General features: G+C 61.4%; 53 protein-coding genes and 1 riboswitch (1 of these 54 cut by a window edge). Of the genes, 37 read left to right on the top strand and 16 right to left on the bottom strand.

Annotated elements, in window-relative coordinates:
- The first annotated feature begins 550 nt into the window (after nt 1-550).
- Nucleotides 551-772: riboswitch (cobalamin riboswitch) on the top strand.
- A 108-nt stretch (nt 773-880) separates the two neighbouring features.
- The 12 genes from cobO (at nt 881) to EC919_RS21550 (ending at nt 11553) form a co-directional block, all read left to right on the top strand.
- A complete protein-coding gene (cobO, locus tag EC919_RS21495; RefSeq protein ID WP_133776348.1) occupies nt 881-1492 on the top strand; it encodes a cob(I)yrinic acid a,c-diamide adenosyltransferase in 612 nt (203 codons plus the stop codon).
- Complete coding sequence (locus tag EC919_RS21500) at nt 1489-2790, top strand: cobyrinate a,c-diamide synthase (protein WP_133776349.1); 1302 nt, start codon at nt 1489-1491, stop codon at nt 2788-2790. Before cobO ends, EC919_RS21500 begins: the two co-directional genes overlap by 4 nt.
- Nucleotides 2791-2800: 10 nt before the next feature.
- Nucleotides 2801-3451, top strand: a complete 651-nt coding sequence (bluB, locus tag EC919_RS21505; protein WP_133776350.1) for a 5,6-dimethylbenzimidazole synthase — start codon at nt 2801-2803, stop codon at nt 3449-3451.
- On the top strand, nt 3448-4356 hold the full coding sequence (cbiB, locus tag EC919_RS21510; protein ID WP_133776351.1) for an adenosylcobinamide-phosphate synthase CbiB: 909 nt from the start codon (nt 3448-3450) through the stop codon (nt 4354-4356). Before bluB ends, cbiB begins: the two co-directional genes overlap by 4 nt.
- A complete protein-coding gene (gene cobD, locus EC919_RS21515) occupies nt 4349-5341 on the top strand; it encodes a threonine-phosphate decarboxylase CobD (protein ID WP_133776352.1) in 993 nt (330 codons plus the stop codon). The genes cbiB and cobD overlap by 8 nt, the downstream gene beginning before the upstream one ends.
- A complete protein-coding gene (locus EC919_RS21520; protein WP_133776353.1) occupies nt 5338-6807 on the top strand; it encodes a cobyric acid synthase in 1470 nt (489 codons plus the stop codon). Before cobD ends, EC919_RS21520 begins: the two co-directional genes overlap by 4 nt.
- Nucleotides 6807-7328, top strand: coding sequence for a bifunctional adenosylcobinamide kinase/adenosylcobinamide-phosphate guanylyltransferase (gene cobU, locus EC919_RS21525; RefSeq protein ID WP_133776354.1), 522 nt, complete (start codon nt 6807-6809; stop codon nt 7326-7328). The genes EC919_RS21520 and cobU overlap by 1 nt, the downstream gene beginning before the upstream one ends.
- Complete coding sequence (gene cobT, locus EC919_RS21530) at nt 7325-8377, top strand: nicotinate-nucleotide--dimethylbenzimidazole phosphoribosyltransferase (protein WP_133776355.1); 1053 nt, start codon at nt 7325-7327, stop codon at nt 8375-8377. The genes cobU and cobT overlap by 4 nt, the downstream gene beginning before the upstream one ends.
- Nucleotides 8374-8946 (top strand): alpha-ribazole phosphatase family protein, encoded by a 573-nt coding sequence (cobC, locus tag EC919_RS21535; protein WP_133776356.1) that lies wholly within the window; start codon nt 8374-8376, stop codon nt 8944-8946. Before cobT ends, cobC begins: the two co-directional genes overlap by 4 nt.
- The gene (locus EC919_RS21540) at nt 8947-9684 is read left to right on the top strand and encodes an adenosylcobinamide-GDP ribazoletransferase (RefSeq protein ID WP_133776357.1); all 738 of its coding nucleotides are present in this window, start codon (nt 8947-8949) and stop codon (nt 9682-9684) included.
- Between the two features lie 266 nt (nt 9685-9950).
- Nucleotides 9951-10898, top strand: a complete 948-nt coding sequence (locus EC919_RS21545) for a GlxA family transcriptional regulator (RefSeq protein ID WP_133776358.1) — start codon at nt 9951-9953, stop codon at nt 10896-10898.
- 103 nt (nt 10899-11001) lie between these two features.
- A complete protein-coding gene (locus tag EC919_RS21550) occupies nt 11002-11553 on the top strand; it encodes a glutathione peroxidase (protein WP_133776359.1) in 552 nt (183 codons plus the stop codon).
- Nucleotides 11554-11653: 100 nt separating this feature from the next.
- Here EC919_RS21550 and EC919_RS21555 read toward each other — a convergent pair whose 3' ends face one another.
- From EC919_RS21555 to EC919_RS21565, 3 genes are all read right to left on the bottom strand, one after another.
- Nucleotides 11654-12949, bottom strand: coding sequence for an OmpP1/FadL family transporter (locus EC919_RS21555; RefSeq protein ID WP_133776360.1), 1296 nt, complete (start codon nt 12947-12949; stop codon nt 11654-11656).
- 138 nt (nt 12950-13087) lie between these two features.
- On the bottom strand, nt 13088-13579 hold the full coding sequence (locus tag EC919_RS21560) for a hypothetical protein (RefSeq protein ID WP_133776361.1): 492 nt from the start codon (nt 13577-13579) through the stop codon (nt 13088-13090).
- Between the two features lie 290 nt (nt 13580-13869).
- The gene (locus tag EC919_RS21565; protein WP_133776362.1) at nt 13870-14094 is read right to left on the bottom strand and encodes a hypothetical protein; all 225 of its coding nucleotides are present in this window, start codon (nt 14092-14094) and stop codon (nt 13870-13872) included.
- Nucleotides 14095-15172: 1078 nt separating this feature from the next.
- On the opposite strand from EC919_RS21565, the gene rmuC reads away from it, so the two are divergent.
- The 3 genes from rmuC (at nt 15173) to EC919_RS27605 (ending at nt 18662) form a co-directional block, all read left to right on the top strand.
- Nucleotides 15173-16537, top strand: a complete 1365-nt coding sequence (rmuC, locus tag EC919_RS21570) for a DNA recombination protein RmuC (RefSeq protein ID WP_166650605.1) — start codon at nt 15173-15175, stop codon at nt 16535-16537.
- A 365-nt stretch (nt 16538-16902) separates the two neighbouring features.
- Nucleotides 16903-18354 (top strand): NCS1 family nucleobase:cation symporter-1, encoded by a 1452-nt coding sequence (locus tag EC919_RS21575; protein WP_133776364.1) that lies wholly within the window; start codon nt 16903-16905, stop codon nt 18352-18354.
- A 182-nt stretch (nt 18355-18536) separates the two neighbouring features.
- Complete coding sequence (locus EC919_RS27605) at nt 18537-18662, top strand: PA1414 family protein (RefSeq protein WP_133776365.1); 126 nt, start codon at nt 18537-18539, stop codon at nt 18660-18662.
- A gap of 123 nt (nt 18663-18785) precedes the next feature.
- Here the strand turns inward: EC919_RS27605 and EC919_RS21585 are convergent, their stop codons facing one another.
- Together EC919_RS21585 and speB are read right to left on the bottom strand one after the other, a co-directional pair.
- Complete coding sequence (locus tag EC919_RS21585; protein ID WP_133776366.1) at nt 18786-19076, bottom strand: hypothetical protein; 291 nt, start codon at nt 19074-19076, stop codon at nt 18786-18788.
- Between the two features lie 489 nt (nt 19077-19565).
- Nucleotides 19566-20516, bottom strand: a complete 951-nt coding sequence (gene speB / locus EC919_RS21590) for an agmatinase (protein ID WP_065992936.1) — start codon at nt 20514-20516, stop codon at nt 19566-19568.
- 167 nt (nt 20517-20683) lie between these two features.
- Here speB and EC919_RS21595 point away from each other — a divergent pair, with 167 nt between their 5' ends.
- Together EC919_RS21595 and EC919_RS21600 are read left to right on the top strand one after the other, a co-directional pair.
- Complete coding sequence (locus EC919_RS21595) at nt 20684-21577, top strand: LysR family transcriptional regulator (protein ID WP_065992937.1); 894 nt, start codon at nt 20684-20686, stop codon at nt 21575-21577.
- Between the two features lie 10 nt (nt 21578-21587).
- Nucleotides 21588-22178 carry a tRNA-uridine aminocarboxypropyltransferase gene (locus EC919_RS21600; protein ID WP_133776367.1) on the top strand — a complete coding sequence of 197 codons (591 nt, stop codon included), beginning with the start codon at nt 21588-21590 and terminating at the stop codon, nt 22176-22178.
- Nucleotides 22179-22189: 11 nt separating this feature from the next.
- On the opposite strand, the gene EC919_RS21605 is transcribed toward EC919_RS21600, so the two are convergent.
- The 3 genes from EC919_RS21605 to EC919_RS21615 form a co-directional block, all read right to left on the bottom strand.
- The gene (locus tag EC919_RS21605) at nt 22190-22411 is read right to left on the bottom strand and encodes a DUF6316 family protein (RefSeq protein WP_133776368.1); all 222 of its coding nucleotides are present in this window, start codon (nt 22409-22411) and stop codon (nt 22190-22192) included.
- A 288-nt stretch (nt 22412-22699) separates the two neighbouring features.
- On the bottom strand, nt 22700-23314 hold the full coding sequence (locus EC919_RS21610) for an NAD(P)H-dependent oxidoreductase (protein ID WP_133776369.1): 615 nt from the start codon (nt 23312-23314) through the stop codon (nt 22700-22702).
- Nucleotides 23307-24701, bottom strand: coding sequence for a class II fumarate hydratase (locus tag EC919_RS21615; RefSeq protein ID WP_133776370.1), 1395 nt, complete (start codon nt 24699-24701; stop codon nt 23307-23309). Before EC919_RS21615 ends, EC919_RS21610 begins: the two co-directional genes overlap by 8 nt.
- A 261-nt stretch (nt 24702-24962) precedes the next feature.
- Here EC919_RS21615 and EC919_RS21620 point away from each other — a divergent pair, with 261 nt between their 5' ends.
- Together EC919_RS21620 and EC919_RS21625 are read left to right on the top strand one after the other, a co-directional pair.
- Nucleotides 24963-25499, top strand: a complete 537-nt coding sequence (locus EC919_RS21620; protein WP_065992947.1) for a DUF2059 domain-containing protein — start codon at nt 24963-24965, stop codon at nt 25497-25499.
- Between the two features lie 12 nt (nt 25500-25511).
- Nucleotides 25512-25808, top strand: coding sequence for a BolA family protein (locus tag EC919_RS21625; protein ID WP_065992949.1), 297 nt, complete (start codon nt 25512-25514; stop codon nt 25806-25808).
- 51 nt (nt 25809-25859) lie between these two features.
- Here EC919_RS21625 and EC919_RS21630 read toward each other — a convergent pair whose 3' ends face one another.
- From EC919_RS21630 to EC919_RS21640, 3 genes are all read right to left on the bottom strand, one after another.
- Nucleotides 25860-26423 (bottom strand): TetR/AcrR family transcriptional regulator, encoded by a 564-nt coding sequence (locus EC919_RS21630; RefSeq protein ID WP_133776371.1) that lies wholly within the window; start codon nt 26421-26423, stop codon nt 25860-25862.
- A 105-nt stretch (nt 26424-26528) separates the two neighbouring features.
- Nucleotides 26529-27230: a glutathione S-transferase family protein gene (locus EC919_RS21635; RefSeq protein WP_133776372.1), complete on the bottom strand. Its 702-nt coding sequence runs from the start codon at nt 27228-27230 to the stop codon at nt 26529-26531.
- A gap of 134 nt (nt 27231-27364) precedes the next feature.
- Nucleotides 27365-27991, bottom strand: coding sequence for an FMN-dependent NADH-azoreductase (locus tag EC919_RS21640; RefSeq protein ID WP_133776373.1), 627 nt, complete (start codon nt 27989-27991; stop codon nt 27365-27367).
- Between the two features lie 239 nt (nt 27992-28230).
- On the opposite strand from EC919_RS21640, the gene EC919_RS21645 reads away from it, so the two are divergent.
- The 5 genes from EC919_RS21645 (at nt 28231) to EC919_RS21665 (ending at nt 35248) form a co-directional block, all read left to right on the top strand.
- Nucleotides 28231-29202: a rhodanese-related sulfurtransferase gene (locus EC919_RS21645; protein ID WP_133776374.1), complete on the top strand. Its 972-nt coding sequence runs from the start codon at nt 28231-28233 to the stop codon at nt 29200-29202.
- A gap of 36 nt (nt 29203-29238) precedes the next feature.
- Nucleotides 29239-29841, top strand: coding sequence for a DsbA family protein (locus EC919_RS21650; protein ID WP_166650606.1), 603 nt, complete (start codon nt 29239-29241; stop codon nt 29839-29841).
- Nucleotides 29789-31675 carry an ABC transporter ATP-binding protein gene (locus EC919_RS21655; protein ID WP_133776376.1) on the top strand — a complete coding sequence of 629 codons (1887 nt, stop codon included), beginning with the start codon at nt 29789-29791 and terminating at the stop codon, nt 31673-31675. Before EC919_RS21650 ends, EC919_RS21655 begins: the two co-directional genes overlap by 53 nt.
- Before the next feature lie 273 nt (nt 31676-31948).
- On the top strand, nt 31949-34414 hold the full coding sequence (locus tag EC919_RS21660) for an EAL domain-containing protein (RefSeq protein WP_133776377.1): 2466 nt from the start codon (nt 31949-31951) through the stop codon (nt 34412-34414).
- Nucleotides 34415-34450: 36 nt separating this feature from the next.
- Nucleotides 34451-35248 carry a TenA family transcriptional regulator gene (locus EC919_RS21665; RefSeq protein WP_133776378.1) on the top strand — a complete coding sequence of 266 codons (798 nt, stop codon included), beginning with the start codon at nt 34451-34453 and terminating at the stop codon, nt 35246-35248.
- A gap of 4 nt (nt 35249-35252) precedes the next feature.
- On the opposite strand, the gene EC919_RS21670 is transcribed toward EC919_RS21665, so the two are convergent.
- The 5 genes from EC919_RS21670 to EC919_RS21690 all read right to left on the bottom strand — a co-directional run bounded on the left by EC919_RS21670 (nt 35253) and on the right by EC919_RS21690 (nt 40041).
- On the bottom strand, nt 35253-36179 hold the full coding sequence (locus EC919_RS21670; RefSeq protein ID WP_133776379.1) for a GGDEF domain-containing protein: 927 nt from the start codon (nt 36177-36179) through the stop codon (nt 35253-35255).
- A gap of 285 nt (nt 36180-36464) precedes the next feature.
- Nucleotides 36465-37211, bottom strand: coding sequence for a YciK family oxidoreductase (locus EC919_RS21675; RefSeq protein WP_133776380.1), 747 nt, complete (start codon nt 37209-37211; stop codon nt 36465-36467).
- Nucleotides 37212-37268: 57 nt separating this feature from the next.
- Nucleotides 37269-37940: an N-acetylmuramic acid 6-phosphate phosphatase MupP gene (gene mupP, locus EC919_RS21680; protein WP_133776381.1), complete on the bottom strand. Its 672-nt coding sequence runs from the start codon at nt 37938-37940 to the stop codon at nt 37269-37271.
- 3 nt (nt 37941-37943) lie between these two features.
- Nucleotides 37944-38642, bottom strand: a complete 699-nt coding sequence (gene ubiG / locus EC919_RS21685) for a bifunctional 2-polyprenyl-6-hydroxyphenol methylase/3-demethylubiquinol 3-O-methyltransferase UbiG (protein WP_133776382.1) — start codon at nt 38640-38642, stop codon at nt 37944-37946.
- A gap of 67 nt (nt 38643-38709) precedes the next feature.
- Nucleotides 38710-40041, bottom strand: coding sequence for a TRZ/ATZ family hydrolase (locus EC919_RS21690; protein ID WP_133776383.1), 1332 nt, complete (start codon nt 40039-40041; stop codon nt 38710-38712).
- Between the two features lie 164 nt (nt 40042-40205).
- On the opposite strand from EC919_RS21690, the gene mtnA reads away from it, so the two are divergent.
- The 13 genes from mtnA to EC919_RS21755 all read left to right on the top strand — a co-directional run.
- Nucleotides 40206-41282: an S-methyl-5-thioribose-1-phosphate isomerase gene (gene mtnA, locus EC919_RS21695; protein WP_133776384.1), complete on the top strand. Its 1077-nt coding sequence runs from the start codon at nt 40206-40208 to the stop codon at nt 41280-41282.
- A gap of 305 nt (nt 41283-41587) precedes the next feature.
- The gene (gene gyrA / locus EC919_RS21700; protein ID WP_133776385.1) at nt 41588-44398 is read left to right on the top strand and encodes a DNA gyrase subunit A; all 2811 of its coding nucleotides are present in this window, start codon (nt 41588-41590) and stop codon (nt 44396-44398) included.
- 259 nt (nt 44399-44657) lie between these two features.
- Nucleotides 44658-45743, top strand: coding sequence for a 3-phosphoserine/phosphohydroxythreonine transaminase (gene serC, locus EC919_RS21705; RefSeq protein ID WP_133776386.1), 1086 nt, complete (start codon nt 44658-44660; stop codon nt 45741-45743).
- The gene (gene pheA, locus EC919_RS21710; RefSeq protein WP_133776387.1) at nt 45743-46837 is read left to right on the top strand and encodes a prephenate dehydratase; all 1095 of its coding nucleotides are present in this window, start codon (nt 45743-45745) and stop codon (nt 46835-46837) included. Before serC ends, pheA begins: the two co-directional genes overlap by 1 nt.
- A gap of 54 nt (nt 46838-46891) precedes the next feature.
- Nucleotides 46892-48004: a histidinol-phosphate transaminase gene (gene hisC / locus EC919_RS21715; RefSeq protein ID WP_133776388.1), complete on the top strand. Its 1113-nt coding sequence runs from the start codon at nt 46892-46894 to the stop codon at nt 48002-48004.
- A gap of 28 nt (nt 48005-48032) precedes the next feature.
- Nucleotides 48033-50240, top strand: coding sequence for a bifunctional prephenate dehydrogenase/3-phosphoshikimate 1-carboxyvinyltransferase (locus tag EC919_RS21720; RefSeq protein WP_243842313.1), 2208 nt, complete (start codon nt 48033-48035; stop codon nt 50238-50240).
- Nucleotides 50195-50926: a (d)CMP kinase gene (gene cmk, locus EC919_RS21725; protein WP_166650601.1), complete on the top strand. Its 732-nt coding sequence runs from the start codon at nt 50195-50197 to the stop codon at nt 50924-50926. Before EC919_RS21720 ends, cmk begins: the two co-directional genes overlap by 46 nt.
- 121 nt (nt 50927-51047) lie before the next feature.
- The gene (rpsA, locus tag EC919_RS21730) at nt 51048-52739 is read left to right on the top strand and encodes a 30S ribosomal protein S1 (protein WP_065992985.1); all 1692 of its coding nucleotides are present in this window, start codon (nt 51048-51050) and stop codon (nt 52737-52739) included.
- A gap of 202 nt (nt 52740-52941) precedes the next feature.
- Nucleotides 52942-53241 (top strand): integration host factor subunit beta, encoded by a 300-nt coding sequence (gene ihfB / locus EC919_RS21735; protein WP_037011901.1) that lies wholly within the window; start codon nt 52942-52944, stop codon nt 53239-53241.
- A 17-nt stretch (nt 53242-53258) separates the two neighbouring features.
- On the top strand, nt 53259-53498 hold the full coding sequence (locus tag EC919_RS21740; protein ID WP_133776390.1) for a lipopolysaccharide assembly protein LapA domain-containing protein: 240 nt from the start codon (nt 53259-53261) through the stop codon (nt 53496-53498).
- Nucleotides 53499-53693: 195 nt separating this feature from the next.
- Nucleotides 53694-55067 carry a phosphomannomutase gene (locus EC919_RS21745; RefSeq protein ID WP_133776391.1) on the top strand — a complete coding sequence of 458 codons (1374 nt, stop codon included), beginning with the start codon at nt 53694-53696 and terminating at the stop codon, nt 55065-55067.
- Between the two features lie 123 nt (nt 55068-55190).
- On the top strand, nt 55191-56159 hold the full coding sequence (locus EC919_RS21750) for a UDP-glucose 4-epimerase family protein (protein WP_133776392.1): 969 nt from the start codon (nt 55191-55193) through the stop codon (nt 56157-56159).
- Nucleotides 56156-56889, top strand: partial view of an MraY family glycosyltransferase gene (locus EC919_RS21755; protein WP_133776393.1) — the 5' portion only. It continues 283 nt past the right edge of the window; the window shows 734 of its 1017 coding nt (coding positions 1-734); it begins with the start codon at nt 56156-56158; its stop codon lies off the right edge, out of view. The genes EC919_RS21750 and EC919_RS21755 overlap by 4 nt, the downstream gene beginning before the upstream one ends.

Here is a 56889-nt window from a genome sequence, read left to right on the forward strand (position 1 = left end):
ACGCCTTCGCCAGCAAGCCGGCTCCTACGGTTTCGCGTTTCAAGCAGTGGCCAGGTGCAGATCCCTGTCTGCGCCCCGCCGATCAACCCGGAAACACACCCCTCTGTAGGAGCCGGCTTGCTGGCGAACCCGATTTATTCCTCACCGATGATGTGACTGCCCCGACGCCTTCGCCAGCAAGCCGATATCTACGGATCGTGTGTACGCCACAGATTGTGGGCGTTACCGAGATCGGTGTAGGAGCGCGCTTGCCCGCGAAAGATTTTACCTGTGACACACCGGTCGCCTGAACCACCGCCTTCGCGGGCAAGCGCGCTCCTACAATGGGGCGTGGCCTACGGACGATCCGCATTGGGCGCAAAACCTGCGGGAGCAAGCTTGCTGGCGAATGCATTCGTGCAGACGCTGCAATGTCGTGTGGCCCCACGCCTTCGCCAGCAAGCCGGCTCCTACGGTTTTGCGTTTCAGGCAGGCACCGGCTTCTACGGTTTCGCCTTCAAGCAGAGGCAGGTGCGATCCCTTGATTGACGCTCTGGGGTCAACCCTCTAACCTTCGCGCCATGTTTCAGGTGCCCGGGAGTTTGGTCCACAGGGTGAAACAGGGAAGCCGGTGCGATTGCTCATGCGATCAATTCCGGCGCTGCCTCCGCAACGGTAAATGAGTCAAGGCCACGCACGATGCCACTGTGTTCGCTGAGCATGGGAAGGCGCCTGGCCTGCCACGCTGTGGCAACTCATGAGTCCGGAGACCGGCCTGATCCATCGAACAGCGTCACGGAGGGCGATGCTCTGCTGCAGGCCGGGCCCATGTCCGGTGCCTGCTGACAGTCTTTGCCTGTGCCCTCCGTTTGCCACACCTGCCCTCAAGCGGAGAGCTGAGATGAGCGAATCCCCCGAACGTGACGAACGCCACCTGGCGCGCATGCTGCGCAAAAAGGCGGTGATGGACGAGCGCATTTCCAGCGCGCCCAATGAATGCGGACTGCTGCTGGTCTTGACCGGCAACGGCAAGGGCAAAAGCAGCTCGGCGTTCGGCATGCTCGCCCGCGCCATGGGCCATGGCATGCAGTGTGGCGTCGTGCAGTTCATCAAAGGCCGCCACAGTACCGGCGAAGAGCTGTTCTTCCGCCGCTTCCCCGAACAAGTGCGTTACCACGTGATGGGCGAGGGTTTCACTTGGGAAACCCAGGACCGCCAGCGCGACATTGCTGCCGCCGAAGCCGCCTGGGCCGTGACCCGGGAAATGCTCAAGGACCCTTCCATCGGCATGGTGGTGCTCGATGAGCTGAACATCGCCCTCAAGCACGGTTATCTGGACCTGGAGCAGGTGCTGATCGACCTGCAGGCACGCCCGCCCATGCAGCACGTGATCGTCACCGGTCGCGGGGCGAAGCAGGAATTGATCGACCTGTCCGACACCGTTTCGGAAATCGGCGTGGTCAAGCATGCCTTTCAGTCCGGGATCAAGGCGCAGAAAGGCATCGAATTGTGAGTGAGCGCCAACCCCGGCACTGCCCGGCAGTATTGATCGCCGCCCCCGCGTCCGGTCAGGGCAAAACCACCGTCACCGCCGCGCTGGCCCGTCTGCATCGCAATCAGGGCCGGAAGGTGCGCGTGTTCAAATGCGGGCCGGACTTTCTCGACCCGATGATTCTCGAACGCGCCAGCGGCCATCCGGTGTACCAACTGGACATGTGGATGATCGGCGAGGACGAAAGTCGGCGCCTGTTGTGGGAAGCCGCCGCCGATGCCGACTTGATTCTCATCGAAGGCGTCATGGGCTTGTTCGACGGCACGCCGTCCAGCGCAGACCTGGCGAGGCGTTTCGGCGTGCCGGTGCTGGGCGTGATCGACGGCACGGCCATGGCCCAGACCTTCGGCGCCCTGGCGTTGGGGCTGGCGCGGTACCAGCCGGATCTGCCCTTCGCCGGCGTGCTGGCCAATCGCGTCGGCACGGTGCGCCATGCACAGTTGCTGGAAGGCAGCCTGACCGAAGGCCTGCGCTGGTACGGCGCGCTGTCGCGGGAGACCGGCATTGAGCTGCCTAGCCGGCATCTTGGTCTGGTTCAGGCCAGCGAGCTGAATGACCTGGACATGCGCCTCGACGCTGCTGCCACTGCGCTGGCCAGCACCTGCGACGCCACGTTGCCGCCGGCCGTGACCTTCACCGCGCCCGACTTTGTGCCCGCCGAGCCGCTGCTGGCCGGCGTGCGCATCGCCATCGCCCACGACGAAGCGTTTGCGTTTTTCTACGGCGCCAGCCTCGACCTGCTGCGGGAAATGGGCGCCGAACTGTCGTTCTTCTCGCCGATCCGCGATCGCGAATTACCCGATGCCGACAGTCTGTATCTGCCCGGCGGCTACCCGGAATTGCATCACACGGCGCTGGCGGGAAACCACAGCATGGTCGCCGCCATTCGCGCCCACCACGCCGCCGGCAAACCCCTGCTCGCCGAGTGCGGCGGCATGTTGTACCTGCTTGATGCGCTGACCGACGTCGACGGCCAGCGCGCCGAAGGGGTGGGCTTGCTCAAGGGCGAAGCCGTGATGCAAAAGCGTCTGGCTGCCCTGGCCTTGCAATCGGTCGAACTGCCGGAAGGCACGCTGCGTGGCCACACCTACCATCACTCCCTGACGAGCACCGAGCTGACGCCCATCGCCCGCGGGCTCAGCCCCAATGGCGGGCGCGGCGCCGAAGCGGTGTACCGCGAAGGGCGCATGACCGCGTCGTACGTGCACTTTTACTTCCCATCGAACCCCCAGGCGATGGCGGCGCTGTTTTTGCCATGAGCTCGCTCCCATGACCGACCACACCTTCACCGACCCCGAGCGCGCCGCCGTTTACCGCGCCATCGCCGAGCGTCGCGACATGCGCCACTTCTGCGGCGGCACAGTCGCGCCGGAGTTGCTGGCCCGTCTGCTCGAAGCCGCCCACCATGCGCCGAGCGTTGGCCTGATGCAGCCGTGGCGGTTTCTGCGCATCACCGACCCGGCGTTGCGCGCGCAGATTCAGGCGCAGGTTGAGGAGGAACGCGTTCGTACCGCCGAAGCCCTGGGCGAGCGCTCCGACGATTTCATGAAGCTCAAGGTCGAGGGCATCAGCGACTGCGCCGAGGTGTTGGTCGCCGCGTTGATGGACGACCGCGAGAAACACATCTTCGGCCGCCGCACCTTGCCGGAGATGGACATGGCGTCGCTGTCGTGCGCGATCCAGAACCTCTGGCTGGCGGCGCGTGCCGAAGGCCTGGGCATGGGCTGGGTGTCGCTGTTCGACCCCCAGGCCCTGGCCGATCTGCTGAAGATGCCAACCGGTTCAAAACCCCTGGCGATTCTGTGTCTGGGCCCGGTCAAGGCATTCTATCCGGCGCCGATGCTGGTGCTGGAAGGCTGGGCGCAGCCGCGCGCGCTGCAAGAGCTGGTCTACGAGAACACATGGGGAGTGATTGCATGAGTGTGGCGTTATTGAGCGTCGCCGGGGTCGCGCTGGACGCGTTGCTCGGCGAGCCAAAACGGAACCACCCGCTGGTGGCGTTCGGCCGTTTTGCCGAGCGCATCGAACAGCGCCTGAATGCCGCCGGCCGCGGCTGGCGCAGCCATGGCGTGACCGCGTGGTTCATCGCCGTGATTCCGTTGACCTTGATCGCCACATTGCTCAGCTGGCTGCCGTTGGTTGGCTGGCTGGTGGAAGTGCTGGCGCTTTACTGTGCGCTGGGCCTGCGCAGCCTGGGTGAGCATGTCGAGCCAGTGGCCCAGGCGCTGCGCAGCGACGATCTGCCTGAGGCACGTCGACGGGTCGGTTATCTGGTCAGTCGCCAGACCTCCGAGCTGGACAGCACCGAAGTGGCCCGCGCGGCCACCGAATCGGTACTCGAGAACGGCAGCGACGCGGTGTTCGCGGCGATTTTCTGGTTCGTCGTGCTGGGCGCGCCGGGCGTTGTGCTCTACCGCCTGAGCAACACCCTCGACGCCATGTGGGGCTATCGTAACGAGCGCTTTGAACGCTTCGGCTGGGCGGCGGCGAAAATCGACGACCTGCTCAACTACATCCCGGCCCGGCTGGTGGCGTTGACCTACGCGCTGCTGGGCAACACCCGGCTGGCCTTGCGCTGCTGGCGCACCCAGGCCCCGAAGTGGGACAGCCCCAATGCAGGCCCGGTGATGGCGGCCGGCGCGGGCGCGTTGGGCGTTGAACTGGGTGGCCCGGCGATTTATCACGGCGAGCTGCATGAACGCGCGACCCTGGGCGAAGGCGTGCCGGCGGACGCGGACTCTATTGATCGCGGTTGGCAACTGGTGCAGCGCGGTGTATGGCTGTGGTTGCTGATCTTGTGTCTGGGGACAGAACTCTATGCTTGAACACGGCGGCCGATTGCGTGGCGCAGTCCTGAAATACGGCATCGATGAGGCGGACTGGCTGGACCTGTCCAGCGGGATTTCGCCGTGGTCGTGGCCGATCCCGGTCATCCCTGAAGCGGCGTGGGCGCGCCTGCCGGAAACCGATGACGGCCTGGAAGCCGCCGCCCGCCGCTATTACGGTGCCACAGACCTGCTGCCGGTGGCCGGTTCGCAAGCGGCGATCCAGGCACTGCCGCGTCTGCGTCAGACGGGCAAGGTGGGCGTGTTGTCGCCGTGCTACGCCGAACACGCAGAAGCCTGGCGCAACACCGGTTTTCTGGTGCGCGAGGTGCTGGAGCACGAAGTGGAGCGTTTCATCGACACCCTTGATGTGCTCGTCGTGGTCAACCCGAACAACCCCACCGGCCTGAGCCTGCCGCCGGAACGCCTGCTGGAATGGCACACGCGTCTGGCCCAGCGCGGTGCGTGGCTGGTGGTGGACGAAGCGTTCATGGACAGCACGCCCGAGTTGAGCCTGGCGGCTTATACCCAACGCGCGGGCCTGATCGTGCTGCGCTCATTCGGCAAGTTCTTCGGGCTGGCCGGTGTGCGCCTGGGTTTTGTGCTGGCGGAGCCGCGCTTTCTGAAAGTCATGGCGCGGCAGATCGGGCCCTGGTCGGTCAGCGGGCCGACGCGCATCATCGGTCAGGTTTGTCTCAACGACGTCGCCGGCCATCAACGTCAGCGCCAGCGCACCGAGCAGGCCAGTCGGCGTCTGGTGGACGTGCTCAATCGCCACGGCTTTGCGCCCAAGGGCGGCTGTGCGCTGTTCCAGTGGCTGATCACGCCCCTGGCGGAAGCGCTTTACGAGTTTTGCGCACAGCGGGGCATCCTCCTGCGGATCTTTACCCACAACAGCAGCCTGCGCTTCGGCCTGCCCCGTGAAGAAGCGGACTGGCAGCGCCTGGAGCAGGCGCTCAGTGCATTTCCCCGGGAGCGCGTATGACCCTCGGCAAAACCCTGATGGTGCAGGGCACCACGTCCGACGCCGGGAAAAGCACGCTGGTGACGGCGCTGTGCCGCTGGCTGACCCGCCAAGGCGTGCGCACCGTGCCGTTCAAACCGCAGAACATGGCGCTGAACAGCGCGGTGACCGCAGACGGCGGCGAGATCGGCCGCGCCCAGGCCGTGCAAGCCCAGGCCTGCGGCCTCGAACCCCACACCGACATGAACCCGGTGCTGCTCAAACCCAACAGTGACACCGGCGCGCAAGTGATCATCCACGGTCGCGCCGTGACCACCATGAACGCTGTCGCCTATCACGACTACAAAGCTATCGCGATGCAGGCGGTGCTCGCTTCCCATCGACGCCTCAGCGAAGGCTGGCCGGTGGTGATGGTCGAAGGCGCCGGGTCGCCGGCCGAGATCAACCTGCGCGCCGGCGACATCGCCAACATGGGCTTTGCCGAAGCGGTGGATTGCCCGGTGCTGCTGGTGGCGGATATCAATCGCGGCGGGGTTTTCGCCCATCTGGTCGGCACGCTGGAGTTGCTGTCCCCCAGCGAGCAGGCGCGGGTCAGAGGCTTCATCATCAATCGCTTTCGCGGCGACATCGCCCTGTTGCAACCCGGCCTCGACTGGCTCGAACAGCGCACCGGCAAACCGGTGGTCGGCGTGCTGCCCTATGTGATGGACCTGCATCTGGAGGCCGAAGACGGTCTGGACCAGCGTCAGACCGACAAGGCCGAGCAGGTCCTCAACGTCATCGTGCCGGTCTTGCCGCGCATCAGTAATCACACCGACTTCGACCCGCTGCGCCTGCACCCCCAGGTCAATCTGCAATTCGTCGGGCCGGGGCAGGCAATTCCTTCCGCCGATCTGATCATCCTGCCCGGCTCGAAAAGCGTGCGCAGCGATCTGGCCTACCTGCGCGCCAATGGCTGGGACACCGCCATCAACCGCCACCTGCGTTATGGCGGCAAGGTGCTGGGCATCTGCGGTGGCCTGCAAATGCTTGGCGAGCAGTTGCATGACCCCCTGGGCCTCGAAGGCGCGGCCGGTTCAAGCCCGGGTTTGGGGCTCTTGGCCCTCAGCACGGTGCTGGAAGAAGAGAAGCAGCTGCGCAATGTGAGCGGCCACTTGACCCTCGAAAACGCTGACGTCAGCGGTTATGAGATTCATGCGGGCGTGACCACCGGCGTGGCGCTGGAACGTCCATTGGTCCAGCTCGCCGACGGTCGCTGCGATGGCGCATGCAGCCCGGATGGTCAAGTGCTCGGCACCTACCTGCATGGCCTGTTTGAAAATCCTGCGTCGAGCAGCGCCTTGCTGCGATGGGCCGGTCTGCAGAATGTGCAGTCCGTGGATTACCACGCCCTGCGCGAGCGCGACATCGAACGCCTGGCCGATCTGGTGGAAACCCATCTGGACGGCAAATTGTTACGCGAACTCTGCGGCCTGGAGCAACCCTGATGCTGCAATTGATCCTTGGCGGTGCGCGCTCCGGCAAAAGCCGACTGGCTGAAAAGCTCGCCAGCGACAGCGACCTGAACGTTCTTTATATCGCCACCAGCCAGCCGCTGGACGGCGAGATGAACCAGCGCGTCGCCTTACACCGCGACCGTCGTCCGGCGGAGTGGGGGTTGATCGAAGAACCTGTCGAGCTGGCCCGCGTCCTCCGGGAAAACGCCGGGGAGGGCTGCTGCCTGTTGGTGGACTGCCTGACCCTGTGGCTGACCAATCTGCTGATGCTGGACGATCCGCAGCGGCTGACCCAAGAGCGCGAAGCGTTGCTCGATGGCCTGGCGGAACTGCCGGGCGACATCATTTTTGTCAGCAACGAAACCGGGCTGGGCGTCGTGCCCCTCGGTGAGCTGACCCGTCGTTATGTTGATGAAGCTGGCTGGCTGCATCAGGCGCTGGCCGAACGTTGCCATCGCGTGGTGTTCACCGTCGCCGGACTGCCCATGACCTTGAAAGGACCCACACTATGAGTAACGCCTGGTGGCTTGCGCCTGCCCGAGAAGTCGACCACGCCTGCCGCGAACAGGCGCTGGCCCGGCAGCAGCAATTGACCAAACCGACCGGCTCGCTGGGCCGGCTGGAAGACGTTGCGGTACAACTGGCCGGTTTGCAGGGTCGCCTGAAACCCAAGGTAGACGAGGTCTGGATCGCGATTTTTGCCGGTGACCACGGCGTCGTCGCGGAAGGCGTTTCGGCGTACCCGCAAGCGGTGACCGGGCAGATGCTGCACAACTTCATCATGGGCGGCGCGGCCATCAGCGTGTTGGCGCGGCAACTGTCGGCGCAGCTGGACGTGGTCGATCTGGGCACGGTTGCGCCGCTGGATCTGCCAGGCGTGCGCCACCTCAACCTCGGCGCGGGCACCGCGAATTTTGCCCAGGGCCCGGCCATGACCGAGGCACAACTGCACGCTGCCCTTGAAGGCGGCCGTGACAGCGTGCTGCGCGCCAAGGCGACAGGCGCCGAGTTGTTTATCGGCGGCGAAATGGGCATCGGCAACACCACCGTCGCCAGTGCGCTGGCCTGCGCGCTGCTCGATTGCCCGGCCACCTCGCTGGTCGGCCCCGGCACCGGTCTGGATGCCGAGGGCGTGCGCCACAAGGCGCAGGTGATCGAGGGGGCCCTGCGGCTGCATGCCGAGTCCGTCGGTGACGCGCTAGCCAGTCTGCGCGCCCTCGGTGGTTTCGAAGTGGCGGCGCTGGTGGGCGCCTATCTGGCCTGCGCCCAGGAGGGCATTGCTGCGTTGGTCGATGGCTTTATCTGCTCCGTGGCGGCGCTGGTGGCGGTGCACATCAATCCGTCGTGCCGGGAATGGTTGTTTTTCGGCCATCGTGGCGCCGAGCCGGGCCACCGTCTGGTGCTGGACGCGCTGCAGGCCGAGCCGTTGCTGGAACTGGGCCTGCGCTTGGGCGAAGGCAGTGGCGCGGCGCTCGCGGTGCCGTTGCTGCGTCTGGCCTGCGAGCTGCATAACGGCATGGCGACCTTCGCCGAAGCCGCCGTGGCAGACCGTCCGGCATGACCTTGCATCTTGACCTGCTGCGTCACGGTGAAACCGAATTCGGCGGCGGCCTGCGCGGCAGCATCGACGACGCGCTGACCGACACCGGCTGGCAGCAGATGCGCGCGGCGGTGGCTGATCGTGGGCCTTGGGACCGGATTGTCAGCTCCCCGCTGCAACGCTGCGCGCGTTTCGCCGACGAACTGGCCGAGCGACTGGGCTTGCCCGTCGAGCTGGAAGCCGGTCTTCAAGAATTGCACTTCGGTGACTGGGAAGGCCACAGCCCCGCGCAATTGATGGAAACCGATGCTGCCGGGTTGGGGCGCTTTTGGGAGGACCCGTACGGGTTCACGCCCCCCAACGGCGAGCCGGTTGAAGTTTTTGCCACCCGCGTGTTGGCCGCCGTTGAGCGGTTGCAGCGGGCCTATGACGGACAGCGCGTTCTGCTGATCAGTCACGGCGGGGTGATGCGTCTATTGTTGGCCCGCGCCCGCGGTCTGCCCCGCGAGCAACTGCTGCAGGTCACGGTGGCCCACGGCGGTCTGTTCGGTCTCGACGTGCAGGCCGACGGTGAGTTGACGGAGGTTTAAATGCTGCCGTTCCGCATCGCCTTGCAGTTTTTGAGCAGCCTGCCGATTCGTCTGCCGGGCATGCCGACTCCACAAGAGTCGGGGCGCTCGCTGCTGTATTACCCGCTGGTGGGGTTGCTGTTCGGCGTGCTGCTGATGGCGATGGATCATCTGCTCGATGGCGCGCCGTTGCTGTTGCATGCCGCCTTGCTGCTGGCGGCGTGGGTGATGCTCAGCGGTGGGCTGCACCTTGACGGCCTGGCCGACAGCGCGGACGCCTGGCTCGGTGGGTTCGGCGACCGCGAGCGCACGTTGCTCATCATGAAAGACCCACGCAGCGGCCCGATCGCGGTGGTCACGCTGGTCGTGGTGCTGCTGTTGAAGTTCAGCGCCGTGCTGGCGTTGATTGAAGCCCACACCAGCGTTGGTCTGCTGCTGGCCCCGGTCATCGGCCGCGCGGCGATGCTGGCGCTGTTTATGAACACACCGTATGTGCGCGCTGGCGGGCTGGGTCAGGCGCTGGCCGATCACCTGCCGCGCAAGGCCGGGATGCGGGTGCTGGCGGCGGTGGCGGTGGGCTGCGTGCTCATCGGTGGCAGCGCGGCGGCGTGGGTGCTGGTTATTGCGACAGGCGGTTTCTTCGGGCTGCGCCGCGTGATGATGCGACGTCTGGGCGGCAGCACCGGCGACACCGCCGGCGCGATGCTCGAACTTCTGGAAACCCTGGTGCTGGTCACAGTGGCGCTGATGTGCGATTGATGTGGTCTGTGCCCCCTGTCAAATGACACTCCTCCAGATCATCATCCACCGCATCACTGTAGGAGCCGGCTTGCTGGCGAACCCTTTATGTCAGCCAATATTGATGGCACTGGCCCAACGCGTTCGCCAGCAAGCCGGCTCCTACGGCCTGTGGCAAGAATCAATAAATGTGGCGACACGGAAATCCTAAAGCACCACAAGAAAACCACAGCCTCTCCTCAATAGAGGCAGTATCCATCATGTTCCGGATCAACCGGAGAGGTGTCATGCATAGCGTTGCGCTGGTGGTGTATCCGCAATTTCAGTCCCTCAGCCTGTCCGTCGGGTCCGTGCTGACCTGCGCGAACCTGATGCAGGGCGAGGCGGCGTACTCCTTTCATCTGGTGTCCGAAAGCGGCGGGGCGGTCATGTCGTCCGAAGGCTTCTCGGTCAACACCACGCCATTGCAGCCCGACGGTTACGACACGATCATCGTCAGCGGCTACATGGACCTGCAATTGCCCACCCCCAGTCTGCTTGAGTTCGTGCGTACCGCGTCTGCTCAATCGCGGCGGGTGGCGTCGCTGTGCACGGGCGGTTTTGTGCTGGCCGAAGCGGGCCTGCTAGACGGCAAGCGCGCGACCATGCACTGGATTCACGCTCCCGAGTTTCGCAAGCGCTACCCTAACGTTCGCGTCGAGGACGACAAGCTGTTCACCGTGGACGGCCAGATATGGACCGGCGCAGGCATGAGCGCTGGCCTTGATCTCGCACTGGCGATGGTCGAGAACGACCTCGGGGCCGACATCGCCCGGCAGGTCGCGCGCAAGCTGGTGATTTATCAACGTCGCGGCAGCGAGCATTCCCAGTTGTCGACGCTGCTGGAACTGGACCCCAAGTCCGACCGCGTGCAGCTGGCGCTGGCCTATGCCCGCGAGAACCTCAAAAGCGATCTCTCCATCGATGCACTCGCGGCCATCGCCCGCTTGAGCCCTCGCCAGTTCAGCCGGGTGTTCCGCGAGGAGACCGGCCAGACGCCTGCGAAAGCCATCGAATGCCTGCGGGTGGAAGTGGCGAGGGCCATGATGGAAACCAGTCGACATCCCGTCGAGGTGGTTGCCCGGGAAACCGGCTTCGGCGATCGGGAAAGGATGCGCCAGGCGTTCCTGCGCAACTTCGGCGAACCGCCCCAGGCGATCCAGCGGGCGTTCACGGCGACCGAGAAAGCCGGATAACGGTTATGCGCCCCGTTACCGTGGCGCCCTAGGCATTCGTCGCGCGGCGGAGTAGCGTAGCGATAGCTCCCTATTTCCTGCCCGCTCATGAATGGACGTCGCCATGGCCCTTCGCTGGATTCACGCGCCTCTACTATTGCTTGCCCTCAGTGGCGCCGCCGCGGCCGCCGATTGCCCGCCACTGCTGCAGGGCGACCTCCCCAAGCTGCGGGCGAAACAGGATATCGACCTGTGCAAGCAGTTTGCCGGAAAGCCGATGCTCGTGGTCAACACCGCGAGCTTCTGTGGCTTCGCGCCGCAGTTCAAAGGGCTTGAAGCGCTCAATCAGCGCTTCAAGGGCGAGGGGCTTGAAGTCCTCGGTGTGCCCTCTGACGATTTCCTGCAGGAGTCCAAGGACGCTGCCGAGACCGCCAAGGTCTGCTACGTGAATTACGGCGTCACGTTCACCATGACTGAACCGCAGCCGGTGCGTGGCGCCGACGCCATCAACCTGTTCAAGGTCCTCGCCGAGCAAAGCAATCCGCCGCGCTGGAACTTCTATAAATACGTCGTCGACCGCAAAGGCAACGTCGTTGCCAGCTTCTCCAGCAAAACCGCGCCGGACGATCCCGAGCTGATTTCAGCCATCGAGAAGGCCATCGCCTCCAAGCCGTGAAAGCACAACAGACCGGCCAAAACGAAAAACCCCGCAGCCATCACTGGCTGCGGGGTTTTTTGTAGAGCGGACAGGTGATCTGCCTGTACCGCCCACTGCATCAGAAGCGGTACGTCATGCCCACGCCGAACCCGTTGGCGCTGTTGTCGTACTTGGCGTTGTAGCTTTGACCCAACGCGTTCGCGTCGGCGACCTTGACCTTCTCTTCCTGCAAGTAGGAGTAAGCCACATCGATGGTGATGTCGTCGGTCGGGCTGTAACCGGCGCCCAGACTGAAGATCGTGCGATCGCCTGTCGGGATGCGCGGCGAGCGGTTCTCGTTGTTGGTCGGCGACTGGTCGAACGACAGGCCGGTACGCAACACCCACTGCTTGTTCAACTGATACGACGTACCCACGGCGTAAGCCCAGGTGTCGTGCCAGTTCTGCTCTTCCTTGATGGTGCCGACCAGACTCTGGGTGGCGTCGCGGCGAGACACCGGGGTGATACCGGAGTTTTGAACGGTGATGTCTTCCAGACGGCTCCAGCGGGTCCACGTTGCACCGGCGTACAGCTTCCACGCGTCGTTCATTTTCTGAGTGACGGAGAAGTCGACGGTTTCCGGCGTATCGATGTTCAGCTTGGCGTCATAGCGACCGCCCGGCAGGATGGCCGAAGGTACGCCTGCGCCCGGGGTCACTTCGGTGTGGCCTTCGAGCTTGTAGGTCACTTTGGAGTGATAGGTCAGGCCGACGCTGGTGGTGTCGGTGGCTTGCACCAGGATACCGGCGTTGAAACCGTAACCGACGTCATCGCCCTTGACCTGCACGCGGCCGTCGCCGGTGCGGGCACCCAGCAGCGGGCTGACATTGAGTGCCGATTCCAGTGCACCGGAAATACGGTTGATGGTCGGACCGAAACCGATCGACACCTTGTCGTTGAATGCGTAGCTGACGGTCGGCTGGAAGGTCACGACCTTGACGATGCTCTTGCTGCCGAAGTTGCGGCCCTGGAAGTTGTTTTCGTAGTCGGTGACCAGACCGAATGGCGCGTAGACACCGAAGCCGAACGCCCAGTGTTCGTCGACCGGGTTCACGTAGAAACCCATCGGTACGGCGATGAAAGGCACCATATCGCCTTTGTTGGAACCGGTGCTGCGGCCGCTGGTGTCAGTGATGTCGGTGGAGGCATCGATCGCGGCGACCCCCACGGTCGCCTGCGCGCGCTTGAGGCGCGACATGCCGGCCGGGTTGCCATACACGATGCTGGCGTCATCGACAGAAGAGGTACGGCCCGCAAAGCCGGTCCCCATGCCGCTGATGCTTTGTTCGTTCAGGGCAAAGCCGGATGCAAAAATCTGAGTAGAGGCAAGAGTGATGGCGAGACTGAGGCTGGATTTGATCATTGTTTTTTTCATTGTTAGAACTCCTGTTGATCACCGCGCGGAAATTACCAATATTTCTGCCCCCGCGCTATAGCCTGGATCAGCCGATTTAGAGCGGTTCTTGTAGGACAATCCTGAAAGTTCGCAACTTTTTCGTCCGGTACCAATCGGTCACGAAATGGCCGTTGAGGCCTGGAGCAGGGGCCTGACCCATGTTTGCCAGGCCGAGGTGAAATCCTGCAGCTGACCGCCGGGTTGAAATATCTCGCGCCACATTTGCGCCATGGCCAGAGAATCATCGGCATCCGGTAGCGAAATATGGCTCGCTTCGACCATCAGCCAGGCGATGGCAGTCGAATAACGCAGGTTGACGGTCAGTTCCAGATCGGGCCCTGTAAGAAATGCGTGCTGGCTGGCCAGGCCGCGAACAAGGCTGGCAAGGTCTGGATCGCGGGCAAGGTATTCATCCCAAAGCTGGCGGTGCTGGGTGTCGGCGATGCTGTAAAGCCCGTGGCCACGCGGGTTGTCCAGCTCGGCGCCCAGGGCGGACTGGCTGGCCGCGACTCCCAGCAACAGGGTTTCGGCCGCTCGATTGTCTCGGCCGAGATAGAGAAGCGTCGGGCGGATGACGTAGCGACACAGTTCACTGGCGGCGATTCCCATAACACCCTCGGGAGTTGATGAGTCGGCGGGCCCTGGCGCCTGACAGCAAGGATGACATGGGCCCACCGGCAGCGACCGGAGCCGCTGACTTGAAGTGTAGTGTGATATTTGCGGTGTAAAGGTCTGTTTTACGGTCAGTTCCCATTCAGCTCGAACGGCGTGATGGGCATTGGTGACTGCATCTGTGGCTTTTTATGTAAGTAAAACAGATACAAAAAAGCCCCACCGTTATCGGGTGAGGCCTTGTCGATGCAGCGTTATTTACCGACGAACGGTATCAGGCAACGGTATTAGGCAACCAAGGCCTGACGCGTACGGTCGATCACTGCCTGCAGCGGAGCATCGCTGGAGTATTGATCCGGGTACAAACGCTCGCTGTGGCGGGCGATGCCGTGTTCATTGACGATGGTGAAGCTGAAGCAGCCTTTGCGTGCTGCCATGATCAGGCAGTTCATAGGAGCAAAAGCGTTGGTCAGTGTTTGAATAGCGTTTTGAGTCTGGATATGAGTAGTCATGTTATGGGTGTTTCCTGAATCGACACGCAATAAGAGGCGTGCAAAATAAAAACGTTCCAGTAAACGCGGACCGATGCTCGAATGCGAGTCAGGGGCAGGGCGCAGAACCTGTCTGGAACAAAAGCAGCCAGTTGAGCGCATTTGAAATGTGGCGCGGGGCTGACTGGTAGGTACTTAGGAGGGCAGGCAACACAACACGAGCTAAGGTTCGATGCTCGAGGTGCAGATCCTGATCAATTTGCAGGCTGGTTGAGTAGAGCATGATGTTCTTCACACCCCTCCGTTTCGACGGTAGGTCGTGTGCGTTCATGTCTGGAAACCATCGAGGTGATCGATCCCTTTTTTCAATCCGTTCGCTCAGTTGGCGAACCGGGATTGGGGGATTTGTTCGATCAGAATTGACTTTCAGCTTGGTACTAACGGCGGCGATGCTAATGGAGTTGCATGCGCAAGGCAAGCGCTGATTTGCAATCAGGCGACAGTATGCTGCAACGCGGGGCGAAAGAGACTACACCAAATCGAGCGGAAAGGGTGGCCACGTGCCTTATTCCTGTGAATTTTGAGCGGCGCCCATCGCTGCTGAAACAGCCTGGGGAGGGGATGAAATCGACTTGTGCACATTACGAAAGGTATCTGTCATGTCACTGTCACGTCGTCCGCTAACCGCTTGATTTAATGCAACGAATTATTAAGTCAATGAAAACCATCGTTTTTTTACGCTGGTGAAAAAATCGTCAGTTTGAACGCAGGCCCCATTCTACGTGCGTTTGCGAGAGCTTAAGGTGTGTTGTCCACTGAGTTATCCACAGGTTCTGTGGATTGTCCCGAGCGCTGGCTCTATCACGCCGCTCTTGAAGCATCCGCTCGCGTTTTTATCTTTTTCAGGCGCTGTTTGACCCGAAGCGGACGTCGAGCTCGCTTCTGCGCATAATGCCGCCTGCATGAATGTCGGAGTCTGGATTTTATGGTGTTTGAGTTAACCAGCCTGTTGCTGGGTTTGGCATTGGCTGCGGTGCCTTTGTTGGGGCTGGCGTGGCAGTTGCACCGGCGCCTGGCGCAACGGGAGGCGGATGCCGCGTTGCTCGACGAGCGCTTGAGTAACGCGCAAATGGCGCAGGATGGCCTTAATGCCCAGCTCGACGCCAGCCGCGACGAGATCAGCGATCTCGCCCAGGCCAATGCGGTCAAGCAGGCAGACTTGGCGGCGTTGCGCCGGGAGGTGGAATTGCTGCGCCAGCAGCATGAAGGTGCGCGGGAAGCCCAGGATGACTGGGGCCGCGAACGGTCCGCCAGAGAGGCCGAGCTGCGCCGACTTGATGCCCAGTGCGCGTCACTCGGCGCCGAGCTGCGCGAACAGCAGGAAAGTCATCAGCAGCGCCTCACTGACCTGCAAGGCTCCCGCGATGAGCTGCGTGCGCAGTTTGCAGAGCTGGCCGGCAAGATTTTCGATGAGCGCGAGCAGCGCTTCGCCGAGACCAGTCAGCAGCAGTTGGGGCAGTTGCTCAATCCGCTCAAGGAGCGCATTCAGTCGTTTGAAAAGCGCGTAGAAGAAAGCTACCAGAACGAAGCCCGAGAGCGCTTTTCCCTGAGCAAGGAACTGGAGCGCTTGCAACAACTCAACCTGCGCCTGAGCGATGAGGCGAACAACCTGACCCGTGCGCTGAAGGGTCAGAAGACCCAGGGCAACTGGGGTGAACTGATTCTGGAGCGTGTGCTGGAGCATGCCGGTCTTGAAAAAGGCCGCGAGTACCAGACCCAGGTCAGCCTGAAAGGCCCCGACGGCGAGCGCTTCCAGCCCGACGTTCTGATCATGCTGCCCGGCGACAAGCAGGTCGTCGTCGACGCGAAAGTCAGCCTGACGGCCTATCAGCAGTACGTGTCGGCCGACGATGAGGTGATTTCCCAGGCGGCGCTGAAGCAGCACGTGCTGTCCCTGCGCAATCACGTCAAAGGCCTGTCCGGCAAAGACTACAAACGCCTTGAAGGGCTGCACAGCCTGGATTTCGTTTTGCTGTTCGTGCCGATCGAAGCGGCGTTTTCTGCGGCGTTGCAGGCCGAGCCAAACATGTTCCAGGAGGCGTTCGATCGCAACATCGTGATTGTCAGCCCGACCACGCTGCTGGCAACGCTGCGGGTCATCGACAGTCTGTGGAAGCAGGAGCGGCAGAGCCAGAATGCCCGGGAGATCGCCGAGCGGGCAGGGTGGCTCTACGACAAGTTCGTGTTGTTCATCCAGGATCTGGACGAAGTCGGCAACCGCCTTCAGCAGCTGGACAAGGCCTACGGCGCCGCGCGCAACAAGCTCGTCGAGGGGCGCGGCAATCTGGTCAGTCGCAGCGAACAACTCAAGCTGCTGGGTGCACGCGCGAGCAAGAGTCTGCCAGCGGATCTGCTGGAGCGGGCGATGACTGACCCGGATGGACTGGCGCAGCTGCCGGAGTAATTCGGAGCTGATTGTCGCGAGGACGCATTAGAACGCGGGCTTGCAAAGTGGAACAAAGCCCGCGTTGATCGTATACACGTTTTCCCTCTCCCTTCCGCACGGTTTCAGTCCTGTAAAAATGCACCGTCAGTGATCACGGTGCACTGCTTGCAGGCGCCGCACCTGCAAGCAGTGCCTACCTCCAGCCTCAAACCCTATCGTCTTCGGCTGCGTTAAACCCGCTGTGTTGGCGCCTTGCCATAGAGGCAGGTCGGCAATGGCACGCATTCTGCCTATCGCTTCGTATACAACCCACGCTCGCTCCCGTACGCAGTGTGCGCACGCGTGATGTCGGGAGCCGGTTCGTCCTTATAGGGAGAAATGCGATGACCGCGCCATTGCCGAAGGGCTACAGCCACCGCCTGTACAACGAGGATCTGGGTCCCGTGCCGCAGAAGTGGACCTGGTACAACATTTTCGCGTTCTGGATGAGTGACGTGCACAGCGTGGGCGGCTACGTCTTCGCGGCCAGCCTTTTTGCCCTCGGGCTGGCAAGTTGGCAGGTGCTGATCGCGCTGTTGGTGGGCATCTGCATCATTCAAGTGATCGCCAACCTGCTGGCGAAGCCGAGTCAGCAGGCGGCGGTGCCGTATCCGGTGATCTGTCGTCTGGCCTTCGGCGTGTTCGGTGCGAATATTCCTGCGGTGATTCGCGGCCTGATCGCCGTAGCGTGGTACGGGGTGCAGACGTACCTGGCCTCAAGCGCTTTGATCATCGTGGTGCTGCGCTTCTTCCCACAAATGTCGGTCTACGCAGAGCCGCACTTTGCAGGTTTGTCTTACCTCGGGTGGTTCGGCTTCCTCGCGCTCTGGGTGGTACAGGCTGCGGTGTTCTGGACCGGGATGGACTCGATCCGGCGCTTCATCGATTGGGCCGGCCCCGTGGTCTACGCCGTGATGTTCATCCTGGCGGGCTGGATTGTCTGGAAGGCGGGCTGGGCCAATATCAGCTTCACCCTCTCCGAGAAATCCCTGACCGGCTGGGAAGCGTTCTCCCAAGTGATCATGGCCACGGCCCTGGTGGTGTCCTATTTCTCGGGTCCTACGCTCAACTTTGGCGACTTCAGCCGCTACTGCCGGAGCATGTCCGAGGTCCGGCGCGGCAACTTCTGGGGCCTGCCGATCAACTTCCTTGCATTCTCTCTGGTCACCGTCGTGATCGTTTCGGGGACATTGCCGGTGTTCGGCGAAATGCTGCATGACCCGATCGCCACCGTGGCGCGCATCGACAATGACGTCGCGGTGTTGCTGGGCGCCTTTGCCTTTGTGACCGCGACGATCGGCATCAATATCGTCGCCAACTTCGTGTCGCCGGCGTTCGACTTCGCCAACGTCGCCCCCAGCAAGATCAGTTGGCGTGCAGGCGGGATGATTGCGGCGGTGGCGTCGATCTTCATCACCCCCTGGAATCTGTTCAACAACCCCGCCGTCATTCATTACACGCTGGACGTGCTGGCGGCATTCATCGGGCCGTTGTTTGGCATCTTGCTGGTGGACTATTACGTGATCAAAAAGCAGCAGATTGACGTCGACGCGCTGTTCAACGATGGACCGACCGGGCGCTACTGGTACACCGGCGGGGTGAACTATACGGCGGTCAAGGCGCTGATCCTGGCGACCGTGGCGGGGATTGCCATTACCTTCAGCCCGGCATTGCAGCTGATGGCCAACTTTGCATGGTTTACAGGATGTTTCCTGGGCGGCGGGTTGTTCTATCTGCTCGCCAGACGTCGGCAGGCCCATGAGTGCGCGGTGTTCAAGCCTGCGGTGGCAGGCTGACGGTGCTGCCGTTTGTCGCGTGAAGTCTTCGAATGGGCGATTTGCAGTGTCACAACGTTATGTAAGGCAAAAAATTCCTGCCGCGACACTCGGTAGCAGGCGTAAAGTGCGCCTTAGCACTATGATCTGCTCTAAGCAGTTCGGACATTGGCTGCCGAGTATTTCCCTGAAGGGGGCGTTATATGAACAGCAAATTGCAAGAATGGCTTCACGATGCAGGCGTCGCGCTCGGGTTGATCGAAAAGCCAAAGCTGCAACCGATTCCCGTGCGTAGCAATGATGATGAGCGTCGTCGTCCACGGCGCTGATTGCCTGGCAAGACGCGTTGAAAAGCGGCGCTATCGCCCGATAGCCCGCTCCGTTTTCCCCGACCGTTCGGTCAACTCTCCAGTTCGCCTCAACTGCTTTTCTGAATCGATCCCGTTTGCGGCTCAATGGTGCGTGCTGCGCTTCTTCTCGACGAGAATCAGGTCAACGAGACCCTGCAACGTCAGCTGGCCGTAGGGTGAATGCGCTGACATCCCTGCAATATCGGCTTTTATCTGATTGGGAAGGACGATGCCAAAGTCGCTTTGCAGAATCGAAAAAAACTCTCTGAAGTCGGCTTCATCCAGCTCAAGCGCATTCAGCATCACGTCGTCTTCTTCCTGAATCAGGGTTTTGTCGACCAGAATCTTCCCGATCGTGTCGATCACATGTTGTCTGACTTCGCTCCGCTTCATGACAGGCCTCTGCTTTGATTCAAGTGGTAATCACCCCAACATCAAAATACAGAGGGTTGTGGCAGGAATGCCCAATGAACAACCACCCTGAAAAACCTGCGCTGCGGTGCACAACGCCGGCGTTCTCGGTTAAGGCTAGTCCAAGTTTGCGGGACAGGAATGACAGGCACGTGGAGATTTTTGGTAACGACGGGCCATGGAACAACCGCGCGGTCGATGCAGCCCACACATTGTGGGAACGGCTTTAGCCGGGAAGGCGCCTGGCGTCACACCGCAAATCTGAGGGTGTGCTCACGGTCCTCTTCCCGGCTGAAGCCGGTCCCACAAAAAGAGGCGCGTCCGGCCTCGCTGATATATCGCACTTCAATTGTAGGACCGGCTTTAGCCGGGAAGACGTCAGGCGTCACACCGTAATAATGGCGGGTGCCCGGACGAGCCTCTTCCCGGCTGAAGCCGGTCCCACTAAAAGCAATGCATCCAGCCCCGCTGTCAGCGGTGCGCCACGCCTGGCAGCACGCAGAGCATTTCGTAAAGCAGGTTGGCGCCCAGCAAGGAGGTGTTGCCGGTGGTGTCGTAGGGCGGCGAGACCTCGACCAGGTCGCAGCCGATCAAATCCAGCCCCTGGCACCCGCGAATGATCTCGATCGCCTGGATCGTCGTCAGCCCGCCGATCTCCGGTGTGCCAGTGCCCGGCGCCCAGGCCGGGTCGATGCCGTCGATGTCGAAACTCAGGTACACCGGACCGCCGCCCACCTTCTCGCGCACTTCGGCCATCAGGGGCGCCAGCGACTTGTGCCAGCATTCCTCGGCCTGGACCACGCGGAAGCCCTGCTTGCGGCTCCAGTTGAAATCTTCGGCGGTATAGCCTTGGGCTCGCAAACCGATCTGAACCACTCGATCACAATCCAGCAGGCCTTCCTCCACCGCCCGGCGGAACGTGGTGCCATGGGCAATCTTCTCGCCAAACATGTGATCGTTGACGTCTGCATGGGCGTCGATGTGCACCAACCCGACCTTGCCGTGCTTCTTCTTCATGGCGCGGAGGATCGGCAGCGTAATGGTGTGATCGCCGCCGAGGGTCAGGGGGATGATGCCGTGTTCAAGAAAACCGTCGTAGGCCTCTTCGATGATGCGCACGGCATCCAGCAGATTGAACGTGTTGATGGCCACGTCACCGATGTCCGCCACTGACAGCGAATCAAAAGGGGCGGCGCCGGTGGCCATGTTGTAGGGGCGAATCATCACGGATTCGGCGCGGATTTCCCGCGGGCCGAAACGGGTCCCTGCGCGCAGGGACGTGCCGATGTCCAGCGGCACGCCGACGAAGGCCGCATCGAGACCTGCCGCGGTTTGCAGGTGCGGCAAGCGCATCATGGTAGCGATGCCGGCGAAGCGCGGCATTTCGTTGCCGCCCAGTGGTTGATGGAAAATCTTGTCCACGGGAATGCCTCATCGGTGGTGATCAAAAAGGAGCGGAAGCGGGCTTCCGACGTGGCCCCGATTCTGTTGACCGGGCCCGCCGCGAACAATCGGCCACGCGAAATACTTAGTTCAGATATTCCTGAAGTATCGGGTAAGCTGCGCGGAAAACCCCTCCTGGAAACCCCATGCCCAGCGCGCTCCCCGATCTCAAATTGCTGCGCATTTTCGCCTGCGTGGTGCGCCATCAGGGCTTTGCCAGCGCTCAGCAAGAACTCAATCTGTCGACCTCGGCAATCAGCACCTACATGAGCCAGCTCGAAGCCGCGTTGGGCATCGTGCTCTGTCATCGCGGACGCGGCGGGTTCAGCCTGACCAGCAAGGGCGAGCTGTTTCATCAGGAAACCCTGCGCCTGCTGGGCGAACTGGAAGGCTTCGAACTTTACGCCGCTGCGCTCAAGGGCGAGCTGCGCGGCACGCTCAATCTCGGGGTGCTGGACTCGACGGTCAGTGACCGCGCGTTGCCATTTGCGGAAGTCATCGGCGCCTACAGTGCAGAGCATCCGGCCGTGCATTTGCATCTCGCCGTGATGAGCCCCTACGAATTGCAGCTGGGCGTGCTGGACAACCGGCTGGACCTGGCGATCGGATCATTCTCCACCCGCATGAACGGCCTGCTCTATCAGCCGCTTTACCGCGAACAGCATTGGCTGTACTGCAGCAACCGCCACGCGCTGTATGCCGAACGGCGCATTCCCGAACCGGTCATCACCCAACAACGCATGGTCGGACGCGGCTATTGGAGCCAGGCCGAACTCGCCCGCCACGGCTTCAAGCACAGCGCCGCGACCGTCGAGAGTATGGAAGCGCAGCTGATCCTGGTGCTGTCCGGCGCCTACATCGGTTACCTGCCCGAGCACTACGCGCAGTCGTGGGTGGATTCCGGGCACCTGCGGGTATTGCTCCCGGCAACCTTTGGCTATCAGGCACCGTTTTCGATGATTCTGCGTCGCGGGCGCAGCCGTGAGCCGTTGATTCAGACCTTTCGCGATCTGCTGAAAGCGCAGCTCAATCCACTGTAGGAAACCGACGATGCCCCGTGCCCGCTGCGAACGCTGCCTGCGTCCGAACGATCACTGCCTGTGTGCGCTGATTCCCTCTCTGGACAGCCGGACGCGCGTGTTGATCCTGCAGCATCCCAGCGAAGTCAATCACGCGCTCAACACGGCGCGCCTCGCAGCCCTTGGCTTGAAGAATGCGGAGTTGCAGAGAGGGGAGGTGTTCGAGGATCTGGCGCAGTGGCTGAGCCGGCCCGGTTACCGAGCGTGTTTGCTGTTCCCGGGGGAGGAGGCCGTCGCGCTGATAGCCAGCAGTGCCGACGACATGCCTTTGCTGCTCGTCGTACCCGATGGCACCTGGCGCAAGGCGCGCAAGTTGCTGCACCTCAATCCCTTGTTGGCGGCGTTGCCCAGGGTCGTGCTGAGGAACGCGCCGCCGTCACGCTATCGGCTGCGCAAGGCGCCGGGTCCTGACGCATTGTCGACGCTTGAGGCGATCGTCCACGGGCTGCAAACGCTGGAGCCGGCCAAGTCATTCGAAGATTTGTTGCGTCCGTTCGATGCGCTGATCGACGGACAGATCGCAGCAATGGGCGAGGAAACCTTTCGCCGCAATCATTCGTAACGGCGGTTCAATCAGCCGTTGAGCGAGGTGGGCATGCCTGGCTGATATGCGCTGGCTGCCTGCATGCGACGGATGTAAGCCTCGGTTTCCCGGGCGGCGTCTTCCTTGCTCACGAAAGGACCTTCGAGGGTGTTTTCCCGCGTACTGAAAAAATACAGTCCATTAACACGGGAAACGCGGTCGCAGCGAAATCGCACGGTGGGGGCTGGATCTTGTTCACGCTTGCTTAACATGGCCTTCTCCGGGCTCTGGGTCAGTACGCTGGGCATATCAATGGCAGTGAACATCGGCAGCGGTGAAGAAAATCTTCCGCTGTAAAAGCAGATACGTCCTGCTGGCCGACTGACACTTTAAGCCGAATGGCATGGCTGGCCGAAGAGGCAACAAGCCTGCTGTCGCTAAGTTACAGCGTTTGAAGGCAGTGTTTCACAAGCGTTCCATTAATTTATGCCCAGGCAGGGCGTTGCCGCGCCAGATTCCTGGCGACGGCCCCGTTAATCCATGCGCATAGACGTTTTGGCTTAGCGCTTGCCCAGCGCCTCGGCCTGGCGGATCCACTGTTGACGCTGCTCCTCGGTGGAGGTGCGCACTGGCGAAAACTCCGTCAGCCGTGTGGTCTTGATCCCACAGAATTCGAGGATCGTTCTCACCATCTGCCGATGGGCCGGGGCTTTGAAAACCCAGCGGAAATAGCGCGAAGGCGTGTCCATAGTCACCAGCAATTCTGCTGTCCGGCCCTTCAGCAGCTCATTGGAAGGGTGATGCCTGCCATGGGCCTTGAAAGCAAAACCGGGCATGAACACCCGGTCGAAGAATCCGCCGAGCAGGCTCGGCAAACCGCCCCACCAGACGGGATACACAAACACCAGATGCTGCGCCCAGTGCACCTCGCGCTGGGCTTCAAGCAGATCGTGCTCTAGCGTCTGGGCGGACTCATAGCCACCGCGCAGCACCGGGTCGAAGTCCATTTCATCAAGCTTGAGCACCCGCACCACATGACCTTTGCTGCGCGCGCCCTGGGCATACGCCTCGCCCAGCGCGTGGCCGAGGCTGATGGTTTTCGGCGTGCCGATGATCATCAGGATGCGTTTGCCGTAGCCTTCCAGTGGCGTGGCGCCGCTGATGGGGTCAGCCATTGCTGCCGGCCTCGAGCATTTTTTCCGGGCGCACCCAGGCGTCGAACTCGGCGTCGGTGAGGAAGCCCAGTTGCAGCGCCGCTTCGCGCAGGGTCAGGCCTTCGCTGTAGGCTTTCTTGGCGATCTGCGCGGACTTGTCGTAGCCGATGTGCGGGTTCAGCGCGGTCACCAGCATCAAGCCGCGTTCCAGATGCTCGGCCATCTTGGCAGCATCCGGTTCCATGCCGGCGATGCAGTGCTCGTTGAAGTTGCGGCAGCCATCGCCCAGCAAGCGGATCGATTGCAGCAGGTTGTGGATGATCACCGGCTTGAACACGTTCAGTTGCAGGTGGCCCTGACTGGCGGCGAAGGTGATCGTGGTGTCGTTACCCATGACCTGACACGCCAGCATCGACAGCGCCTCGCACTGGGTCGGGTTGACCTTGCCCGGCATGATCGAGCTGCCCGGTTCGTTGGCCGGCAGCTTCACTTCAGCCAGGCCCGCGCGAGGGCCGGAACCCAGCAGGCGCAGGTCGTTGGCGATTTTCATCAGGGTCACGGCCAGGGTCTTCAGTGCGCCGGACAGCGCGGTCAGCGGCTCATGCCCGGCCAGCGCGGCAAACTTGTTCGGCGCGGTGACGAAGGGCAGGCCGGACAGCGCAGCCAGTTCGGCGGCAACCGCTTCGGCGAATCCATGGGGCGAGTTCAGACCGGTGCCGACGGCGGTGCCGCCCTGGGCCAGCTCGCACACGGCAGGCAATGCGGCGCGGATGCTTTTTTCGGCGTAATCGAGCTGAGCGACGTAGGCCGAGAGCTCCTGGCCGAAGGTGATCGGCGTAGCGTCCATCATGTGCGTGCGGCCGGTTTTCACCAGCTTCATGTGCCGTGAGGACTGCTCGGACAGACCGCTGGACAGTTCGGCAATTGCTGGCAGCAGTTGCTCTTTCACCGCTTGCACGGCCGCAATGTGCATCGCGGTGGGGAAGCAGTCGTTGGAGCTTTGCGAGCGATTGACGTGATCGTTCGGGTGAACCGGCGATTTGCCGCCGCGAACTCCGCCGGCCAGTTCGTTGGCACGGCCGGCGATGACTTCATTGACGTTCATGTTGCTTTGGGTGCCGCTGCCGGTTTGCCAGACCACCAGGGGAAACTGGTCGTCGAGCTGGCCCTGAAGCACTTCGTCGGCGGACTGCTCGATCAGGTTGGCAATGTCGGCCGGCAGGTCGCCGTTGCGGTTGTTGACCCGGGCGGCGGCTTTCTTGATCAGTGCCAGCGCGTGCAGCACCGGCAGGGGCATGCGCTCCTCGCCAATGGCGAAATTAATCAGAGAGCGTTGCGTCTGCGCCCCCCAGTAAGCGTCTTCGGGGACTTCGATCGGACCTATGCTGTCGGTTTCGGTACGGCTCACTGGACTCTCTCCTTAAGATCGATTTGCGCAGTTTAGTAACCGGGAAGCCGGAGGGGTTCCCGGTGGCTGCTGTGCGGTCGGAACAGGTGCGGACAGTGTGCGACAAAAGACCCGGGCCGGTCGCCCTAAACCTGCGTATGGGCGAGTCCGTTAGGTCCTCGGGATAACCGCTCGTAGGTTCAGGGGTTGAGGGAAATGCGCAAAGCGGGGCAGAATGGCCGGCCTTGGGGTTCTGCCTCGCTTGCTAGATAAGGAAACTCGATGACCCGTCTTCGTGCCATTTGTGCTGCGGTTGCTCTGGTATGTGCCAGCGGCCAGGTTCTTGCCGATACCGCCAGCCATGAAGCCAGTGCTGTAGCGTTCCTCAAACTGGCTCACGCCGATCAACTGGGTGCGCCGGTTTACATGCAAGTCCAGCAGATGTTCGCTCAGCGTTTCGCTGAAACCAAAGCACCTGCGTCCAAGCAAGCCACCCTCGAAACCTATCAGGGCAAGGCCAACGCCGCGCTGGATCAGGTGATCAGCTGGCCAAAACTGCAGCCTGACATGGTCAAGCTGTACACCTCCAACTTCACCGAAAGCGAGCTGAAAGACCTGGTTGCCTTCTACCAGTCGCCACTGGGCCAGAAAGTCCAGGCCAAAATGCCGCAGATCAGCCAGCAGTCGTTCCAGCTGACCCAGAGCAAACTGGAAAGCGCGGTGCCTGTGGTCAACAAGCTGCTCGCCGACATGACCAAGGAACTGACCCCGGCCGGCGCCAAGCCTGCTGCACCGGCCGCTCCCGCCAAGAAGCCATAAGCGAAGCCTGACATGAGCATGCAACAGCGTATCGAATCCGCGTTGACGGTCTTTCAGCCCGAGTACCTTCAGGTGCTCAATGAAAGCCACATGCACAGTCGTGGCACGGACACTCACTACAAGGCGGTGGTGGTCAGCGAGCAATTCGCCGGCCTCAACGCGGTCAAGCGTCATCAGAAGGTCTACGGCCTGCTCGGTGGTCTGATGGGTGAGTTCCACGCGTTGGCGCTGCACACCTACACTCCCGAGGAATGGGCGAAGCTCGGCGCCGCGCCGTCTTCCCCGACCTGTGCGGGTGGGCACGACTGACGCACGCCGCCCGGAGAAGGTGTTCAGCCTTCTTCGGATGGCAAGCGACTGTTATGCCGGCAGGGGGCCATAGGCACGGTAGGCTTCAATCAGCGTGTCGAAAACCGCAATGTCTGACGTGCTTCTTGCGATAAGTTGAGCCCCCGCGACGGCCGAAAAAATGGCTCGCGCGCGGATGTCGCTCTCGGCTTCCTCGCAGTATTTCGCCGAGACGAGCAGTCGGCTCAGCCAGTCCACGTTCACTTGAGTGAAAGCCTGCATCTCCTTGACCATCGCAGGGGGAAGATTATCGGTTTCAGCTCCCACAAAACTTCCCAGACACAGCCGGTTGTCGGCTTCCAGCGAGCGACGAAAAATTTCGGGGAATCGGCGCAATGCCTCCACCGGATCCGGCGTCTGCCCGGAAATAGCCTCGAGCGCAGCCGCACCGTCTTGCCAATACCGCCTGGCAACGGCAATACCCAGATCGGCCTTGCTCGGGAAGTGGTAATAGATACTGGCTGGCTTGATGCCAACCTCATGGGCCAAGTCGCGAAAATTCAGTCCGTTGTAACCCTGTGACTGGGCAATGTTTCGGGCAGCCAGAAGTATGGCTTCGCGGGCGTTGATGCTCATTGTCGTGCCTTTCATGGGTCGGACGAGTTGCAGTGGAGCCGGCCATCTTAAAGCAAAAGCTCCAGCCCTCGTCCTCACAGATCATGACGTGCCCATCCAGACGGATCACGCGGAAGGCGAATCCAGCTCCGGTATGCCACTGCTGCGATCAGCGTAGGCGGCCTGGAAAGCCGGACGTTTCTGCCAGCGCTGCCAGTAGCTGTCCAGGTGCTCGAAACGCTCGTCCAGCGGGGTCGCGTTTACCGGGAACTTTGAAAAGGCAATGGCGGTTGCCAGCGTGATGTCGGCAAACGTGGGTTCGGCGCCGCCGAGGAGCCATTCGCGACCGTCAGCCAGATGACGATTCACCAGGGCAGCGTGCATCAGTGCCTCCTTGCGGCAGTGCTCACCCCATGCCTCATTCTTCGTCAACTCCAGCTTGAAGCCGAGTCCGGTGTGCAAGACGTGAAAAGCCGTGACGATCCGATAAAGGATATGCACCCAGATGCGGTTATCCCACATGTTGTCCAGGCCCTGTTCCAGCGCGCTTTCGCCCATGATCTTGCGGCCTGGATAGGACTGGTCGAGAAAACGGGCAATGGCCGGTGTTTCTGAGATGAAGCTGCCATCTGCCAGTTGAAGCGTAGGGGTTTCGCCCCATGGGTTCATATTGAGGTGACGCCAGCCGCGCTGCTCGCCACCGGGTGCCATGTCATAGACGGTTTCATCGAACTGATCGGCGATGCCCTTTTCGTGCATGAACAAGCGCAGTCGCTGGGGATTGGGGAACGCGGAAGGGGAGGTGAATAGCTGCAGTTTGGGCGTCATGGGGCTGTCCTGAAGTGAAGGGCTCGTCACCTAACGGTTGTTAGGTAGGGGAAACCTTAGGCCTGAAAAGCTCATCGGTCAATAGGCTACCTAACATTCGTTAGGCTAGGGTTTGCCCCGGCGGTATCGGGCTCTTATGCCAAGTCCGTGGCGAGCTTGGAGGCCTGCGCCAGCGCCGCGTTGAAATTCGTCTCTGCTGTAGTCGCATCCCCGAGGGTTGCTTCCGAGACCACTGCATCGATGGCCGGAATACCCACCATCCGGGCCCAGGTTTTCAGGTAGGCGACCTGATGGTCGTAGTCCTCCGTGGGGAAGTCCTCCCCAAGCGCAACTCCGCGGGTCGCGAATACCACCAGTTTCTTGCCTTTGAGCAGACCGCGCATGCCTTGAGCGTCGAAATCGAACAGCACGCCCCGCTGGGACACGGCGTCGATCAGATGCTTGAGGCGATAGGGGATACCGAAATTCCACATTGGCACGCTGAAAACAATGACGTCGGCGCGGTGGAAACGCTCGCCCAATGCGTGGATCTGCTTCCACACCGCCTGCTGCTCGCCGTTCATTTGCACACCCTGCAGGTCGGCATACTTGGCTTCCAGGGCCGCGCCGTCGAAGGGCAGCAGATCGGTCGTCCAGACGTCCAGGACATCCACCGTGGCCTCGACGTGCAGCGAGGTCAGGGTTTCGAGATAGCGCGCAGCGAGTTTGAGAGAGGCAGAGCGATCGCCGCGGGGGGAGCTGGCAAGGTGAAGAATATGCATCGGATGGGTACCTGTGGGGGGCGGAGACACGGTTCCAATTTAGTCCATGAGGCCCATGCCGATGTTCCCGGCCGATGCTCCGGACAGGTGGGCAGGGTGATGAGACGATCGATCAACCAGCCTGTCTGCCCGACGTTGATTCTTGATAGAATCCGCGCCGCGTTGCCCGGTCGGCGCGCGTTCATCTGAATCATTCACCCGGTAGGCCCTTTGCGAGGGTCACCACCTGGAGACGCCACATGACCCAAACCGCACCCATCGTCGTCGCGGCGCTGTACAAATTCGTCACCCTTTCCGATTACGTCGCGTTGCGCGAGCCCCTGTTGCAAGCCATGGTCGACAACGGCATCAAAGGCACCTTGCTGATCGCCGAGGAAGGCATCAACGGCACGGTATCCGGCAGCCGCGAGGGCATCGACGGCTTGATGGCCTGGCTGAAGAACGATCCGCGCATGGTCGACATCGACCACAAGGAATCGTACTGCGACGAGCAGCCGTTCTACCGCACCAAGGTCAAACTCAAGAAAGAGATCGTGACCCTCGGCGTGCCGGGTGTTGACCCGAACAAGGCCGTTGGCACCTACGTCGATCCCAAGGACTGGAACGCGCTGATCGCCGACCCAGAAGTGCTGCTCATCGACACGCGCAACGATTACGAAGTGTCGATCGGCACCTTCGAAGGCGCGATTGATCCCAAGACCACTTCCTTCCGTGAGTTTCCCGACTACATCAAGGCCCACTTCGACCCGGCAAAGCACAAGAAGGTCGCGATGTTCTGCACCGGCGGCATTCGCTGTGAGAAGGCGTCCAGCTACATGCTCGGCGAAGGGTTCGAAGAGGTCTATCACCTCAAGGGTGGCATTCTCAAATACCTGGAAGAAGTGCCCCAGGAAGAAACCCGCTGGCAGGGTGACTGCTTTGTGTTCGACAATCGCGTCACCGTCCGCCACGACCTGACCGAGGGCGACTACGATCAATGCCATGCCTGCCGCACGCCGATCAGCGCCGAAGACCGGGCCAGCGAGCATTATTCGCCGGGCGTCAGTTGCCCGCACTGCTGGGATTCGCTGAGCGAGAAAACCCGCCGCAGCGCCATCGACCGGCAAAAGCAGATCGAGCTGGCGAAGGCGCGCAATCAGCCGCACCCGATCGGGCGCAATTATCGTGCGCTTGACGGCCAGACGATTGAAACCCCAAGCAACGAGGCCTGAGCCATGTCCACCCGCCTGCTGTATGTGATGGACCCGATGTGTTCCTGGTGCTGGGGGTTTTCTCCGGTGGCCGAAGCATTGGTCGAGCAGGCGGCAGCGGCGGGGGTGCCGTTGCATCTGGTGGTGGGCGGATTGCGCACCGGCAGTGGCGCGGCGCTGGAGCCGACGACCAAACGCTACATTCTCGAACACTGGCAAGCGGTGCACGAGGCCACGGGCCAGGCATTTCGTTTCGACGGCGCCTTGCCCGACGGTTTCGTCTACGACACCGCGCCCGCCTGCCGGGCCATCGTTGCGGCGCGCAGTCTGGCGCCGGACGTTGCCTGGCGGCTGGTCAAGGAAATTCAGCAAGCGTTTTACCTTCACGGTCGCGACGTGACCCACGGCTCGGTGCTGGCAGAGCTCGCCGAAAAAGCCGGCTTGCCGCGGATCGAGTTCGCCGAAGCCTTCGACAGTGCCGAACAGCACACCGCGACCGCGTCGGATTTCTCCTGGGTTCAGGACCTGGGCATAGCGGGTTTCCCGACGCTGCTTGCCCAGCGCAACGGCCAACTGGCGCTGCTGACCAACGGCTATCAACCCCTCGATGTCCTCGGGCCGTTGCTCGGTCGCTGGCTGGAGCGCAACGCCAGTGCCTGACGTCTCCGACCTGGAACACCGCACTCCCGCCGCATCGGCTCATGAGCGTACTGCCGCTGATCGCCTGAACTGGGCGCAGATCAGGCGCCTTGCCCTGCAACACAAAAAGGCGCTGTGGATCGCCAATGGCGTCGCGGTCCTGGCGGTGCTCTGCTCGGTGCCGATCCCTTTGCTGCTGCCCTTGCTGGTTGATGAAGTGCTGTTGGGCAAAGGCAATTCGGCGCTGATCTTCATGAATCAGTTCCTGCCCGACAGCCTGCACAAGCCGGTCGGCTACATCGGTCTGATGCTGGTGGCCACACTCTGCCTGCGACTGGGCGCGCTGGTGTTCAACGTGATCCAGGCGCGGTTGTTCGCCGGGCTGGCCAAGGACATCGTCTACCGCATCCGCACGCGCCTGATCGAGCGGCTCAAGCGCATCTCGCTGAGCGAATACGAAAGCCTGGGCAGCGGCACCGTCACCGCGCATCTGGTGACGGATCTGGACACCGTCGACAAATTCGTCGGCGAGACGCTGAGCAAGTTTCTCGTGGCGATGCTTACCCTCGCGGGCACCGCCGCGATCCTGATGTGGATGCACTGGCAACTGGCGCTGCTGATCCTGCTGTTCAACCCGCTGGTGGTGTTCGCCACGGTCAAGCTCGGCAAGCGCGTCAAACACCTCAAGAAGCTGGAAAACGACAGCACTTCGCGTTTCACCCAGGCGCTCACTGAAACCCTCGACGCCATTCAGGAGATCCGTGCCAGTAACCGTCAGGGCTATTTCCTCGGATTACTCGGCCTGCGTGCCCGGGAAGTGCGCGATTACGCGGTGTCGTCCCAGTGGAAGAGCGATGCCTCGGGCCGGGCCAGCGGTTTGCTGTTCCAGTTCGGCATCGACATCTTCCGCGCTGCCGCGATGCTCACGGTGCTGTTCTCCGACCTGTCCATCGGCCACATGCTGGCGGTATTCAGCTACCTGTGGTTCATGATCGGGCCAGTCGAACAGCTACTGAATCTGCAGTACGCCTACTACGCGGCCGGCGGTGCCCTGACCCGGATCAACGAGCTGCTGGCCCGCGCGGACGAGCCTCAGTACCCGGGGCAGACCAATTCGTTCACGGGGCGGCAGACGGTGAGCATCGACGTGCGTGGTTTGAGCTTCGGCTACAACGACGAGTTGGTCCTCGATCATTTGGACCTGTCGATCAATCCCGGCGAAAAAGTTGCGATCGTGGGAGCCAGCGGCGGTGGCAAGAGCACGCTCGTTCAGTTGCTGCTCGGCCTGTACACCGCCCGATCCGGGGTCATTCGTTTCGGGGGTTCAAGCTTGCAGGAGATTGGCCTGGACACCGTTCGCGAGAACGTCGCCGTGGTGCTGCAGCATCCGGCGCTGTTCAACGACACCGTCCGTGCCAACCTGCTGATGGGCCGCGAGCAGGATGACAACGCCTGCTGGCAGGCGCTGGAAATCGCTCAAATGGATGCGACGATCCGCGCCCTGCCCCTGGGGCTGGACAGCGTGGTCGGGCGTTCGGGGGTTCGCCTGTCCGGCGGCCAGCGCCAGAGGCTGGCGATCGCGCGCATGGTGTTGGCCGACCCCAAGGTGGTCATTCTCGACGAGGCCACGTCTGCGCTGGACGCCGCGACCGAGTACAACCTGCACCAGGCCCTGAACCGTTTTCTCAGTGGCCGCACGACGCTGATCATTGCCCACCGACTGTCGGCGGTGAAACAGGCGGACCGTGTGCTGGTGTTCGATGGAGGGCGCATCGCCGAAGACGGTGATCATCAGCAATTGATTGCGGACGGCGGACTGTACGCTAGGCTCTACGGACACCTGCAACAGGTGTGACACACACAGCCTGGGAGCGTCCGGGGCGCCGCGCGCAAATGGCGTATCGCCACTGGAACACGTCAATTCTTGGGCTAAACTTTGCCTCGCCGCTCACCGGAAGTGTGAAAAGCGTCATATTTACGTCTTCGCATCCGATTGGCTGGTTACGTCTTGTAAAAGATGTGAGAGATTGTCTGCTGCGTCGTGGAAATTAGCGAAGTCCCTCAGGCTCCAGGAAGGTTGCCTGGCGTGGGGGGGCGGAGTACCTGCAGTGCTGATGAAAGGGACACCATGAAGCAAAAGCGGATTCTCGAGAAGCCTCGTCTTCTGGGCATCGTCTGGCCATTTATCGCCGTCGTGCTGTTACAGGCGCTGCTCGGCTGCGTCAGTCTGTACATGATGTCCGCAGTGCGCAGCTACATTGGCGGTGAGAGCCTGTGGTCGAAGGGCCAGAAAGACGCCATCTACTACCTGAATCTGTACGCCAACAGCCGCGACGACATCAACTACCTGAAGTACCAGAAAGCAATTGCCATTCCCCAGGGTGGGCATGACTTGCGGCTGGCGATGGATCAGCCGGTGCCCGACATCGCGCGCGCCACTGCGGGAATTCTGCAGGGTGGCAACCATCCCGACGATGCCCAGAGCATCATCTGGCTCTACCTGAACTTCCAGCACTTCAGCTACCTGGAAAAGGCGATCGACCTGTGGAAGGTCGGTGACAACTACTTGGTGCAGCTCGATGAAGTCGCGCGGGAAATGCACGCGCGGATTCAGGAAGGCAACGTTACCAACAGCGAGGTACTGGGCTGGCGCCAGCGCATCAGCGCCATCAACGAAGGCGTCACGCCGGCAGCCATGGCCTTCAGCGACGCGCTGGGGGAGGGCTCGCGGGTCATCCTGCGGATTCTGCTGGTGGTCAACCTCGCCACGGCGCTGTGCCTGATCATCCTTGCACTGCTGCGCACCCAAAAATTGCTGGAACAGCGCCATGCCTTTGCGATTGCGCTGCAGATGGAAAAAGAGCGCGCGCAGATCACCCTGGAGTCCATCGGTGACGGCGTCATCACCACTGATGTCGACGGCTCCATCGTCTACATGAACCCCGCCGCCGAGCTCATGACCCACTGGAAGAACGAGCAGGCGGCCGGTCTGCCGCTGGCCGCGCTGTTCAGCCTGCTCGACGAAAACGATCAGAAAGACACCTCGACCCTGATCGAGCGCATGCTCAGTGGCAACCTGGGCGGCGGCAGTGAGAGTTCAAGACTGATTCAGCGCCTGGACGGCAGCACCGTTTCAGTCGCGCTGGTCGGCTCGCCGATCCGCACCGAGGGCAAGGTCAGTGGCGCAGTGCTGGTGTTGCATGACATGACTCAGGAGCGTCAGTACATCGCCAATCTGTCCTGGCAGGCGACCCATGATGCGCTGACCGGCCTGACCAACCGCCGCGAGTTCGAGTACCGCCTCGAGCTGGCCCTCAACGGCCTGGCCGAACAGCCGGCGCGGCATGCGTTGATGTTCCTCGACCTCGACCAGTTCAAGCTGGTCAACGACACCAGTGGTCATGCCGCCGGTGATGAACTGCTGCGGCACATCTGCACGTTGCTGCAGCAGGGGGTGCGCGAAGGCGACACGCTGGCGCGTCTGGGCGGCGACGAGTTCGGCATTCTCCTCGAGCACTGCGCGCCGGAGGCCGCCGAGCGGGTGGCCGAGAGCCTGCGGCAAACCGTGGAAAGCCTGCATTTTGTCTGGAAAGCCCGGCCGTTTGTCACCACCGTCAGCATCGGCCTGGTGCACATCGACGAAGTCCCGACCACCCTCGAGACTTCGCTGCGCGCCGCCGACATGGCCTGCTACATGGCCAAGGAGAAAGGTCGCAACCGGGTTCAGGTCTACCACGACGACGATTCCGATCTGTCCACCCGCTTTGGCGAAATGGCCTGGATTCAGCGCCTGCACATGGCCCTCGAAGACAACCGCTTCTGTTTGTACTCCCAGGAAATTGCAGCGCTGGGCCGTAACCCCGATCAGGGTCACGGGCATATCGAGATTCTGCTGCGGCTGCGCGATGAGTCCGGGCGCATGATCCTGCCGGACAGCTTCATCCCCGCCGCCGAGCGCTACGGCATGATGACCACCCTGGATCGGTGGGTGGTGCAGCACGTGTTCAAGATCATTGCCGACTGTCTCAAGGCCGAGCACCACAAAGGGCCGATGGCGGTATGTGCCATCAATCTGTCCGGGAGCAGTATTGGCGACGACGCCTTTCTTGAGTATTTGCGACAGCAGTTCCAGATCTACGCAATCCCCCCTGAACTTATCTGTTTTGAAATCACCGAAACCAGTGCGATCGCCAATCTGGGCAGCGCCATTCGGTTCATCAATGAACTTAAAAGTCTGGGATGCCGTTTCTCTCTGGATGACTTCTGTGCAGGCATGTCGTCATTCGCGTACCTGAAGCACTTGCCTGTGGACTTCCTGAAGATTGATGGCAGTTTCGTAAAAGACATGCTCGACGATCCGGTCAACCGGGCGATGGTGGAAGTGATCAACCATATCGGGCACGTAATGGGCAAAAAGACGATCGCCGAGTTCGTCGAGAGCCCCCAGATAGAGCAGGCGTTATTGGAAATCGGTGTGGACTACGCTCAGGGTTACGTCATCGAGCGACCGCAATTATTCACCTGTGAATGTCTGCACGCACGGCCCGCGAGGCAGACCCCGCTGTTGTTCAGCGCTCCCGGGACTTTTCGCTGAACACACCCTACGCAACTCAACATAAGGAGCTACACAGTGATCGATATGTTCATTAGAACCGGTCCGCTGATGGATGCCAGCAGTTACCCCGCTTGGGCACAGCAATTGATTGATGATTGCAGTGACGCCAAGGCCAAGGTGGTAGGGCATGAACTTTATCAACGCATGCGTGACGGGCGGCTCAGTTCTAAGACCATGCGCCAGTACCTGATTGGTGGCTGGCCGGTCGTCGAACAGTTCGCGGTCTACATGGCGCATAACCTGACGAAAACCCGATTCGCCCGACATCCGGGTGAGGACATGGCGCGACGATGGTTGATGCGCAATATTCGGGTCGAACTCAACCACGCCGATTACTGGGTCAACTGGAGCGCCGCCCACGGGGTGACGCTGGAAGACCTGCAGGCGCAGTTGGTGCCTTCGGAACTCCACGCATTGAATCACTGGTGCTGGCACAGCTGTTCGTCGGATTCGCTGGTGGTGGCCATCGCGGCGACCAACTACGCCATCGAAGGCGCCACCGGCGAATGGTCGGCCGTTGTCTGCTCCCAGGACACCTACGCGAACATGTTCCCGCCGGAGACACGAAAGCGGGCGATGAAGTGGCTGAAGATGCATGCGCAGTACGACGATTCCCACCCCTGGGAAGCGCTGGAAATCATCTGCACTCTGGCCGGCAACAACCCCAGCGAGCAATTGCAGAGCGACCTGCGAATGGCGGTCTGCAAGAGCTACGAATACATGTTCCTGTTCCTTGAGCGGTGCATGACGCTGGAACGATCGCAGGACGACAACAGTTCGGTCCGTGAACACCGGATCCCCGCCCGCGCCTGATCGGTCAGCCCGCCATTTCCAGGCGGTTGCGGCCCTTGCGCTTGGCGGCGTACAGGGCCGTGTCGGCTCGGCGCAGCATGCTGTCGGACGATTCGCCCGGCAGCAGCGTCGAGCAACCGAGGCTCACCGTCAGGTCCACAGCCCGTCCCTTTACCGGATAAGTGAGTTGCAGTGCGGCATTGCGCAGGCGCTCGCCCACCAGGGCGGCTGACTCACGGCTGGTGTTGGTCAGCAGGATGAGAAACTCCTCACCACCAAACCTGAACACCTGATCGATGTTGCGCAGGCGATCCTTGACCACGTTGGTCACGGCCCGCAGCACTTCATCGCCCGTGGCGTGGCCGTGAGTGTCGTTGATGCCTTTGAAGTGGTCGATGTCGAGCATCAGCACCGACAGCGGTTGCTGCTGGCGGCGTGCGATCTCGAATTCGCGAATCAGTGATTGTTCCATGGCAATCCGGTTGCCGGCGCCGGTCAGCGGGTCACGCAGCGCACTCAGGCTGGCGTGGCGGTACAACAGCGCGTTACGGAGGGGATACAGCAGGCTCGACAGCAACGATTCAAGTTGCTCCAGCTCGTGCTCGGCAAAACGGTGGTCGCGCTGGAACGACAGCTCCCCCAGGTGCTCGCCTTCGTGGGTCATGCTGTACGTGGCGTTGTGCCGGGCGCGTTCACCCAGCTCCAGGCGCAGATCGGTAGGCAGGTGCTTGAAGCTGAGGGCATTCAGCGGAATGAGTTGCTGAACGCTCTGAAAAAGCATCGACAGGATCTTGTCCGCTTCGAGACTGGTCTGCAGTTGCAGATTGAGCTGACGCTTGAGCTGCTCGTAATCGAGGGCAGGGCGGACGAGGCTGGGCTGCGGCGCGAAACCATGGCGTTGCAGCCGGGCGCTGTCGAAGTCGATGGCATTGGTGGTGGTTGGAAAACTCATGGTTTCGCTCCTTCGCCTCTACGGGCTTGAAATGGAGAGAGCGAAACTCGTGCCAATTCGACTGCCTGCGTGAAAAGTGTTGTCAATCAATAAGTTGCGGCGGATTGTGACAGGCTTGATACTTTTCCGCGCCTTGGATTTGACTAACGTATCGATTCTGAAGGCATTCGGCTACAGAAGGTGGCGGGAAACTGCCGAGTGGAGGGTGTGCAACCCTATCTGATATTCAGCTGAGGGAGCGCGTTTGGGAGCGCTCCTTGTGGTTGGCCGAAGACGTGTCCCGGGTCAGCGGGTCTGGGCATCCAGTGCCTGTCCGTTGATGCCTTTGCTGTCCGGGCCCATCAAGTACAGATACACCGGCATGATCTCTTCCGGTGTCGGGTTGTTGGTCGGATCTTCCGCCGGGTACGCCTGGGCGCGCATGTCGGTGCGGGTTGCGCCCGGATTGATACTGTTGGCGCGCAGCGACCCAAGCCCGTCGATTTCATCGGCAAGGGTCTGCATCAGCCCTTCGGTGGCGAACTTGGACACGCCATAGGCGCCCCAGTACGCGCGGCCTTTGCGCCCGACGCTGCTGGAGGTGAAGGCGATGGACGCGTCACCCGACAGCTTGAGCAGCGGCAGCAGCGCGGTGGTCAGCATGAATGTCGCGTTGACGTTGACGTGCATCACTTGCATGAACTGCTCGCCGGTGAGCTGCTCGATCGGCGTGCGCGGGCCGATGATCGAGGCGTTGTGCAACACGCCATCGAGCCGGCCAAACTCCGCTTCGATCATCGCGGCGAGTTCGTCGTACTGACGGGGCAGGGCGGTCTCCAGATCGAACGGTATGACCACCGGCTGCGGGTGACCGGCGGCTTCGATCTCGTCATACAGCGCGCTCAGATTCGCTTCGGTCCGGCCCAGCAGCAAGACTGTCGCGCCATGGGCGGCGTAGGTTCTCGCGGCAGCGGCGCCAATGCCACGGCCGGCGCCGGTGACCAGAATCACCCGGTCCTTGAGCAGGTCGGGGCGGGCGGAGTAATTGAACATGGGGGCTCCTTTCTCTAAGTAAAGCGCTGGGTTATGCCGAGCTGCGCTGATGAGCGCTCAGCAGCTGCACAACGCATCATCCAGCACCCGGCGCAGCTCCAGAGGGTGATTCACCACCACGTCCGCGCCCCAGTGATCGGGGTTGTCCTGGGGATGGATGTAGCCATAGCGTACGGCGGCGGTTTTGGTGCCGGCGTCGCGACCGGATTCGATGTCACGCAGGTCATCGCCCACGAACAACACGCTGGCCGGGTCCAGATCGAGCATCTTGCAGGCCAGCAGCAGCGGCTCCGGATCGGGTTTGCTCCTGGTCACATGGTCCGGGCAGATCAGCACTGCGGAACGCTCCGACAAGCCCAGTTGCTCCATGATGGGTTGAGCGAAACGCACCGGTTTGTTCGTGACCACGCCCCAGATCAAGTTGGCTTTCTCGATGTCGGCGAGCAGCTCGGCCATGCCGTCGAACAGCGTGCTGTGCACCGCGCAATCGATCTGGTAGCGCTCCAGAAATTCGAGCCGCAGGGCTTCGAATTCCAGCGTCTCGGGGGACATGGCGAAGGCTGCTGAAACCATCGCCCTGGCACCGCCGGAGATCTCGTCGCGAATCAGTTTGTCGTCCACACGCGGGAAGCCGCGTTCGGCCAGCATCGCCTGGCAGATCGCAATGAAGTCCGGCGCGGTGTCGAGCAGCGTGCCGTCCATGTCGAAGAGAACTGCCCTCAGGCGCATGGCTCAGACTCCCCGCAGTGTCTGGATCATGTAATTGACGTCGACGTCGGACGCCAGCTTGTAATGCTTGGTCAGCGGGTTGTAGGTCAGGCCGGTGATGTCCTTGACCTGCAGCCCGGCGTCGCGGCTCCATGCGCCCAGCTCGGACGGGCGGATGAATTTCTTGAAGTCATGGGTGCCGCGCGGCAGCAGGTTCATGATGTATTCGGCGCCGATAATGGCGAACAGGTACGCCTTCGGGTTGCGGTTGATGGTGGAGAAGAACACCTGACCGCCCGGCTTGACCATCTGGTAGCAGGCGCGAATCACCGACGACGGGTCGGGCACGTGCTCCAGCATCTCCAGGCAGGTGACGACATCGAACTGCTCGGGCATTTCTTCGGCCAGCGCTTCGGCGGTGATCTGCCGATATTCCACATTCACGCCGGATTCGAGCTGGTGCAGTCGCGCCACGGCCAGCGGTGCTTCGCCCATGTCGATGCCGGTTACGGTGGCGCCGCGCAAGGCCATGGCCTCGCTCAGAATGCCGCCACCGCAGCCGACGTCGAGCACCTTTTTGCCGGCCAGATTCACGCGCTCGTCAATCCAGTTCACCCGCAGTGGGTTGATGTCGTGAAGCGGCTTGAATTCGCTGTTGCGATCCCACCAGCGATGGGCGAGGGCCTCGAATTTGGCGATTTCGGCGTGGTCGACGTTGCTCATGTGTGATCCTCTAAAACTTGAATTCGGTGTCCGGCCACGGTATCTGACCGTGGCGAAGCTGATTGGGTCAGGCTTTGTCTGCCGCGATGCGGTTGCCCCAGGCTTTGGCGGTTCGGGTCAGCGCTTCTTCGTCCATGCGGGTCAGGCGTTTGTCTTGCAGCAATGGCTTGCCGGCGACCCAGACGTGCGTCACGCAATCGCGACCCGTTGCATAAATAAGCTGTGACACCGGATCGTAGACCGGCTGTTGTGCAAGGCCCGACAGGTCGAACGCGACCATGTCGGCGGCCTTGCCGATTTGCAGCGAGCCGGTGTGATCGTCGATGCCCAGGGCGCGGGCGCCGTTCAGCGTGGCCATGCGCAGCGCACGGTGGGCGTCCAGCGCGGTGGCCGAGCCGGCAACGGCTTTGGCCAGCAGTGCGGCGGTGCGGGTTTCGCCGAGCAGGTCCAGATCGTTGTTACTGGCCGCGCCGTCGGTGCCGATCGCGACGTTGACCCCGGCCTGCCACAGGCGCTCGACCGGGCAGAAGCCGCTGGCCAGTTTCAGGTTGGATTCGGGGCAGTGAATGACGCTGGAGTTGCTTTCGACCAGCATCGCCAAGTCGTCATCGCTGATCTGGGTCATGTGCACCGCCTGAAAGCGCGGGCCCAGCAGGCCCAGGCGCTGCAGGCGCGCCAGGGGGCGCTCCTGGCGTTGCTGAACGGCCTCGTGCACTTCGAAGGCGGTTTCGTGAACGTGCATCTGGATCATCGCGTCCAGCTCATCGGCGATGACCCGGATCTTCTCCAGGTTCTCGTCGCTGACGGTGTAAGGCGCGTGGGGCCCCATGGCGATCTTGATACGGTCGTGGTGGGCCAGATCGTTGAACAGCTCGATGCCGATGTGCAGGGATTCGTCGCTGTTGCGCGCGCCGGGTATCGGGAAGTCCAGCACCGGCACGGTGATCTGTGCGCGAATGCCACTGTTGTGCACCCGCTCGCACGCCACCTTCGGGAAGAAATACATGTCGGAGAAGCAGGTGATGCCACCCTTCAACTGTTCGGCGATGGCCAGATCGGTGCCATCGCGGACGAAATCCTCATCGACCCATTTCGCCTCGGCCGGCCAGATATGATCCTGCAGCCAGGTCATCAGCGGAAGATCGTCGGCCAGCCCGCGGAACAGTGTCATCGCCGCATGGCCGTGGGCGTTGATCAGCCCGGGGCTGAGCAGCATGCCCGGCAATTCGCGCACGTCGAGGGCCGGCTGGCGCAGGGCCTCGGCACGCGGGCCGATGTAAACGATCAGGCCATCACGAATGCCGATACCGTGCTGTTGCAACACAACGCCGGCAGGTTCGACCGGTACCAGCCAGTCCGGCAGCAACAACAGGTCGAGCGGGGCAGCGGAATGGGGCATGGGGCGGGCATCCAATGGCTTATTACGGGGACGGCGAAGTATACCCGAGCGTCTTCGCAGGCGGCTCGCTATAATCGGCGGCTTTTTAAGGTGCTGGCGATTTGCTTCTTTGCACCGTAGCTGTAGCGGCAAGCTTTTCAAAAATTCATCAAGTGGGGTGTGCAATGCGCGATCGATTACTGGCTGCGGAGAAGGTAAAGGCCATCGATTGGCGGGACGGCACGTTGTATCTGCTGGATCAGCGGGTCTTGCCCTTCGAAGAAACCTGGCATCCCTACACCACCGCTGAAGGCGTGGCCGAGGCCATTCGCACGATGGTCGTTCGCGGCGCCCCGGCCATTGGTATCAGTGCGGCCTACGGCATCGTCCTGGCGGTCATTGATCGTCTGGCTGAAGGCGGCGACTGGCAAATGGCCCTGGAAGAAGATTTCGACCTGCTGGCCAATTCCCGGCCCACGGCGGTCAACCTGTTCTGGGCGCTGAACCGCATGCGCGAGCGCCTGTATCGCCTGAAGGAGCACGAAGATCCGCTGAAGGCCATGGAAGCCGAAGCCGTGGCGATTCACTTGAGCGACCGCGAAGCCAACCTGACCATGGCGCAACTGGGTGCCGAGCTGATCCGCAAGCACCAGGGTAATCTGCAGACCGTGCTGACCCACTGCAACACTGGCGCGCTGGCCACAGGTGGCTTCGGTACCGCCCTTGGTGTCATCCGCGCGGCGCACCTGGAAGGCATGATCGAGCGCGTCTACGCCGACGAAACCCGGCCCTGGCTGCAGGGCTCCCGTCTGACGGCGTGGGAACTGGTCAACGAAGGCATCCCGGTGACGCTGAACGCCGACTCTGCCGCCGCGCACCTGATGAAGACCAAAGGCATTACCTGGGTCATCGTCGGCGCCGACCGCATCACTGCCAACGGCGACGTCGCCAACAAAATCGGTACTTACCAGCTGGCGGTGGCGGCGATGCACCACGGTGTGCGCTTCATGGTAGTGGCGCCGAGCTCGACCATCGACATGAACCTCGCCAGTGGCGACGACATCCCCATCGAAGAGCGCGATGGCCGCGAATTGCTGGAAGTCGGCGGCAAGCGGGTGGGTGCCGACGTCGACGCCTTCAACCCTGTGTTCGATGTAACGCCCGCCGACCTCATCGACGCCATCGTCACCGAGAAGGGCATCGTCGAACGCCCCGACACGGCAAAAATGGCCCTGTTGATGTGCCGCAAACGCCTGCATTGATCACCCCGCAGTCGATAATGCCGTTCGTCGCCAAACGCTCTATCGGGCTCTGTGAGCGCTTCTCAGACGTCTGCTGGCGAAATGGCTTGTTCGCGGCACCTGCAAACACTTCGTGCCTGACGGCGATTGTGGTACCATCCGGCGGTTTCCAAAGGGGCGCATGGCGACCCTTATGACTGCGCACATTCATGGCATAACTCGCTGATTTGTCGTAAGTCGTTGCCTGACAATCGTCGGCAGCGGCAAGCCTTGTTCATCCCGGATGGCTGAGCGAGGTTTCACCAGAAAAAGGAATCAGGCTTCTCATGGGCGAACTGGCCAAAGAAATCCTCCCGGTCAATATCGAAGACGAGCTGAAGCAGTCCTACCTCGACTACGCGATGAGCGTCATCGTCGGACGAGCTCTGCCCGATGCGCGCGACGGCTTGAAGCCCGTGCACCGGCGGGTACTGTTCGCGATGAGCGAACTGGGTAACGACTGGAACAAGCCGTACAAGAAATCCGCCCGTGTGGTCGGTGACGTTATCGGTAAGTACCACCCGCATGGCGACACCGCGGTCTACGACACCATCGTTCGTATGGCCCAACCCTTTTCCCTGCGCTACCTGCTGGTAGACGGCCAGGGCAACTTCGGTTCGGTGGATGGCGACAACGCCGCCGCCATGCGATACACCGAAGTGCGCATGACCAAGCTGGCCCACGAGCTGCTGGCCGACCTGCACAAAGAAACCGTGGACTGGGTGCCGAACTACGACGGCACCGAACAGATCCCCGCGGTCATGCCGACCCGTATTCCCAACCTGCTGGTCAACGGCTCAAGCGGTATTGCCGTGGGCATGGCGACCAACATTCCGCCGCACAACCTCGGTGAAGTCATCGACGGCTGTCTGGCGCTCATCGACAACGGCGACCTCACCGTCGACGAGTTGATGCAGTACATCCCCGGCCCCGATTTCCCGACCGCCGCGATCATCAATGGTCGCGCCGGCATCGTCGAAGCCTACAAGACCGGCCGTGGCCGCATTTACATGCGCGCCCGCTCCATGGTCGAAGACATCGACAAGGTCGGTGGTCGCCAGCAGATCGTCATCACCGAACTGCCGTATCAGCTGAACAAGGCGCGTCTGATCGAGAAGATCGCCGAGCTGGTCAAAGAGAAGAAGCTTGAAGGCATCACCGAGCTGCGCGACGAGTCCGACAAGGACGGCATGCGCGTGGTCATCGAGCTGCGTCGCGGCGAAGTGCCCGAGGTCATCCTCAACAATCTCTACGCCCAGACCCAGCTGCAAAGCGTCTTTGGCATCAACATCGTTGCGCTGATCGACGGCCGCCCCCGCATCCTGAACCTCAAGGACCTGCTGGAAGCCTTCATTCGTCACCGTCGCGAAGTCGTTACCCGTCGCACCGTATTCGAACTGCGCAAAGCCCGCGAGCGGGGTCACATCCTCGAAGGTCAGGCCGTTGCCCTGTCGAACATCGACCCGGTCATCGCCCTCATCAAAGCCTCGCCGACCCCGGCCGAAGCCAAGGAAGGCCTGATCAGCACGCCTTGGGAATCCAGCGCCGTGGTGGAGATGGTCGAGCGCGCAGGCGCCGAATCGTCCCGCCCGGAAAACCTCGATCCTCAATACGGCATGCGTGACGGCAAGTATTTCCTGTCGCCGGAACAGGCTCAGGCCATCCTTGAGCTGCGCCTGCACCGCCTGACCGGTCTTGAGCACGAAAAGCTGCTGACCGAGTACCAGGAAATCCTGACTCAGATCGGCGAGTTGCTGCGCATCCTCAACAGCGCCACGCGCCTGATGGAAGTCATCCGCGAAGAGCTCGAGCTGATCCGCGCCGAATACGGCGATGTGCGTCGCACCGAGATCCTCGATGCACGCCTGGACCTGACCCTCGGCGACATGATCCCGGAAGAAGAGCGCGTCGTGACCATCTCCCACGGTGGCTACGCCAAGACTCAACCGCTTGCCGTCTATCAGGCCCAGCGTCGCGGCGGTAAAGGCAAATCGGCCACCGGTGTCAAGGATGAGGACTACATCGCTCACCTGCTGGTCGCCAACAGCCACACCACGCTGCTCATGTTCTCCAGCAAGGGCAAGGTGTACTGGCTCAAGACCTACGAGATCCCGGAAGCGTCCCGCGCTGCCCGTGGTCGTCCGCTGGTCAACCTGTTGCCGCTGAGCGAAGGCGAATACATCACCACCATGCTGCCGGTCGATCTCGAAGCCATGCGCAAGCGCGCTGACGAAGAAGAAGCCGAAGGCGTGGAAGCCGACGCCGAAGACCTCGAAAACAGCAACGAGACCGAAGAAGAGCGCAAGGCACGCATCAAGGCCGCCGACAAGAAGAAGGCCCCGTTCATCTTCATGTCGACCGCCAACGGTACCGTCAAGAAGACCCCGCTGGTGGCGTTCAGTCGTCAACGCAGCGTCGGCCTGATTGCGCTGGAGCTCGACGAAGGCGACATCCTGATTTCTGCAGCCGTCACCGATGGCGAACAGGAAATCATGCTGTTCTCCGACGGCGGCAAGGTCACCCGCTTCAAGGAATCCGAAGTACGCGCCATGGGCCGTACGGCTCGCGGTGTGCGCGGCATGCGTCTGCCGGAAGGGCAGAAGCTGATTTCCATGCTGATCCCGGAGCAGGGCAGTCAGATCCTCACCGCTTCCGAGCGTGGCTACGGCAAGCGCACCGCGATCACCGAGTTCCCTGAGTACAAACGTGGCGGTCAGGGCGTCATCGCCATGGTCAGCAACGAGCGTAACGGCCGTCTGGTCGGTGCGGTTCAGGTGCAGGAAGGCGAGGAAATCATGCTGATTTCCGACCAGGGCACGCTGGTGCGTACCCGTGTCGGCGAAGTATCGAGTCTGGGCCGTAACACTCAGGGCGTGACCCTGATCAAACTGGCCAAGGACGAGAAACTGGTCGGTCTGGAGCGCGTTCAGGAGCCATCCGAAGTCGAGGGCGAAGAGCTGGAAGGCGAAGCGTTCGAAGGCGAAACTCTCGAAGGTGAAGCAGGGGACGGCGACGTGATTGGCGCCGTCGACACCGACGAGTCCGCTGACGATGTGCAAGCGGATTCCGCGGCTGACGAAGAAGAGCCGCAGGAGTAAGGCTGAAAAGGGGGCTGGTGAGCCGGCCCCTTCCTTGGCATGAAGGGATAGATCTTGTCAGGCAGGCCGCTTTCGCGACCGTCGTAAACTCCGATTGCTCCTACAATCGATCTCGGTGACCGAGTGCATAACCGCTGTAGGAGCAATCGGAGGTAACGACGGTCGCGATGCGGTCCCCCTGACACAATGCAGTCCCTGTTCCGCACTTCCCCGCATTTCACCCGTTCCAAATTATTTCAGTGACACGACGAGAGTGGATATGAGCAAGCGAGCCTTTAACTTCTGCGCAGGTCCTGCCGCGCTCCCTGAAGCTGTTCTGCTGCGCGCCCAGGCCGAACTCCTGGACTGGCATGGCAAAGGCCTGTCCGTCATGGAAATGAGCCATCGCAGCGACGAGTTCGTCTCCATCGCCACCAAGGCGGAGCAGGACTTTCGCGATCTGCTGTCCGTCCCCTCACATTACAAAGTGTTGTTTCTTCAAGGTGGCGGCAGTCAGCAATTCGCTCAGGTTCCGTTGAACCTGCTGCCGGAAAACGGCACGGCCGACTACATCGACACCGGCATCTGGTCGCAGAAAGCCATTGAAGAAGCATCGCGCTACGGCAACATCAATGTCGCCGCCAGCGCAAAACCCGCCGACTACTTTGCCATTCCCGGTCAGAACGAGTGGAAGCTGTCGAAAGACGCGTCTTACGTTCACTACGTGCCCAACGAGACCATTGGCGGTCTGCAATTCAACTGGATTCCGGAAACCGGCGACGTGCCGCTGGTCGCCGACATGTCTTCGGACATTCTCTCGCGCCCTCTCGACGTCTCGCGTTTCGGCATGATCTTCGCGGGCGCCCAGAAGAACATCGGCCCGAGCGGCATTGTCGTGGCGATCATCCGCGAAGACCTGCTGGGTCGGGCGCGCTCCCTGTGCCCGACGATGCTCAACTACAAGGTCGCGGCCGACAACGGCTCGATGTACAACACGCCGCCAACGCTGGCCTGGTACCTGTCCGGTCTGGTCTTCGAATGGCTGAAAGAGCAGGGCGGCGTCGAAGCCATGGCCACGCGCAATGAACTCAAGCAGCGCACGCTGTACGACTTCATCGACGCCAGCGGCCTGTACAGCAACCCGATCAACCCGTCCGACCGCTCGTGGATGAATGTGCCGTTCCGTCTGGCCGATGATCGCCTGGACAAGCCGTTCCTCGCGGGTGCCGAAGCGCGCAACCTGCTCAACCTCAAGGGCCACCGCTCTGTCGGCGGCATGCGCGCCTCCATCTACAATGCCATCGACCTCAGTGCGGTCAACGCCCTGACCGCGTACATGGCAGAGTTCGAGAAGGAACACGGCTAATGTCTGAACAAGAGCTCAAGGCACTGCGGGTCCGCATAGACAGCCTGGACGAAAAGGTCCTGGAACTCATCAGCGAGCGCGCCCGCTGCGCCCAGGAAGTGGCGCGGGTGAAAATGGCCGACCTGCCGGCAGGCGAGGTTCCGGTGTTTTATCGCCCCGAGCGTGAAGCCGCCGTACTCAGGCGTGTCATGGAGCGTAACCGTGGCCCGTTGAGCAATGAAGAGATGGCGCGGCTGTTCCGCGAAATCATGTCCTCGTGCCTGGCGCTGGAGCAACCGCTGAAAGTCGCTTATCTCGGTCCTGAGGGCACGTTTACCCAGGCTGCCGCGCTGAAGCATTTCGGCCATGCGGTGATCAGCAAGCCCATGGCGGCGATCGACGAAGTGTTCCGTGAAGTGGCCGCCGGTGCGGTGAACTTCGGCGTGGTCCCGGTGGAAAACTCCACCGAAGGTGCGGTCAACCACACCCTGGACAGCTTCCTTGAGCATGACATGGTCATCTGCGGTGAAGTCGAGCTGCGCATTCACCATCATCTGCTGGTGGGTGAGAACACCAAGACCGACAGCATCAGCCGTATCTATTCCCACGCCCAGTCCCTGGCGCAATGCCGCAAGTGGCTGGACGCGCACTACCCGAACGTCGAGCGCGTCGCCGTTGCCAGCAACGCCGAAGCGGCCAAGCGGGTCAAGGGCGAGTGGAACTCGGCGGCGATCGCCGGTGACATGGCGGCGGGCCTTTATGGCCTGACGCGGATTGCCGAGAAGATCGAAGACCGTCCGGACAACTCCACGCGCTTCCTCATGATCGGCAATCAGGAAGTACCGCCGACCGGCGATGACAAGACGTCGATCATCGTATCGATGAGCAACAAGCCGGGCGCGCTGCATGAGCTGCTGGTGCCTTTCCACGAAAACGGCATCGACCTCACGCGCATCGAGACGCGCCCCTCGCGAAGCGGTAAATGGACCTACGTGTTCTTCATCGATTTCGTCGGCCACCACCGCGACCCGCTGATCAAGGCCGTTCTCGAGCAGATCAGCCAGGAAGCCGTGGCGCTCAAGGTGCTGGGTTCCTATCCGAAAGCAGTGCTTTGATCCTGCGTCCGGACTTGTAGCCCTACGGGTTTCACTGAAGAGGTAAAGCGGTACATGAGCGGCGACTTCCTCACGCTGGCACAGCCCGGCGTGCAAAAACTATCGCCTTACGTTCCCGGCAAACCGGTGGACGAACTGGCGCGTGAACTGGATATCGATCCGGCGCGCATCATCAAGCTGGCGAGCAATGAAAACCCCATGGGCGCCAGCCCCAAGGCGTTGCAGGCGATCAAAGACGCACTTGCGGAATTGACCCGCTACCCCGACGGCAACGGCTTTAAGCTCAAGCAACGGCTGTCGCGGGCCTGCGGCGTGCAGCCCGAGCAAGTGACGCTGGGCAACGGCTCCAACGACATTCTGGAAATCGTCGCCCGTGCCTATCTGGCGCCGGGGCTCAATGCGGTGTTCAGCGAGCACGCGTTCGCGATCTATCCGATCGTCACCCAGGCCGTAGGCGCCAACGCTCACGTCGCCAAGGCGAAGGAGTGGGGGCACGATCTGCCGGCCATGCTCGCCGCCATCGACAGCAACACCCGGGTCGTCTTTATCGCCAACCCGAACAATCCAACCGGGACCTGGTTCGGGCCGAACGCCCTGGCGGATTTTCTCGAGCAGGTGCCCAGGGACGTGCTGGTTGTGCTGGACGAGGCCTACATCGAATACGCCGAAGGTGTCGACTTGCCCGACGGGCTTGAGTTTCTGAGTGCTTACCCGAATCTGCTGGTGTCGCGGACCTTCTCCAAGGCCTATGGCCTGGCGTCGCTGCGCGTCGGTTATGCGTTGTCATCGCCGGTCGTGGCCGACGTACTGAACCGCGTGCGTCAGCCGTTCAACGTCAATAGCCTCGCGCTGGCCGCTGCCTGCGCCGCGCTGGACGACGTTGACTATGTCGCGCAGAGCCGTCGGCTCAATGAGGCCGGCATGCAGCAGCTGGAAGAAGGGTTGGGTCGGATGGGCCTGAGCTGGATTCCCTCCAAAGCCAACTTCATCGCCGTTGACCTGGGCCGCGAAGCCGCTTCGGTCTACGACGGCTTGTTGCGCGAAGGCGTGATCGTTCGCCCGATCGGCGGTTACGGCATGCCCGATCACCTGCGGGTGAGCATTGGTTTGCCGGCCGAGAACAGCCGTTTTCTCGAGGCGTTGAGCAAGGTTCTGGCGCGTGGTTGATGTCACGTCGCTGCAACCCGCTGCGCCTATGATCGGCCGCCTGGTGGTGGTCGGCCTCGGATTGATCGGAGGCTCGTTCGCCAAAGGCTTGAAGGAAAGTGGCCTGTGCCGCGAAGTTGTGGGCGTCGATCTCGACCCGCAATCGCGCACACTGGCCGTGGAACTGGGCGTGGTCGATCGCTGTGAAGACAATCTCGCTGCCGCCTGCGTGGGGGCTGACGTCATTCAGTTGGCTGTGCCGATCCTGGCCATGGAAAAGCTCCTCGGCGTCCTGGCGACACTGGACCTGGGTGATGCTGTGCTGACCGACGTCGGCAGCGCCAAAGGCAATGTGGTCCGTGCCGCGCGCGAAGCGTTCGGCGTGATGCCGGCGCGCTTCGTGCCCGGCCACCCGATTGCCGGCTCCGAGCAGAGCGGGGTGGAAGCCTCCAACGCCGAGCTGTTCAAGCGGCACAAAGTCATCCTCACGCCGCTGGCCGAAACCGATCCCTCGGCGCTGGCACTGGTCGACCGTCTCTGGGCGGTTTTGGGTGCGGACGTCGAGCACATGCAGGTCGAGCGCCACGATGAAGTGCTGGCGGCGACCAGTCATCTGCCGCACCTCCTGGCGTTCGGTCTGGTGGATTCCCTGGCCAAGCGCAACGAAAACCTCGACATCTTCCGTTATGCGGCGGGCGGCTTCCGCGACTTCACGCGCATCGCCGGCAGTGATCCGGTGATGTGGCATGACATCTTCCTGGCGAACCGCGAGGCAGTGCTGCGTACGCTCGACACCTTCCGTAGCGACCTGGATGCACTGCGCGACGCCGTGGATGCAGGCGATGGTCACCAATTGCTCGGCGTATTCACCCGGGCCCGGGTCGCCCGGGAGCATTTCGGCAAGATCCTCGCTCGTCGTGCGTACGTTGAAAAATCCTCAGGCGCCGACCTCAGCTTTATTGCCCAGCCGGGCGGCAGTGTCCGGGGGCAGGTTCGCGTGCCGGGTGACAAGTCGATTTCCCATCGGGCGATCATGCTCGGGTCCCTGGCGCAAGGCACCAGCATCGTCGAGGGTTTTCTCGAAAGTGAGGACGCGCTGGCGACGTTGCAAGCGTTCCGCGACATGGGCGTGGTCATCGAAGGGCCGCACCACGGTCGCCTGACCATTCATGGCGTTGGCCTCGACGGGCTTCAGCCGGCGCCGGGGCCGCTTTACCTGGGTAGCTCGGGCACATCGATGCGCCTGCTCTGTGGCCTGTTGGCCGCGCAGCGATTCGACAGCGTGCTGACCGGCGATGCCTCGCTGTCGCGGCGCTCGATGACCAGTGTCGTCGAGCCCTTGGGCCAGATGGGCGCCGTGATCGAAACTGCAGAAGACGGTCGGCCGCCGCTGTGCCTTCGCGGCGGGCAGAGTCTTCAGGCCATCCGCTACGACATGCCGTTGCCCAGCGCTCAGGTGAAATCCGCGCTGTTGCTCGCCGGTCTCTACGCAAATGGCACAACGATGGTGCATGAGTCAGCGCCGACCCGGGACCACACCGAGCGCATGCTGCAAGGCTTCGGTCATTCGGTGGCTGTTCATGACGGGACAGTGGCGCTGCAGTCAGGGCCTGTTCTCAAGGCTGCACGCATCGAAGTCCCCGCCGATATCTCCTTGGCAGCGTTCTTCCTGGTGGCTGCGTCCATCGCCGAGGGCTCCGATCTGATTCTCGAAGGCGTGGGTATCAACCCGACGCGCTCGGGCGTCATTCATATTCTTCGTCTGATGGGCGCGGACATCACGCTGCACAACCCACGCGATGCGGGCGGTGAGCCGGTGGCTGACCTGCACGTGCGCCATGCGCGCCTCAGGGGTATCGACCTCCCCCAGGCGCTGGTAGTGCTGGCGACCGACGAGTTTCCAGCGCTCTTCATTGCCGCCGCGTGCGCCGAAGGGCGGACGGTGATTCAGGGCGCTGGGGCGTTGCGCGCCAGGGAATCCGACCGCCTTCGCGCCATGGCCGATGGTCTGGCGACGCTCGGCATAAACGTTGAATCCACTGCAGATGGCATCATTATTGATGGTGGAACCGTCGGCGGCGGTCAAATCAATGCGCAGGGCGATCACCGCGTTGCCATGGCATTCAGTATCGCGTCGCTGCGTGCGGCCAGCCCCATCCACATCCGGGGCTGCGCCAATGTGGCGACTTCATTTCCCAGTTTCCTGACGCTATGTGCTCAGGTGGGTATTCGTGTAACGCAAGAGGGGCAATCGTGAAAGTTCAAGCTCCGGTCATTACGATCGACGGACCCAGCGGTTCCGGGAAGGGCACGGTGGCCGGCAAGTTGGCCAAACGTCTGGGCTGGTCCCTGCTGGATTCCGGCGCGCTGTATCGGTTGCTGGCCTTCGCGGCCGTCAACCATGGCGTCGACCTGACCAATGAAGAAGCATTGAAGCTGCTCGCTGCGCATCTGGACGTGCAGTTCATGGCAGCGACCGACGACCACGGTCAGCGAATCATCCTGGAAGGGGAGGACGTGACGTCGGCCATCCGCAACGAGCATGTCGGCAGTGGCGCGTCGCAAGTGGCGTCTTTGCCGGCTGTTCGCGAAGCATTGCTGCAGCGCCAGCGGGCGTTTCAGGAGTTTCCGGGCCTGATCGCCGACGGCCGCGACATGGGCACGGTGGTCTTTCCCGGCGCGCCATTGAAGATTTTTCTGACGGCCAGCGTCGACGAGCGTGCCCGTCGGCGATATTTGCAGTTGAAGGCCAAGGGGGACGATGTTAGTCTGCCGAGTCTGCTAGATGAGATCCGTGTCCGCGACGAGCGCGACACCCAGCGAGCGGTAGCCCCGCTCAAGCCGGCGCATGACGCCATTCAGCTGGATTCCACCGAATTGTCCATCGAGCAGGTGCTTGAACGCATCCTGAGTGAAGTCGCACTCCGCGATCTCGCCGGATGACCAGAAAGCCATGTGGGAGACCAGTCATAGTCCCGCAGGCTTTCTTTCATATGAACGAAACCCACGTTGTCTGGAGCGTGGCAGATGGGCGTATTCTTCGCCCTTATCAACAGGAATTAAAATGAGCGAAAGCTTTGCTGAACTTTTCGAAGAAAGCCTAAAGACTCTTAACCTTCAGGCCGGTTCGATCATCACCGCGATCATCGTCGATATCGATTACCAGGCTGGTTGGGTCACCGTTCACGCTGGTCTGAAGTCCGAAGGCCTCATCCCGCTGGAGCAGTTCCACAACGATGCTGGCGAGCTGACCATCAAGATCGGCGATGAAGTCCACGTTGCGCTGGACGCGGTCGAAGACGGCTTTGGCGAAACGAAGCTGTCCCGCGAAAAAGCCAAGCGTGCTGAGTGCTGGATCGTTCTGGAAGCGGCTTTCGCAGCTGAGGAAGTGGTCAAGGGCGTTATCAACGGTAAGGTTAAAGGCGGCTTCACAGTCGACGTTAACGGCATCCGTGCGTTCCTGCCAGGTTCTCTGGTTGACGTCCGTCCAGTGCGCGACACCACGCACCTGGAAGGCAAAGAGCTGGAATTCAAGGTCATCAAGCTGGACCAGAAGCGCAACAACGTTGTCGTTTCCCGTCGCAGTGTCCTGGAAGCCGAAAACAGCGCCGAGCGCGAAGCTCTGCTGGAATCGCTGCAGGAAGGCCAACAGGTCAAGGGTATCGTCAAGAACCTCACCGATTACGGCGCATTCGTCGATCTGGGTGGCGTCGATGGCCTGCTGCACATCACCGACATGGCCTGGAAGCGTATCAAGCATCCATCGGAAATCGTCAACGTTGGCGATGAGATCGATGTAAAGGTCCTGAAGTACGATCGCGAGCGCAATCGTGTTTCCCTGGGTCTGAAGCAACTGGGTGAAGATCCATGGGTTGCTATCAAGGCTCGTTACCCGGAAGGCACTCGCGTTACCGCGCGTGTTACCAACCTGACCGACTACGGCTGCTTCGCAGAGCTGGAAGAAGGCGTGGAAGGCCTGGTACACGTTTCCGAAATGGACTGGACCAACAAGAACATCCACCCGTCCAAAGTCGTTCAGGTTGGCGACGAAGTGGAAGTCATGGTTCTGGACATCGACGAAGAGCGTCGTCGTATCTCCCTCGGCATCAAGCAGTGCAAATCTAACCCGTGGGAAGATTTCTCTGGCCAGTTCAACAAGGGCGACAAGATCTCCGGCACCATCAAGTCGATCACCGATTTCGGTATCTTCATTGGTCTGGACGGCGGCATCGACGGCCTGGTTCACCTGTCCGACATCTCCTGGAACGAAGTGGGCGAAGAAGCCGTACGTCGTTTCAAGAAGGGCGACGAGCTTGACACCGTGATCCTGTCGGTTGATCCAGAGCGTGAGCGCATCTCGCTGGGCATCAAGCAGCTGGAAAGCGATCCGTTCTCCGAGTACGTCACTGTCAATGACAAAGGCGCTATCGTTCGCGGCATCGTTAAAGAAGTTGACGCCAAAGGCGCCATCATCACTCTGGCCGACGACATCGAAGCGACCCTCAAAGCCTCCGAAATCAGCCGTGACCGCGTTGAAGACGCGCGTAACGTTCTGAAAGAAGGCGAAGAGATCGAAGCCAAGATCATCAGCGTTGACCGCAAGAGCCGCGTGATCAGCTTGTCCATCAAGTCGAAAGACGTTGAAGACGAGAAAGAAGCGATTCAGAGCCTGCGTAGCAAGCCTGAAACCGCTGAAAGCACTGGTCCTACCACTCTGGGTGACCTGCTGCGTGCTCAAATGGAAAAACAGAACTGAGTTCTGTCTGACCATTGAAAAAGGGCGACTTCGGTCGCCCTTTTTTGTGGGCGGGTATTTTTGCGGCGCGTTCGGCCAATGCCCTGTTGACAATCTTCAGGTTCGGCTCATTTATGTCTGGACACACTCTGTTCAAATGCTTCAGGTCATGCTAAAACCTTCAAAGCGCTTTACCTAGCTGCTTGAAAAAGAAGGGAAAAATATGACGAAGTCGGAGTTGATCGAACGAATTGTCACCCATCAAGGACTGCTCTCATCCAAAGATGTGGAGCTGGCCATCAAGACCATGCTTGAGCAGATGTCGCAGTGCCTTGCGACGGGCGACCGTATTGAAATACGTGGCTTCGGCAGCTTTTCCCTGCACTACCGCGCGCCTCGTGTAGGCCGTAATCCAAAGACAGGTCAGTCTGTCAGCCTCGACGGCAAATTCGTCCCTCACTTCAAGCCGGGCAAAGAGCTCCGCGACCGGGTGAACGAAGAAGAGGAGCATGAGCTCCAATAGCTCTTTGAGGAGTTCTCATGGGAAATGTGAAGCGTCTGATCTTTTTAGTCATCGCCCTGTTGATCGCAGCGGCGATTGTTGTGTTTGTGCTGGAAAACCAGCGGGCCGTCGCACTGGTATTCTTTGGCTGGAATGCGCCCGAGCTGCCTGTCGCCGTGCCAGTAATCTTTGCACTGCTGGTGGGTATGTTGATTGGCCCGCTGCTGGTTTCAGTCGCGCGTCTGCGCAGGAAACCCAAGACGTCACGTCTGCCCTGATAGAATCCTGCGCGCCAGACACCTCAACGCCCGCGTTGAAGATAATTACAAGCGCACCTATAACTAATCTCCTTTTTCAATGCCTAACCCACGCCTCAAGCTTTCAGGCGCGAGGGTTGCGTGCAGTTCGTCATTCGATCTGCTTCTACTGAACAGAGGAACCTTCGGGTTTTTTCGTCGCATAGGTTTTTACACATGAATTCCGACTATCCCGCTCTTCAGACCCGCTGCTTCAAGGCTTACGACATCCGTGGCCAAGTGCCCAATGACCTGGACGATGACATCGCGTACCGCATCGGGCGGTCCATGGTGGTTGAACTGGGTGCCAAAAATATCGTAGTGGGCCGAGACATGCGTCTTGAAAGCCCGGCCTTGGCTCAAGCGTTGATCAAGGGTATTCAGGAAGCCGGCGCGGATGTCATCGACATCGGCCTGTGCGGCACCGAGGAAGTCTACTTCGCCACCAGCCACTACGAGGCAGACGGCGGCGTGATGGTCACGGCCAGTCATAACCCAAAGGGTTATAACGGCATGAAGCTCGTCCAGAAATCATCCCGTCCCATCAGCGGTGACACCGGCCTTGATGCCATTCGCCAGCGCGTGGATGCAGGCGATTTCGGTGAAATTGCCGCTCAGCACGGCAGCGTTCAGTACAAGCCGGACAAGACTGCCTACATTCAGCACCTGCTGACCTACGTCAAAGACGCCGATCTTCGTCCACTGAAGATTCTAGCCGACCCGGGCAATGGCGCTGTCGGACCTGCACTGGAGGCGATTCGCTCCCAGCTGCCGTTCGAATGGGTGATTATCAACGCTGAACCGGATGGCAACTTCCCCAACGGCGTGCCGAACCCGCTGCTGCCAGAAAACCGAAGCATCACCCGCGACGCGCTGCTCAAGCATGGGTGCGACCTGGGCCTGGCCTGGGACGGCGATTTCGACCGCTGCTTCTTCTTTGACGAGCAGGGCCGTTTCGTCGAGGGCTACTACCTGGTGGGCCTGCTGGCCGAAATGCTGCTCAAGCAACACCCGGGCTCGAAAATCATTCACGACCCGCGGCTGACCTGGAACACCATCGATCAGGTCGAGCAGGCGGGCGGTACGCCGGTGCTGTGCAAGACCGGCCACGCGTTCATCAAGGAGCGCATGCGCCTGGAAGACGCCGTGTATGGCGGCGAAATGAGTGCTCACCACTACTTCCGCGATTTTGCCTACTGCGACAGCGGCATGATTCCGTGGCTGCTGGTCGCCGCGCTGATGTCCGTGTCCGGCAAGAAGTTCTCGCAGCTGGTTGATGAGCGTATGGCAGCGTACCCGTGCAGCGGCGAAATCAACTACAAGGTCGAAGACGTCAAATCCATCATCGCCAAGATTCTGGAACACTACACGCCGTCTTGCTCGAACATCGACAGAACCGACGGCATCAGCCTTGAGTTCGCTGAGTGGCGCTTCAACCTGCGCGGTTCGAACACCGAGCCTCTGCTGCGTCTGAACGTCGAGAGCCGTCGTGACCCAGCCCTTGTAGAAGCAAAGGTCAAAGAGATCGAAGCGCTGATCAACGGTAAGTGATGCACCTGGCGCGCGGTTCTGCTGACTGAATGGCAGGGCCGTGAGCCAATCGTCTACAATGGCGCCGCTGCCTCGCAGCGGCCGTCATGATTGACGGCGAATTCTTATGTGCACGGATCGGATATGACCAGAAAAATCCTGGTAACAGGCAGTTCGGGATTTTTGGGAACAGCGCTGGTTGACCACCTTGCACACCTGCCTGACGCGCACATTCTCGCGGTCAGCAGACGGGCGACGCCCGACGCTTCTCCAACCGTCACGACGGCCCCCGTTGCCGGGCTGAATGCCGACACCCCGTGGCACACAGTCCTGCGCGACGTCGATACGGTCGTTCACGCCGCGGCGCGGGTGCATGTCATGCACGACACCGCGGCCGACCCGCTTTCGCTGTATCGAGAGGTCAACACCCTCGGCACGCTGAACCTGGCTGAGCAGGCCGCCGCAGCGGGTGTCCGGCGCTTCATCTTCATCAGCACGATCAAGGTCAACGGCGAGTCCACCGCACGGGGCGAATGCTTTCGTGCGGACGACGCACCCAATCCCAGCGATCCCTACGCCCTCTCAAAACACGAGGCGGAACAGGGCCTTCTTGCGCAGGCCAAGACGTCTGCGATGGAAGTGGTGATCATCCGCCCGGTCCTGGTTTACGGGCCCGGCGTCAAAGCCAACTTCCTGAAACTGATGCGCACGTTGCGCAAAGGCGTGCCGCTGCCACTGGGTGCAGTGAACAATGCACGCAGTCTGGTCTCGCTGGACAACCTGATCGACTTGATCCGGGTCTGTATCGATCACCCTGCGGCCGCGAACCAGATATTTCTGGTCAGTGATGGCCGGGACCTGTCGACGACCGAACTGGCCAGCCGCCTCAAGGGGCAGATGGCAGCATCCGGTTGGCTTATTCCCGTCCCCGAATCCCTTATCATGCTCGGCGCTACCCTGTTGGGCCGCAAATCGGCGGCCGAGCGGGTGTTGGGATCGCTGCGGGTGGACATCAGCAAAAACCGCGAACGGTTGCAGTGGCAGCCCCCGGTGTCGGTAGAGGACGGCCTGAAGAAGACCGTCGAGCATTTTCTGGTTACGGATCGAGCATGAATAATTGGTGGGTCGCGGTTGCTGTTGTGTTGTTTTCATTTGCGCTGACGCATGTCTTGCGACGGTATGCGCTGCACAAGAGCTTGCTCGATATTCCCAACGGCAGAAGCTCCCATACGATTCCGACGCCACGGGGCGGCGGTGTGGCGATTGTCATCAGCTACCTGGTGGCGCTGGTCTGGATGCTGTTTGCAGGGCTGATCGGGCGTGATCCATTCCTCGCCCTGTTCGGCGCGGGCGCATTGGTCGCGGCGCTGGGATTTCTCGACGATCACGGCCACATTGCGGCGCGATGGCGCTTGTTGGGGCATTTCTTCGCTGCGGCGTGGGCATTGTTCTGGCTGGGTGGGCTTCCGGCAATCAACGTGTTCGGCATGACGCTCGCCCCGGGGCTGATCGTTAACGTGCTGGCGGCGTTCTATCTGGTATGGCTGCTCAACCTGTACAACTTCATGGACGGCATCGACGGCATTGCCAGCGTAGAAGCGATCTGTGTCTGCGTCGGCGCGGCGATCATCTACGCCCTTAGCGGTGTTGCCTCTCTGGTGTGGCTGCCGGTCCTGCTGGCGTGCGCAGTGGCGGGCTTTCTGTTCTGGAATTTCCCCCCGGCGAAGATCTTCATGGGCGACGCGGGCAGCGGATTTCTCGGCATCATGCTCGGTTGTCTGTCACTGCAGAGCGCATGGATTTCCTCGCAGTTCTTGTGGGTATGGCTTATTCTCCTCGGGGT

Source organism: Pseudomonas graminis (assembly GCF_004364335.1).
In the GTDB taxonomy this organism is placed as follows: domain Bacteria; phylum Pseudomonadota; class Gammaproteobacteria; order Pseudomonadales; family Pseudomonadaceae; genus Aquipseudomonas; species Aquipseudomonas graminis_D.

Bases quoted from the DNA above. Each gene is read 5' to 3' on its own strand.
- cobO (WP_133776348.1), top strand. From the start codon at position 881: ATGAGCGAATCCCCCGAACGTGACGAACGCCACCTGGCGCGCATGCTG.
- bluB (WP_133776350.1), top strand. From the start codon at position 2,801: ATGACCGACCACACCTTCACCGACCCCGAGCGCGCCGCCGTTTACCGC.
- cbiB (WP_133776351.1), top strand. From the start codon at position 3,448: ATGAGTGTGGCGTTATTGAGCGTCGCCGGGGTCGCGCTGGACGCGTTG.
- cobD (WP_133776352.1), top strand. From the start codon at position 4,349: ATGCTTGAACACGGCGGCCGATTGCGTGGCGCAGTCCTGAAATACGGC.
- EC919_RS21520 (WP_133776353.1), top strand. From the start codon at position 5,338: ATGACCCTCGGCAAAACCCTGATGGTGCAGGGCACCACGTCCGACGCC.
- cobU (WP_133776354.1), top strand. From the start codon at position 6,807: ATGCTGCAATTGATCCTTGGCGGTGCGCGCTCCGGCAAAAGCCGACTG.
- cobT (WP_133776355.1), top strand. From the start codon at position 7,325: ATGAGTAACGCCTGGTGGCTTGCGCCTGCCCGAGAAGTCGACCACGCC.
- cobC (WP_133776356.1), top strand. From the start codon at position 8,374: ATGACCTTGCATCTTGACCTGCTGCGTCACGGTGAAACCGAATTCGGC.
- EC919_RS21540 (WP_133776357.1), top strand. From the start codon at position 8,947: ATGCTGCCGTTCCGCATCGCCTTGCAGTTTTTGAGCAGCCTGCCGATT.
- EC919_RS21545 (WP_133776358.1), top strand. From the start codon at position 9,951: ATGCATAGCGTTGCGCTGGTGGTGTATCCGCAATTTCAGTCCCTCAGC.
- EC919_RS21550 (WP_133776359.1), top strand. From the start codon at position 11,002: ATGGCCCTTCGCTGGATTCACGCGCCTCTACTATTGCTTGCCCTCAGT.
- EC919_RS21555 (WP_133776360.1), bottom strand. From the start codon at position 12,949: ATGAAAAAAACAATGATCAAATCCAGCCTCAGTCTCGCCATCACTCTT.
- EC919_RS21560 (WP_133776361.1), bottom strand. From the start codon at position 13,579: ATGGGAATCGCCGCCAGTGAACTGTGTCGCTACGTCATCCGCCCGACG.
- EC919_RS21565 (WP_133776362.1), bottom strand. From the start codon at position 14,094: ATGACTACTCATATCCAGACTCAAAACGCTATTCAAACACTGACCAAC.
- EC919_RS21575 (WP_133776364.1), top strand. From the start codon at position 16,903: ATGACCGCGCCATTGCCGAAGGGCTACAGCCACCGCCTGTACAACGAG.
- EC919_RS27605 (WP_133776365.1), top strand. From the start codon at position 18,537: ATGAACAGCAAATTGCAAGAATGGCTTCACGATGCAGGCGTCGCGCTC.
- EC919_RS21585 (WP_133776366.1), bottom strand. From the start codon at position 19,076: ATGAAGCGGAGCGAAGTCAGACAACATGTGATCGACACGATCGGGAAG.
- EC919_RS21595 (WP_065992937.1), top strand. From the start codon at position 20,684: ATGCCCAGCGCGCTCCCCGATCTCAAATTGCTGCGCATTTTCGCCTGC.
- EC919_RS21600 (WP_133776367.1), top strand. From the start codon at position 21,588: ATGCCCCGTGCCCGCTGCGAACGCTGCCTGCGTCCGAACGATCACTGC.
- EC919_RS21605 (WP_133776368.1), bottom strand. From the start codon at position 22,411: ATGTTAAGCAAGCGTGAACAAGATCCAGCCCCCACCGTGCGATTTCGC.
- EC919_RS21610 (WP_133776369.1), bottom strand. From the start codon at position 23,314: ATGGCTGACCCCATCAGCGGCGCCACGCCACTGGAAGGCTACGGCAAA.
- EC919_RS21620 (WP_065992947.1), top strand. From the start codon at position 24,963: ATGACCCGTCTTCGTGCCATTTGTGCTGCGGTTGCTCTGGTATGTGCC.
- EC919_RS21625 (WP_065992949.1), top strand. From the start codon at position 25,512: ATGAGCATGCAACAGCGTATCGAATCCGCGTTGACGGTCTTTCAGCCC.
- EC919_RS21630 (WP_133776371.1), bottom strand. From the start codon at position 26,423: ATGAGCATCAACGCCCGCGAAGCCATACTTCTGGCTGCCCGAAACATT.
- EC919_RS21635 (WP_133776372.1), bottom strand. From the start codon at position 27,230: ATGACGCCCAAACTGCAGCTATTCACCTCCCCTTCCGCGTTCCCCAAT.
- EC919_RS21640 (WP_133776373.1), bottom strand. From the start codon at position 27,991: ATGCATATTCTTCACCTTGCCAGCTCCCCCCGCGGCGATCGCTCTGCC.
- EC919_RS21645 (WP_133776374.1), top strand. From the start codon at position 28,231: ATGACCCAAACCGCACCCATCGTCGTCGCGGCGCTGTACAAATTCGTC.
- EC919_RS21650 (WP_166650606.1), top strand. From the start codon at position 29,239: ATGTGTTCCTGGTGCTGGGGGTTTTCTCCGGTGGCCGAAGCATTGGTC.
- EC919_RS21655 (WP_133776376.1), top strand. From the start codon at position 29,789: ATGTCCTCGGGCCGTTGCTCGGTCGCTGGCTGGAGCGCAACGCCAGTG.
- EC919_RS21660 (WP_133776377.1), top strand. From the start codon at position 31,949: ATGAAGCAAAAGCGGATTCTCGAGAAGCCTCGTCTTCTGGGCATCGTC.
- EC919_RS21670 (WP_133776379.1), bottom strand. From the start codon at position 36,179: ATGAGTTTTCCAACCACCACCAATGCCATCGACTTCGACAGCGCCCGG.
- EC919_RS21675 (WP_133776380.1), bottom strand. From the start codon at position 37,211: ATGTTCAATTACTCCGCCCGCCCCGACCTGCTCAAGGACCGGGTGATT.
- mupP (WP_133776381.1), bottom strand. From the start codon at position 37,940: ATGCGCCTGAGGGCAGTTCTCTTCGACATGGACGGCACGCTGCTCGAC.
- ubiG (WP_133776382.1), bottom strand. From the start codon at position 38,642: ATGAGCAACGTCGACCACGCCGAAATCGCCAAATTCGAGGCCCTCGCC.
- EC919_RS21690 (WP_133776383.1), bottom strand. From the start codon at position 40,041: ATGCCCCATTCCGCTGCCCCGCTCGACCTGTTGTTGCTGCCGGACTGG.
- mtnA (WP_133776384.1), top strand. From the start codon at position 40,206: ATGCGCGATCGATTACTGGCTGCGGAGAAGGTAAAGGCCATCGATTGG.
- gyrA (WP_133776385.1), top strand. From the start codon at position 41,588: ATGGGCGAACTGGCCAAAGAAATCCTCCCGGTCAATATCGAAGACGAG.
- serC (WP_133776386.1), top strand. From the start codon at position 44,658: ATGAGCAAGCGAGCCTTTAACTTCTGCGCAGGTCCTGCCGCGCTCCCT.
- pheA (WP_133776387.1), top strand. From the start codon at position 45,743: ATGTCTGAACAAGAGCTCAAGGCACTGCGGGTCCGCATAGACAGCCTG.
- hisC (WP_133776388.1), top strand. From the start codon at position 46,892: ATGAGCGGCGACTTCCTCACGCTGGCACAGCCCGGCGTGCAAAAACTA.
- EC919_RS21720 (WP_243842313.1), top strand. From the start codon at position 48,033: ATGATCGGCCGCCTGGTGGTGGTCGGCCTCGGATTGATCGGAGGCTCG.
- cmk (WP_166650601.1), top strand. From the start codon at position 50,195: ATGTGCTCAGGTGGGTATTCGTGTAACGCAAGAGGGGCAATCGTGAAA.
- rpsA (WP_065992985.1), top strand. From the start codon at position 51,048: ATGAGCGAAAGCTTTGCTGAACTTTTCGAAGAAAGCCTAAAGACTCTT.
- ihfB (WP_037011901.1), top strand. From the start codon at position 52,942: ATGACGAAGTCGGAGTTGATCGAACGAATTGTCACCCATCAAGGACTG.
- EC919_RS21740 (WP_133776390.1), top strand. From the start codon at position 53,259: ATGGGAAATGTGAAGCGTCTGATCTTTTTAGTCATCGCCCTGTTGATC.
- EC919_RS21745 (WP_133776391.1), top strand. From the start codon at position 53,694: ATGAATTCCGACTATCCCGCTCTTCAGACCCGCTGCTTCAAGGCTTAC.
- EC919_RS21750 (WP_133776392.1), top strand. From the start codon at position 55,191: ATGACCAGAAAAATCCTGGTAACAGGCAGTTCGGGATTTTTGGGAACA.